Below are 57,671 nucleotides of genomic sequence, written 5' to 3'. Positions count from 1 at the left end.
GGGAGCCCGCGCTGCTGCTCGCCGACGAGCCCACCGGCGCGCTGGACTCGGCGTCCGGGGACGGGGTGATGGCGCTGCTGCGCGAGCTGCACGCCGCCGGCACCACCGTCGTGATCATCACGCACGACCGGGAGATCGCGGACGGGCTGCCGCGCCGCGTCCGGATGCGCGACGGCCGCGTCGTCGCCGACTCCGCCCTCGCCGACTCCGCGCTCGCCGAGGCCGCCCTGCCCGAGGCGGCGCGGTGACGGCCGCCGGGACGCTGCGGCCCGCGCGGCTGTGGCCGGGCGACGTGGTCAAGGTCGGCGCGGTGGGGCTGCGGACGCGTCCGATGCGGGCGTTCCTGTCCGCGCTCGGCATCGCGATCGGGATCGCCGCGATGGTCGCCGTCGTCGGCGTGTCCTCCTCGTCCCGCGCGGAACTGGACCGGGCCCTCGCCGCGCTCGGCACCAACCTGCTGACGGTGTCGCCGGGCAGCACGCTCACCGGGGAGAAGGCGCAGCTGCCGCTGGAGTCGGAGCGGATGGTGGCCCGCATCGCCCCGGTCCGGGACGTGTCGGCGATCGGGCTGCTGGACGAGGCGAAGGTCTACCGGTCCGGCAAGGTGCCCGCGACCGAGACCAACGGGATCGCGACGTACGCGGCCCGGACCGGCCTGCGCGCCGCGACGGGCGCGGAGCTGAGCCGCGGCGTGTGGCTGAGCACCGCGACCGGCGAGTTCCCCGCGGTGGTGCTCGGCGCGAAGGCGGCCGAGCGGCTCGGCATCGGGCACGCGTCCCCGGACGTGCAGGTGCTCGTCGGCGGCCACCGGTTCACCGTGATCGGGATCCTGGCGCCGGTGGCGCTGGCCCCCGAGCTGGACACCGCGGCGCTGGTCGGCTGGCCCGCCGCGCGGAGCGTGCTCGGCTTCGACGGGCATCCGACGACGATCTACACCCGGTCGGCGGACGCGCGCGTCGAGGACGTCCGGGACGTGCTCGGCCCGACCGCGAACCCGGCGGCGCCGAACGAGGTGGAGGTGTCGCGGCCGTCGGACGCGCTCGCGGCGCGGCAGGCGGCGGGCGAGGCGTTCACCGGGCTGCTGCTCGGCCTCGGCGCGGTCGCGCTGCTCGTCGGCGGCGTCGGGGTCGCCAACACCATGGTGATCTCGGTGCTGGAGCGCCGCGCGGAGATCGGGCTGCGCCGCTCCCTCGGCGCGACCCGCGGCCAGATCCGCACCCAGTTCCTCGCCGAGTCGCTGCTGCTGTCGGCGCTCGGCGGGGTCGGCGGCGCGCTGATCGGGTCGCTGGTGACCGCCGGCTACGCCCTCTACCAGGGGTGGCCGGTGGTGATCCCCGCCTGGGCGGTGCTCGGCGGCGTCGCGGCGACGCTGGTCATCGGCGCGGCGGCGGGGCTGTACCCGGCGGTCCGGGCGTCCCGGCTCAGCCCGACCGAGGCGCTCGCCGCCACCTGAGCCCGCGCCCGCCGCCCACCCGAGCGGGCGGGGGCGGGCATGGACGGAGCGGGACGGGTGAGATCTCCGGTATGGGTAACGCGGAGACCGAGCCCGTCACGCTCGTGGTCACCTGGGACGTCAGGCCCGGCCGGGAGCGCGACTTCGAGGAATGGGCGGAGGGCCTCCACCGGGTCGCCTCCGGGCATCCGGGCCACCGGGGCGCCACCTGGCTGCGCGCCGAGGGGGCGCGGCACCGGTACTACACGGTCGTGAACTTCGCCGACCAGGACTCGCTCGACCGGTGGCTGCGGTCGCCGGAGCGGGCCGACTGGATCGACCGGGTCCGCGGCATCGCCGACGAGCACCATCTGGACACCACCGGGCTGGAGACGTGGTTCAGCCTGCCCGGGGAGTCGGTGCCGGCGCCGTCCAAGGCGAAGATGATCGTCGTGACGTTCTGCGCGGTGTATCCGCTCAGCCTGCTGCTGAACGCGTTCGCCACCCCGCTGACGAAGTCGTGGCCGGTGCCGGTGCAGGCGCTGACGTTCCCGGTGATCGTGATCCCGCTGCTCACCGTGGTGATCATGCCCGCGCTCAGCCGGCTGCTGCGGCGCTGGCTGTACCCGGCCGGGCGGATCCACCGCCCCGCCCGGCCGGGCCGCTGACCGGGCGGGCGGGGCGCGATCGGGCAGGGCGCGATCAGGCGGGGCGCGATAGGCGCGGGGCCGCGATCAGGAGAGCAGGTCGCGCAGCTCCTGGACGGCCTCGCGCAGCCGGTCCGCGAACGCGTACATGGCGTCCGCGACGGGCTGCGGCGTGCTCAGGTACAGGTTGAAGCGGTCCGGCAGCAGGACGTAGGCGACGCCGATGCACTGCTCGCTGGTCGACCCGAACCCGAAGTACCGGATGTTGACCGACGGCGCGGAGCTGGTGGAGAGGTAGTCGTCCCGCATCTTGATCCAGCCCGGCGTGTCGAACAGCGGGAGCGGCCCGGTGACGCCGAGTTCGGCGCCGCGCCGCTTGGCGATCAGCTGCAGCTCCCACAGGTGCTGCTCGGGCGCCTGCCCGGCCTGGCACTCCTTCGCGCGGCGCACGTGCGCCTCGGCGGCGGCGCGGAACGCGTTCCGGCGCGCCTCCCGGTCGGCCGCGGGGTCGTCCATGGCCGCGACGAAGCGCAGCACCTCGGGGGTGACGACCCGCATCGCCTCGGTGCGGCCGTGCCGGTACTGGCGGGTCGCGATCGACTCGTAGGTGGTGCCGGTGAGGCCCTTCGCGCGCCGGTGGGCGAGCTGGTAGGCCAGCTGGACGAACGCGTCCGGCGACGTCTTCAGCCGTTTGGCCTCGGCGGAGCCGAAGTCGTCGAACGAGACGGCGGTCGTGGCGGTCGCGGCGGCGTAGCCGGCGAAGGAGGCCGCCGCCTCCTCGATGTCGCGCCGCAGGTCCTCGTCCAGCGCGAACCGGATCGGCTCGATCGCGGGCAGGCCCTGCGCGGCGGCGCCCGACCGCCGGGACAGCTCCGCGGGCGGCGCGCCGAGCAGCTCGTCCACGAAGCTGAGGACCGTGGTGCCGTCCAGCCCGCAGTGCTCGACGTTGATGCCCGCGGTGCCGTCGCCGAACACGACGAACGACACCGCCTTGTCGAACCAGCGGTTGCCGCTGTCACCGTGGAGCAGGTGGTCGCAGGCGTCGAGGGTGTTCGCGGGGGCGAAGTCCTCCAGGCAGACGCAGAACAGCGCCGTCTCGACCTCGTCCAGGGCCTTGTCGTTGCCGAGCGCCAGCAGCGCGTCGCGGCTCGCCGCCCACTCGGCGCGGGCCTTGGTGGTGAGGTGCCCGGCGGACGGCTCCTCCGCCGCCTCCGCCTTCAGGATCGTGCCGAGCCCGGCCCGCAGCTCGTCGAGGGTGTGCGGGCGGCCGTCCGGGCCGAGGACGTCCATCCGGAACATGGTGCCGCGGAAGAACACCACGATGTGGCGGGCGTCGGACGGCCCCGGCCACGCGTCGGTGTAGGGCGCGCGGACGGTGTCCTGCTCGGCGCCGGGGATGCGGGTCGTGGAGAACAGGAACCGGTTCTGCACCATCGACAGCGGGCGGCCGCGCTGCACGACCGGCGGGATGCGCTCGGCGTCCAGCCGCAGCTTGTAGTCGAGCGCCCCGGCGATCAGCCCGGCCGCGCGGTCGGCCTGCCCCTCCGGCGACTCCTTGAACAGGAAGAAGAAGTTGGCGTTCAGCGCGATCCGGTCGCGGCGGCCGAGGTAGCGGTACGGCCAGAACGTGTCGAGCCAGCTGTGCACCCCCTCGGCGGCGTCGTAGCGCTCGAGCGCGGCGTGCAGCGTCCGGCCGGGGCCGCCGGGCCGGACGAACGCGGCCAGCGCCGACTCCGTCCGGGCCCGCTCGTCCTCGGTCAGCAGCGGCCCGCACCACTCCATGAACCGCTCGCAGGTCGCGTCGAGCGTGGGCAGCGGCACGCGCGGCAGCCCCGCCTCGTTGCCGAAGGTGCGGGACGAGAGTTCTTCGCTGGCGTTCACTTCGTTCCTCTGCTGTGTGTACCGGAGTTGCCGTGTGTACCGGAGTGGCCGTGTGTACCGGAGTTGCCGTGTTTACCGGAGCCGCGGCCCGATGCCTCAGCCGCGCGGCTTGGAGATGTAGAGCTGCGCGTAGAACCAGCCGTCGGTCTCCAGCCCGCCCGGGTCGACGCCGACCTCGGCGAGCCGCTCCAGGACGGACGCCTGCTCCTCGCGCGTCGCGAACCGCCGCTGCCGGAACAGGCCGTCGCGCCGGACGGTCTCGTACCCGGCGGCGGCGAGGGTGTCGGCGATCGGGTCGAACGGGAACATGCGCAGGACGAAATGCGCCATCCACGGCAGCCGCCCGCCGGCGCGCTCCCCGGCGGCGGCGACGATCCGCGCGATGGTGCGCTCGGTGACGTAGCCGAGGCAGCCGGTGGAGATGACCAGGTCGGCCGCCGCGAGCCGGGCCCGCTGCTCGCCGGTCGGCTCGCCGTCCTCCAGGTCGGCGTGGACGGCGCCGTCCAGGAAGCCGGCGTCCAGCGCGTAGCCGAGGGCGCCGTCGGAGGCGTCGAGACCGAGGAACCGGACGCGTTTCGGTGGTGCACCGGAATCGACCAGCTCCCGGTCGCGGGCCAGCAGCGCGGCGCGCGTCCACCGGTGGGCGTCGCGGCCGCTATAGCGATCGTACAGCTCGGCCATGGTCGCGCCGTGTTTCACCAGGGCCGCGTTGATTCCGTAGGAGCAGCCGATGTCCAGGACGGTCGGGACCGGAACGCCGCGCGCCTCCCGGTATTCGGCGATGAGCCGCTCGAAATGCGGTTTGGCCAGTTCCGGGATGTTGTAGTCGAGATCGCGGAGCGTGCTGAAATAGGCGCGGGGATCGGGCCGCGTGTAGATGTGGTCGAGCGAGATCTTGCCGGTCGTGTCGACGCGCAACGGCGGGCCTCCTAGTCGAGCAGCTGGTCCACCCGGACGGCGCGCCCCTCCGCCGCCAGGTGCTCGGGCAGGACGCGGCCGAAGAGCTGCCTCGTGCGCGCGACGCTGCCGATGACCCCCGGGCGCTCGCTGTAGGCGAAGATCGCCGTGTGCCGCGCCGTGTCCCCCCGGACCGTGCTCACCCGGTGCAGCGAGTACCGGCCCTTGAACAGCTGCAGGTCGCCGGGGCGCAGCGCCAGCCGGCGGACCAGGCGGTCGCCGCGGCCGGTCAGCACGTCCCGGACGTCGGCGAAGTTCTCCCGCTCCGCCGTCCGGATGTTCGGGCAGTACTCGAAGACGCCCCCGTCCTCGGGTTCCTGCGTGAGCAGGCTGACGGTGAACTCGTTGGTGTCGAAGTGCCAGGGGTGCTCCATCCCGGGGCCGACCACGTTGAGGACCAGCCCGGACAGCGGGTCGGCCAGCTCGTGCACCCGCGGCAGCCCGAAGCAGCTCGCCACGAACCGCTGGAACAGCCCGTTCGTGTAGAACCGGTGGATGAGCGCGTCCGCCGGGACGCGGTCGCGCGCGACGAACGCGTTGCCCCGCTCGACGGTGATGCGGCCCGGATGATCGTCCGGCAAAGGGGCGCCGATGTCGATGTTGTAGGCGTTCACCGTTTCGACGTCATAATGCGCGGACGGCGCGATCTTCGCGCATTCCGTGCGCAGTGCCTCCCGCAATGCGGGGCGAATGAAGTCGGGCAGCACGCAGCACCCGCTTTTCGCCAGTTCGGCGCGGGTGCGGGAAACGGCGGCGGCCCAGCCGGCGCCGTCCGGCTCGGCCAGCGGATAGCGTTCCGTGTCGGCCACCTGTGCGAGAGACTCCGCCGCGCCCATGACGTTCCTTCCGCGTCGCCGAACCCATGACGGGTTTTAGCACAGTCCTTCCGGGAATTCATGGCCCGCCTTTCCGGGCCCGTTTGTCAGAAATCGATAAGCCCGGCCCGTGACCTGTGCCTTCGAACGTTCCGGCGCGCGCGCCGCCGCGGCGGCGGGTGTGTCCCATCTCACCCGCCGTGCACGCCGGCGCCTCGCGGCGGGTAGGACCGGGGCACGGGGGAGTGACAGGGGGCGGTCGTGCAGACCTTTCTGCCGTACGCGGACTTCGCCGCCACGGCCCGGGTGCTGGACCGGCGGCGGCTCGGCAAGCAGCGCGTCGAGACGATCCAGGTGCTGCGCGCGCTCACGGTGCCCGGCTACGGCTGGCGGCACCACCCGGCCGCGCTGATGTGGACGGGCTACGAGGAGGCGCTCGTCCGGTACGGCCTGGAGATGTGCGCCCGGTGGTGCGACCTCGGCCACGCCGACACCTGCGCCGCGACGCTGGCGGCCGACCTCGCCGGCGCGCGGGGCGTGCGGGAGCCGCGCGCCCAGCGGCGGCTCGCCGCCGCGGGGGAGCTGCCGCCCTGGCTGGGCGACCCCGCGTTCCATCTGAGCCACCGCTCGGCGCTCGTCCGCAAGGACCCCGCCTTCTACGGGCCGGCGTTCCCCGGGGTGCCGGACGACCTGCCCTACGTCTGGCCCGCCTCGGACCGGCGCCCCGGCGGGGAGGGCTCTCATGGTGCGGCCGAGGGCGGGTAGGTACCCCGGAACCGCACGGACGAGGGGGCCCCGGAGGACGGTGAGCCGATGCTGAGGGAGCTGGTGGCGGAGAGCCACCTGATGTCCATGGAGCAGCTGCCAGGCGCGGCCGCCCGGCACGCTGCCGGCGTGGGCCTGCACGACGTGCTGATCTATGTCTCCGACCTCCAGCAGAACGTCCTGCGGCTGCTGACAGGCAAGGGCCCGGACGCCGGCCGCGACCCCGGCGACGAGATCCCGGAACTGAAGATCGCGGGCACCGTCGCGGGCCGGGCGTTCCAGACCATGGCGCCGGTGGTCGGGCAGACCTTCGGCGACGGGACCTGCCAGTACTGGCTGCCGGTCCTCGACGGCTCCGAGCGCCTCGGGGTGGTCCGGACCACCATCCGCCGGGACGATCCGCAGGCCCGCGACGACGCCGAGTACCTCGCCGGGATGGTCGCGCTGATCATCGTCAGCAAGGGCCCCTACAGCGACTCGTTCTCCCGGCTGGTGCGCACGCGCCCGATGACGGTGTCGGCGGAGATGCAGTGGCGGCTGCTGCCGCCGCTGACGTTCGCCAACGACCAGGTGGTGATCAGCGCGGCGCTGGAGCCCGCCTACAACCTCGGCGGCGACACCTTCGACTACGCGCTGGCGGGCGAGACCGTGCACTTCGGGGTCTTCGACGCCATGGGGCACGACACCACGGCCGGGCTGACGTCCAGCCTCGCCGTCGCCGCGTTCCGCAAGCACCGGCTCCAGGGCGCCGACCTCATCGGGGTCGGGCGGGGGATCGAGGAGGTGCTGGCCGAGCAGGACAGCAGCGGACGCTTCGTGACCGCCGTGCTGGCTGAGCTCGACCTGCGGTCCGGCGTGTTCTCCTGGGCGTCCTACGGCCATCCTCCGCCGGTCATCATCCGCAAGGGGCGCTGGGTGACCTCGCTCGAATGCCGCCCCGGCACGCCGCTCGGCACCGGCCTCGGCGTCGAGCCCGCGCGGTGCTCCGAGCAGCTCGAACCGGGCGACCGCATCCTGCTCTACACCGACGGCATCGTGGAGGCCCGCGACCCGGGCAAGCGGGAGTTCGGGCTGGTCCGCTTCGTCGACTTCGTGATCAAGCGGGAGGCCGACGGGCTGGCGGCGCCCGAGACGCTGCGGCGCCTGATCCACAGCATCCTGACGCACCACGCGGGACGGCTGGACGACGACGCCACCGTCCTGCTCCTCGAATGGTACGGCTGGGGCGGCCGGCAGGACGCGCTGGAGGCGATCCGGCAGACCTGAGCTAGCCGGACCCGAGGGCGGCCATCAGCATCGGGTACGCCTCGTGCAGGTCGCGCTGCCAGTAGGGCCAGTCGTGCTGCCCGTCGAAGAACCGGGCGGTCACCGGGACGCCGAGTTCGCGCAGCCGGGCCGTGAACGCCCGCGCGTTGCCGTAGGCGGCGGCCTCCACCGGATCGGTGAACGGCAGCCCGCCGAGCGACCCGGCCCTGCCGTTGCCGCTCGCCACCCACAGCCGGACGCCGCGCAGCCGCCCGGCGATGTCCGTCGGGTTGTGCGCGCGCCAGATCGCGGCCTGGTCGTCCGGGTCGCCCCAGACGCGCCGCCAGTCGGTGCCGGGGCAGGCGAACGACGGCCCCCAGCCGGTCGAGTCGTCGCCCGGCTCGTGGCCGTGGAGGGTGTCCACGTACCCGCTGAAGGACGCGGCGGCCCGGAACATGCCGGGGTGGCGGGCCGCGTACAGCATGGCGCCGAGGCCGCCCATGGAATTGCCCGCGACCACGCGGCCGGTCCCGGCGCGGTAATCGCGTTCGAGGACGCGCCGGAGTTCGGTCAGGTGGAACGTCTCCCAGCGCGGGGACCCGCCGCGCCCGTAATTCCACCAGTCGGAGTAATTCCCGCAGCGGCCGCCGTTCGGCATGACGACGATGACGCCGCTCCCGGCGGTGAGCCGGGCGACGTCGGTGTCGCGCGTCCAGGCGGTGTAGTCGTCGACGCCGCCGTGCAGCAGCCACAGCGTGGGCCAGGTGCGGTGCGCGTCCCGCGACCAGCCGCGGGGGAGCAGGAGGCGGACCTGCTGCCGGCCGTCCATGGCCGGAGAGTCGATGGTCAGGTCCACGGTGCGGGACGCGACGGGCCGCTCGGCGACGACCCGCGCGCCGCTGGGGGCGGTGCCCGCGGGCGCGGTGGAGGCGAGTGCGGTGGAGGCGAGCGCGGTGGAACGATCCAGGAAAAGTGCGGGGAGGAGCAGCGCGAAGGCCGCCGGCCATGCGGCGGGGGTGATGCGGCGGAGCAATGGGGGCCTTCCGGAAACACCGGCGGGATGGGCCGGCCTTGACGGGAAAGGGGAGCGCCGTGGTGCGGTCTTTTCTCTCCCTGTGCGTGGTAGGTTCCCGTGCGCCGCCATTGTGAAGCGCCAACCAAATAACTGTATAAAATGCATTTTCCGGGCCCGGATACGCGCGATCCCGCCGTGCCGGGGCGCCCGTGATCCGCCCCCGAACGCACGAACGCCGGACGCCCGCGGCGGGCGTCCGGCGCTCGTCCGGGCGTGGCTCAGGCGTCCGGCATCGGCTGGGGCGGGGGCCCCTGGATGTAGCGGACGGCCCACCGCACCAGCCGGCGGCCCACCCCGTACAGGATCAGCGCGACGCCGGCCAGCGGCAGGATCAGCAGGATGATCTGCAGCCCGGAGGTGATCAGCTGGAGCACCCCGGCCCCGTTCGCCGCCTCGGCGGCGAGCCGCCGCATCATCATCCAGTCCTTGCCGATCAGCGCCGGGACCTGGCTGATGATGAGGCCGATCTGGAACACCAGCACCGGTATGACGATCAGCACCCAGCACGTGACGAAGACCTGCGGCCAGCGCTTGAGCTCGTTCAGCCGGGCGTCGGGGCGGCGCAGCAGCGTCCGGCGCAGGATCGGCCCGATGTACTTGAACAGGTCGGGGATGCCGACCAGGTCGGACATGATGTAGTACCCGTCGAACCGGAGCGTCGGCAGGAGCTGCTGCATCATCTCCAAGTTGACGTACAGCACGGCGACGAGCAGCGGCTCGAACCCCGTCTGCAGGTACGCCAGCGTCAACCCCACCACGAAGATGGCGTTGAAGTACACCCCGGCGAGGTCGGCGCGCAGCCGCCCAGCCCGCCCGAGCCGGTACGACTCGGTGATGTCGGTGTAGAACGCGGGCCACACCAGGTAGATCCCGCAGCCCATCACGCCCGGCCGGACGCCCCCGTACCGGCAGGCGGTGGCGTGCCCGACCTCGTGGAACGCGCAGGACGCGATGCCGAGGCCGAGGATCAGCAGGATGCTCACCGGGTTCATGATCGCCGTGGTGATGGCGCCGGCCACCGAGTGGCTGGTGAGCAGCCAGCCCTCGCTGACCACGAACGCGGTGAGCATGACGGCGATCGCGACGGGCCGGAACAGCCAGCCGAACAGCCCGCCGACGAACCACGTGAACGACTCGGGCATGACCGCGACCCGCCACCGCAGCGCGAGCCACGGGTCGGCCTTGACGGGCGCGGGCGCCGTGCCGTCGCTGTAGGTGGTGACGCCGAGCGGCGCGAGCTTGCGGTCGGCCAGGTAGACGACCTGCTCGCCGGTGAGCTGGGCGCCGGCCTCCTCGGTGACGGCCGCGGCGACCCGGTCGAGCGCCTGCGCGGCGTCCGTGCCGGCGAGGTCGCGGTGGTCGTGCAGCGCCTTGGCGACGAGGAACAGCAGCGGCGGCAACCGGACGAGCTGGCCGTCCGGCAGGCGGACGAGCTGCGGCGGCTCCCGGTAGCCGGAGTTCTTGAACTCGCCGACCAGCTCGGCGCCGTCGACGAGGGCGGGCAGGGTGAGGGCGGCGGGGGGCCCGCCGCCCGCCACGTCCGGGGTCGCGGGAGAGCCCATCAGTGGTGCTCGACCACGGTGGCCGGAACGCAGGTCATCGTGGAGTAGGCCGGCTGGGCGAGCAGCCCGCTGCCGAGCAGCCCGGTGGTGCCCGACGAGTACGTCGCCTGGCAGGCGTACATGACGACCGTGTCGCCACCGGAGGACAGCGCGAGCCGGGGCGGCAGGACCTCGCCGGAGAGCTGGTCCAGGTCGGTGTACGAGATTTTCCGAGGGTTCATGGCTCCCTTTCGGGATCAGTCCGCTGTCAGCGTTGCGTAGCAGGGAAAAGGGGGAAGGGCTGGCGCGCGAACGCCAGCCCTTCCGGTGCGGGCCGAAACCCGCGGTGTCAGACCTGAGCTCAGCCGTTGAGCGCGGTGTTGGCCGGGGTGCAGATCTGCGAGTTGGCGGCCGGCGCCGTCTGCCACAGGGTGAGGAGGCCCATCTGCGGCTGGTTGGAGTTGGCGGAGCAGGCGCTGGTGGTCACCGTGTGCCCGTCGCCGCCGTCGTGGCCGCCGTGGTTGGCGTTGAGGTTGAAGTTGTGGTTGTCGTCGTCGCCGCCACCGACGAGAAGGGTGGACAGCACGGCCCGCTCGGGCAGAACCTCGCCGGCCAGCTTGTCCAGCTCGGTGTAGCTGAAGGACTTCATGTGGTTCCTTTTCTTCCTTGTCACGCCCGGATCTCAAGGTGGATACCGGATGTCCCTTCCTCGCCACAGGTCGCAGCGAGGTAGCTCTACGTATAGCACGTGTGACGGTCCGTGGCCAACCATGCCGTGTCCAGCGGCTTCCGCGCGTCGTTTCGCGTGGCGGCGCATGAGGCCGCCCCGCTGGGTAGGACGGGCTACGCCCGCATGTGATCAGGAGGAGGACGGGGAATGGCCGACAGCAGCTTCAGCATCGACGTCGCGGCGATCCGGGACCGCGCCCGGCAGAAGATGGCGGACGGGCCGGTGACGGCCGGCTACGGAAGGAGCCCGGAGGAGGTCATCGGGGTCCTCAACGACGTCCTCGCCACCGAGATCGTGTGCTGGATGCGCTACGCGCAGCACGCGATCAGCGCGACCGGGATCGACCGGGCGCAGGTCGCCGCGGAGTTCCAGGAGCACGCCGAGGAGGAGCGCGACCACGCGATGCGCGCCGCGGAGCGCATCAGCCAGCTCGGCGGCGACCCCGACTTCGACCCGGAGACCCTCGCCCGGCGCTCCCACACCACTTACACGACCTTCAACGACGGCGACCTGCGCGGCATGCTGCAGGAGAACCTCGTCGCCGAGCGGATCGTCATCGAGTCCTACCAGGAGATCATCCGCTGGCTCGGGGACGGCGACGTCACGACGCGGCGCATCATGGAGCACATCCTCGCCGAGGAGGAGGAGCACGCCGACGACCTGATGGACCTGCTGGGCAACTGAGGGTTCACCCGGTGCACGCGGGTATGCGAGCCGCATGGACTTCGGATACTCGCTGCTCTGCGAGCAGACACCGCCCAAGCAGCTCATCAGCGACGGCGTGGAGGCCGAGGAGGCCGGCTTCGACTACGTCACCATCTCCGATCACTACTTCCCGTGGCTGGAGGACCAGGGGCACTCGGCCTACGCGTGGTCGGTGCTCGGCGCGCTGGCCCACGCCACCCACCGGGTGCCGCTGATCACGCTGGTGACGTGCCCGACGATGCGCTACCACCCCGCCGTGGTGGCGCAGAAGGCCGCGACGATGGGCGTGCTGTCGGACGGCCGGTTCATCCTCGGCCTCGGCGCGGGGGAGAACCTGAACGAGCACGTCGTCGGGCGGGACTGGCCGCCGGCGGACGTCCGGCACGCCATGTTCGGCGAGGCCGTCGACATCATCCGGCGGCTGTTCGGCGGCGGCTACGTCAACTACCGGGGCGAGCACTACCGGGTGGACTCGGCGAAGCTCTACGACCTGCCGGACCGGCCCGTCCCGATCGGGATGGCGGCGTTCGGCCCGCAGGCCGGGCGGCTCGCCGCCGAGCACGCGGACATCCTGATGTCCGACCAGCCCGTCGGCGACGTCGTCCGGCTCTTCGGCGAGCAGGGCGGCGCCGGCAAGCCCGTCTACGGCATGATCCCGGTCGCGTTCGGCGAGGACCGCGACGAGTGCGAGCGGCGCGCCCACCGGATCTGGCGCTTCTCGGCGCCGGCCTGGAAGGTGATGTCGGAGCTGCCCGGCCCGGTGAACTTCGAGGCGGCGACGAAGACGGTCCGGCCGGAGGACGTCGTGGCGTCGGTCCCGTGCGGTGACGACGTCGGCGACTACGTCCAGGCCGTCCAGCAGTGGGCCGACGCGGGCTTCACCCACATCTCGTTCTGCCAGTCCGGCGCGGACCGCCAGAAGGACTTCCGCACGTGGGCGGAGGCGGACCTGCTGCCCGTCCTCCGCGAGCGCTTCGGCTGACGCGCGGCGGCCGATCGCGCGTTTCCGCGGAGCCGGGTCGGGGGCGCTAACGGACGTTCATTACGCCGAGTTGCGGACGCCCTAAGAAAGAGGAGCAGAAGATCTCCGTCCGATCATTGACCGGCCGGGGAATTTTACTTATCTTCTGCATAGAACGCGTTCTACTTGGAGCCGCCGGTGCCCGCGCGAGGAAGCGCGACGGCGCCCGGCTCCCGGCCCCCGGTTCGGCGCCGCCACGCCCCTTGGCCAGGGCGGGGCGGACGCGCGAGGCGGCGGGCCTCCCACCCCGTATCTCCGGGTGCAGGCGCGACGCCCACCGTTCGAAATGAGGACTCCCTTGTCCCGCATCACGAAGCCGGCCGCGATCGCCTCGATCACGGCCGCGGCCGCCGTCGCCGTCGCCATGACCGCCACCCCCGCGCTGGCCTGGACGGCCGGCGACTTCACGGCCACCCTCAACGGGAACATGACCATCAACGCAGGGGTCTCCGCCACCTGCACCAGCTCGACCCTGTCCGGCACGATCGCCTCCGACGGCACGCTGTCGATCACCTCGGCCTCCGTGGGCGGCTGCGGCGTCACGGTCACGCCGCAGAACCTGCCCTGGAGCGGCAAGCTCGACGGCGGCGTCGCGACCATCAACGGGTTCGCGATGAGCGCCATCGGCTGCACCTACGGCGGCAACCTGTCCGGCACCTTCACCGGCTCCGACCTGCCGGTGACCGCCACGTTCGCGAACCAGACCGTCCGCAAGACCAGCGGCTGGCTCTGCCCCGACCCCGCGACCGTGTCGGCCAAGTACGACTTCGCCGCCTCCTGACCCGGTGGTGCGCGGCCGGCCCGACGTCACCGGCCGCGCACCTCACCGCACCGCACCGCCCCGCACTGCGGCCCCGGCGCCTCGCCGGGGCCGCAGTGCGGGGACGCGTCCGCCGTCAGTGCAGCTCGTAGGCGCGGATGACCTCCTGGGTCACCGCGCTTCCCCGCGCGTCCTCGGCGGTGACCCGGAGGGAGACCGCTCCCTTGCCGCGCAGCCGCGCGGAACCGTCCCGCACCGGGACGTCCGTCCACGTCGCACCGTCGTCGAAGGACGCCCGCAGTGACAGGCGCTTGAGGCGCGCGGTGGAGCCGTCCTGGTGGCGGACGGCCAGCCGCAGCGTTCTAGAACGTGTTCTGTTACGGACATCAAGAGAGGCGTCGTAGTCCACCTGGAGAAGCGGAAGGACGGTGACGTCCGAGGTGCGCGCGGAACGGAACGTCCAGGACGTCGCGGTACGCGTGGACAGCGCGGCCCATGGGGCGTTGTTGGCGAAGTCGTATTCCACGCGGTATTCGGCGTCGTCCGGCGTCGTCGTCAGCGTGCCGTTCGCGCGGTACGCAGTCTGGGCGACGAGTTCGCCGTTCCGGTATACGCGGAAATCGGTGGTGAACCCATTCGCGAATGAACTGGAATAGGCGTCGGAGAAGTTGCGCGCGGCGTCCACCATCCCCACGTGCAGGCCGATCTGGTCGCCGGCGCGGACGATCGGGTCCAGCGCGTTGACCCCGCCGGTGAGCGGGGCCCTGCCCCAGGAGTGCGCGTCGCGGTCGCGCGGCTCGTACGACGACCACTTCGTCTCGCCGAGCACGAGGTGCGGCGTTTCCGGGCCGGGGAAGGCGTTGTTGTACGGCTGCTCCGGTGTGATCGCCATCGCCGACCACTGGGTCTGCGGGTCGGCCGAGACGTACTCCGTGCGCGTCCTGGGCGTGCCCGTTACCGGGTTGCTGTAGGCGATCGCGAACTCTTCCCAGGGGCGCTTGCCGTAGCGCGCGAAGGTCATGGAGCCGCCGCCGTGGTAGGCGCCGTCGACGCGCGCGAGGTCCCGCGTGCGGACGACATGGCCGAGGTCCCGGGGAATCTGCCCGGTCTCCGGGAGAACCAGGTCGTACTGGTACGGGCTGTTCGCGACGCCCTTGGCTGTCACAGTGGCGTGCTTCTGGCGCAGCAGGGCCAGCCCCTCTTCTCGGGACAGCCGAACGGTCGGGACCCGCAACTGGACCCCGTAGCCGCCGGGGTCGTCGTTCACCCCGGGCACGTCGTTGTAGACGGCGACCATCCTGGCACCCGCCTTGGCGGCCCTGTTGGCCTGCTCGGCGACGGGCACGCCGTCCTTGCGCTCGACGAGGGCGAGGGCGCCGCGCAGACCGGCGCCGGAGGCGTCCCCGTCCGCGATCCGCATGCTGACCGTGCCGTCCAGGCGGGGGAACTGGTCGGAGGTGTCGCTGAAGTAGCCCGCGGGGTAGTACGAGGGGTGCAGGGAGCGGCCCCGCGCCCGCATGGTGACGTCCGGCGCCTCCAGCCGCCACCGCGTGTAGACCTCGAACGTGCCGGTGCGGACCTTCCGGGTCGGCTGCAGGAACACCCGCTGCTCCAGCGTCGCGCCGGCGTTCATGTAGACGCCCTCGTCCACCGCCGAGCCGTTCGCGGGGCCGCGGGTCCACATCAGGTGGCTGATCGCTCCGAGGTTCGGGGCGGTCGCGTGGTCGGGCGTCCGGACCGTCACCTCCTCGGCCTTGCGCGCGTCGAGGACGATCTCGGTGTCCCCGGTGATCTCGATCTCCGGGTCCCCGACGAGGCTGTAGTTGAGCGGCTTCCCGGTGCCGGTGGCGGGCGCCCACGACGGCATCGTCTTGACGACGCCCATCACGGAGTACGTCCCCGGCCGCAGCCGTATGCAGCTCGAGTCGTTCCAGCGCTCGTCGGTGCACGGGGCGTCGGCGGAACCGGGCAGCGGCCGGTGCGCGTTGCCGAGCGCCGCGTCCTTGACGTTCACGAAGCCGACGGTGCCGGGCCCCGGCCGCCCGTCCCGCGCGATGCTCCGCACCCGCACGGTGACCAGGTCCTCCGCCGGCGCCGCCGACGCCGCGGGGGCGGAGGCGCGGCGCTCGTGCAGCGCCGTCACGTTGTACCGCTCCGGATCGTCGGTGAGCCGGTCGTCCGGGACGACGTACAGGTCCCCGCCGCTGTGCCGGACCGAGAACGCGGGGGCGCGTCCCGGTGCGGGCGCCACCATCGCGGCGCCGCCCGCGACGCGCACCGCGTCGCCGGTGGGCAGCGTGACGTCATAGGCACCGGCGTCGGCGCGCAGCGCGGCCGGCGGCCCGGTCTCCGCCGCCGCGGGCGCCGCGAGCCCGAGGGCGCCGAGCGCCAGGGCCGCCGCGGTCTTCAGCCACATGGCCATCCCTCCCCAAGAAGTGGATCTTGATTGTCGGGCCGCCGCCCGGCGGCGATCCAGGGACGGCCGTGGCGGCTTCCGCCATGGCGGGAACCCGCCAAACGGCCAGGGAACCCCTACATTTAGGACGTGTCCGATTCGCCGCTGCTGGAGGGGCTCGGCGTGGCCGCCGCCGAGGAGTCGGCCTACCGCGCCCTGCTGCGGGAGGGACCGTCCACCCTCGCCGACGTCGCCGCGCGGCACGGCACGTCGGTCGCCGCCCTGCGCCGCCTCCTGCCCCGCCTGGAGGAGCTCGGCCTCGTGACCCGGCTCGCCGGACGCCCGCTGCGCCTGCTCGCCACCCCGCCGCACGTCGCGGTCGAGGCCCTCGTCGCGAGCCGCCAGGAGGAGATCGCGCGCAGCCGCGCCGCGATCGGCCCGCTGCTGGCCGAGGCCGCCCCGCACCCCGAGGAGCTCGTCGAGGTCGTCAGCGGGCGCACCGCCGTGGCGCGCCGCTACCTGCAGCTCCTGCGCGGCGCCCGGGAGGAGCTGCGCGTCCTCGTCCAGCCGCCGTTCGCCACGGATGCCGCGCTCTCCGGCGCCGAGCAGGAGCGCACGATGCGCCGCGGCATCCGGGTGCGCGGCATCTACGGCGCCGAGGCGCTCGACCAGCCGCACGCCCTGGAGGAGATCCGCCGCGCCGCCGCGTCCGGCGAGGAGGCCCGGCTCGGCGCCGTCCCCATCAAGCTCGCCATCGCCGACGGCCGCACCGCGATGCTCCCGCTGACCTCCGAGCACGCGAGCAGCGTCGACAGCTCCCTCGTCGTCCACCCCTCGGCCCTGCTGGACGCGCTCGTCTCCCTCTTCGAGGCCCTGTGGCGCACCGCCCTCCCGCTGCCCGGCGGCGACGCCCCGGACGACGCCGTCCTCACCCTCCTCGCCGCGGGCCTCACCGACGAGGCCATCGCGCGCCGCCTGTCCATCAGCACCCGCACCGTCCAGCGCCGCGTCCGCGAACTCTGCGACCGCCTCGGCGCCCGCACCCGCTTCCAGGCCGGCGCCCTCTCCACCCGCCACCTGGACGCCCACCCAGGCGCCGGCGATCCGTGAAAGTCACCGCTTGTGGCACAGCTCCCGACGCGCACCACCTGCGAAAGTGCATTACATGTTGAAACGGCAGGGTTCGCTCAACACGATCTCGGCCCCCGGGAGATCGGCCAACCTTGCCGAGAGAGTGGCTTCAGCGAGTCGTCGGGGGAGTGCCTCGTTGAATTTGAGGCCGTGTAGGGCCCTGGCGTCCGGTGACGGGAGGCACAGATGCGCACGCCCTTCACTGCATGCCTCCTTCCACCTGGCGGTGGTGACATCGGTGCGCAGCCTGATGTAGAAATCCTCGACACGCTGCTCCGGGTCGGTGACCTCGCTCAGCGTCGTTTTCAATGTCGCGTTCGTCCGGTGGCCCGCCCAGGTCCACCAGCGCACATCCTCTCCCGACCGTGTGATGACCGTCCCTCCGGGATGGACGGTCTCGATCGCCGAATCCCGGATCGCGGCGAGCAGATGCTCCGCGCGCCGCGTGAGGCGGACCGGTGGGGTGCTGTGGAGGAGCACGGCTCGGATGGCACGCGACAAGGCGTATGAGGCGCCATCCATGGCGGGAGCCATCCACCGTGCCTTGCCACCCGCGTCGGCGGGTTCGACGAAGCAGCGGCGGCGCCGCCAGTCGATCCAGGTGACGCGCCAGCTCCGTCCGGCCAGCAGGAGGAGGCGGGGCCCGTCGACGCGCTCGGTGAGCAGCGCGGGATCCGTGCGGCCGATCTCGTCGCGGCCGGCGAACACCGTGAACTCCGGCATTGCGGTGAACGCGCTGGTCAGTTCCATGAAGTGGCGGTGGCCGAACGTCTTTTCCGCTTCGGGGCCGATGAACAGCATGCCGCCGTCGGATTCGAGGAAGCCCTGCTCGGCCAGGTGCCGCACGATCGGGCTCACACCCTCACCCATCGGACCGAGCCAGTCACCCCACATCTGCGAGCCGACCTGGTGCTCCTGAAGGCAGAGGGCGAGTACTTGCTGAGCAAGGATGTGCCGTGGCTCCGGCGGGGGAACGACAGGCTCCACCCAACCGTGGCTCCACAGGAGGAGCACACCGGCTGCCTGCAGGAATCCAGGTTCGTTGAGGGCAAGGAAAAGGCAGTTGCGCACCGTACCCGCGCGCCGCCCGGCTCTGCCGTACCGCTGGAGGAATGAGGCGACCGAGCGAGGCGCGTTGATCTGTATGACTCGGTCGAGGTCGCCGACGTCTATGCCCAGTTCCAGGGTGCTCGTCGACACGATCACGCAGTCGCGGGACTCGGCGAATGCGTGTTCGGCGCGCCGCCGCTCGTCCCTGGAGAGGGACGCGTGCGAGAGGAAGGTGGTGACACCGCGAGCGCGAAGCTCGGCGCCGAGCTCCTCGACCAGCCGTTTGGAATCGCAGAAGACAAGGCGTTTCTCACCGGGATGCAGGGCGGCGATGACCTTGGCGGCGTTGGAGACGGAACCGACGTGGTCGAGTTGGACGTCGCCGGGAGGTGCGGCCGGTGGTGGGGTCGTCAGAACGGGGTACGCCGTGGACACGCCCGGGATGTCGACTCCCGGGGCGATGACCCGGCCGGAGGCCGCGGAGGAGCCTTGGAACCAGCGCAGCAGGGCTTCGGGGTTGCCCACCGTGGCCGAGAGCCCGACGCGCTGGAACGGACGTTCGGTGAGGCGTCCCAGCCGCTCCAGGATGGCCAGCAGGTGCCAGCCGCGGTCGTCGCCGGCGAACGCATGCACCTCGTCCACCACGACGGCCCGCAACCCCGAAAACCACCGGCGGTGATCGACCTTCGCGCTCACCAGCATCGATTCGAGCGACTCCGGAGTGGTGAGCAGCAGTTCGGGCGGTTCGCGCAGCAGGCGGGCCCGTGCTCCGCTCGTGACGTCGCCGTGCCATACGGCGGCTCGCATCCCGAGCCAGCCCGTGTAGGTCTCCAACCGCGGCCGGAGATTGTTGAGGAGGGCTTTGAGGGGCGCCAGATACAGCAGCGACGGCGCGCCCCAGGACTCAGCGGCCATGCGGGTGAGCAGCGGGAAAAGGGACGCCTCCGTCTTGCCGCCTGCGGTCGGGGCGAGAAGGAGTGCGTCCTCACCGGCAAGGAGCGGCCCGACCGCCTCACGCTGAAGCGGGCGTAGTGTCGCCCACCCGAGGCTGTTGGCGATGTGGTGCGCGAGCGAGGGGTGAAGGGCACCGAGGCTCATGGCAGGTCGAGTTCGACTTCGTCGGCGTCCGCGGCGCGTTGTCGCCATGCGTTGCGTTCCACATCCGACAGCTCCGCGGAGGACAGCGTGAGCGAGTAGTGGCTGCGGGGGTCGAAATCTTCGAACTGATCCACCCGGTCGAGGACCTGCTCGACGAGCTTCCGCAGGAAGATACGTGGCGCGATGCCGGCCTGCCCGCCCAGCTCCCCCGTCACGGCCTTCGCCAGATCGCCGATGTAGGCGTCGTCGGCCACCGACGCGACGCGCGGGCTCGCGTCCATCGCGTAAAGATCACGGATGCGCGTGCCGAGCAGGACGAGCTTGTCCAGGTCGAATCCCGCGAGCCGGATCTGCACCGCACGCGGATTGTCGAAGCGCGGGTCTCCGAAGTCGGTGGCGAGCCGCTGGGCGAGGGGCGGGAGCCGCTGGACGCCCTGATGGCCGTCGTAGAACGCCGGAGTGCCGGTGATCATGAGGTAGAGCCCGGGGAAGCGGCCGCCGTCCATCTCGTCGAGCAGCTGCCGGAGCGCGTTGAGGCCCTTCTCGCGGACGTCGCTGCGTACCCGCTGTAGCGTCTCGATCTCGTCGAGCACGAGGAGAAGTCCGGGATGACCGGAGTCGCGCAGGACGGTCAGCAGCCCTTGCAGGAACCCGAGTGCGCCGAAATGATCGAGATCGCCCTTGACGCCGGCGGCCCGTTTGGCCGCGGCGGCGACGTTGGGCTGTCCGCCGATCCAAGCGATCAGCCCTTCGGCGGTACCGGTATCTCCTGCGAGCGTGGCCCTCCGGTAGGCGCGCAGTGCCGCCGCGAAGGCAGGTGTAGTGCGGGCAACGGACGCGAGCCGCCGTTCGAGGAGTTCGTCCACGCCTTTCTGGAGTTCGACGGCCTCAGGCATCCCGTCCGGGTCGGAGGCCACAGCGCCCCCTGCGAGGACGTCCTCCTCAAGTGCGTAGAACCAGCCGTCGATGACGTCGCGCAGGGCACTGGGGCGGTGTGAGGACGTGGCGAGCCGTTCCACCAGCCGCCGGTACACGGTCTCCAGTCGGTGCAGGGGCGTCTCGGTCTCCGACACCTGGATCTCGGCGACGGCGAACCCGCGCCGTTTGGCGCGTTCGGCGAGCCACCGGGCGAAGAACGTCTTCCCGGACCCGTACTCGCCGCGTACCGCCTTGAAGACCGACCCTGTAGCGGCGACGGAGGCGAGTTCCTCGTCGAGCGCGTTCTCGAACCGCTCCAGCCCGACGGCGAACAGGTCCAGCCCCGAGTGCGGGACCGTACCGCGCCGCAAGGCGGCGATCACCTCACGGCGCCGCGCCGTGCTCACCCCGGCGACGGCCATCAATCCTCCAGGAACTGCAGGGACAGCAGCCGGACGTCCAGTTCCACCATGCGTCCCCCGTCGGTCTCGCCGATCACCGGGTAGCCGTCGACGTTGAGGAGGCGCCCGACCGCGGACAGGTAGCCGGCCATCCGGAACGCCGGTTGCCCGACGAGCGCGGCGGCCGCACCCGTCGGCAGCTTGCCGCCGGCCTCGGCGAGCCCGTCGATGAGGGCGGCGACCTCCTCGTCCGGCGGTGCCTTCCGGACGAACTGGCGCTGCGCGGCGAACAGCGCGGAAGCGACGACCTGTGCACCGAGACCGGCCGCGGCCGCGGCAGCCTCTGTGACGCTGAACAACGCGCCCTCGTCCTGGTCGGGCCTCCTGCTCGCGCGAGCCGTGGCCGCGGGCGGAGGCGCGGGTGCGGGCAGGGGGTTCCACCAGGCCGGCTCGTGCAGCGAAGCCGTCTCGTACTCGAACCAGCCCTTCGGGGCGGACACGCCCGAGGGGACGAACACCAGCACCGGGATCACCATCTCGGCCGGGGACGCGCCGCCATGGTAACCGGCGCGCCGGGCGAGATAGCGGATCCGCTCGTCCCACGGCACGGTCACCTCGCCCCCGGTCGTGAGCACCCTCCGCCCGCGGATCGCGATCTCGCCGTCTCCCGGCGGGCCGGTGCGGTGACGAGCGGACTCGGCGGTCACGGGTCGGACACCGTCACCGTGCTCCAGCACGTGGCCGTGGTCGGAGATGAGCACGATCGGCCGCCGCGCCGCCGCGGCCTCCGCGAGCAACTGGGGAAGGTAGTCGATCTGGTCAACGCGCCAGGCCCCCGCGTTCACCCGGAAATTGTCGGAAAGGGCCTCGTCGATGCTGTTCAGGACGACTCCGACGACGGTTCCGCTCCGTCCGATGGCTGCTCGTACGTCGTCCGACAACTGGGCGCCCGGCCCGGTGCCCAGACCGGCCTTGTGGAACAGTTCGGCGCCCCTGCCGCGCCACAGCGCTGTGAAGCCGCGCCGCTCCCGGGACTGCCCGCCGGACGTGAGGTCGCCGCACAGCAGGCTGGCTCGCGAGAACACGGTCGTGGACGGGATGGCGGCCAGGGCCCCTTCGCGGCCATCGGGTTCCCGCCCGACCTCGCGCCATGTGCGGGTCGCGTTGATCTCCTCGGCGAGTGCGGACGCGTTCGCGGCGCTCATGCCGTCGATCACGATGATCAGAGGCGCGGCACGGTCGGCGACCGGACGCGCGATCTCGCTCAGGAGGGTTTCGGCGAGCAGGAGGCGATCGGGGTCGGCGGACGCGGCGCTCCAGGCGGCCAGCCGTTCCGCGAAGGCCCGGTCCAGTTCCGCCCTGCGGTGCCGGACCGCGCGGAACACCTCGGCATAGGCGGCCTCGGCTCGCGGGACACGTGCGGTGCCGGCGTTGAACAGCACCGCCGCGGCCCGGTCCACCCATCCCCACGAGCGGACCTGCCGGGCGACCCCCTCGGCGACCGTGGTCGGCGGGACCTCGGGGCTCGCGAGCCAGCGGACGAGCCGGACGGCGCAGTGGGCCGCCTCCACCTCCGCGGCCCGGCCGCCGGGCCGGCGGTGCTCGCTCAGCACCTCCAGGGCGGACTCGACCTCGGCGAGGTCGGTGTGGCGCGGTGCCGGAAGGACGGACGCGATCGTGTCGGCGAGCGTGAGGAGCCGCGCGTCCAGGCCCGCGTCCAGGACCTTGCTCGTGCCGGCCAGGTCACCCGCGCGCAACTCGGCGAGGATCTGCTCGGCGCGCGAGCACGCCAGGCCGGCCTCGGTGGCGTGGCCGGTGTCGTTCCACCGCAGCACGAGCGATTCGGCGGCCTCGGCGAATGCCCGCAAGGAGGATTCGTCCGGTGCCGTCCCCCCGAAGAAGCGCTCCTCGGCCCGGATGCGCGCCTCCTCGACGCTCTTCCCGCGCCGTGCCGCGTACAGCTCCGACGCCGCGATGCCGAAGGGGACGGAGTCCCGTACCTGGCCGCCCGACAGGAGCCGGAACACCACCCGGGCGACCGGACCGATCGACGTTTCGAGCCAGCTCGCCAGCCCGCCGCGCTCCTCGGCGGTCAGCTCCGCGAACCTGCCGACCCGGAGATCGTCGCGACTCCACTCCAGCAGCGCCGACGCGTCGAGCCGCTCGTCCTCGCCCTTGCCGAAGCGGGCCGCGGCCAGCCGCCGCAGGACCGTTTCCAGTTGGAGGACCGGCGTGTTGACATGCTTCCATCCGGATCCCGGCTGCGCGTCGATCAGCGCTTCGGCGACCCAGCGATAGCCCTGGGAGCTGAGCCGCGGGTCGAGACGCCGCGCGCCGAACGCCTCGGCCACCAGGTCCCATCGGTTGATCGTGCGGACTTCGTTGCCGAGCGCCTGCGCCAGCACGGAGTCGCCGAGTTCCTCCTCCGTCCACGGAGTGAGGACGACCAGGTACGCGTCCTCGTCCCGAGGTTCTTCCAGCGCCTCAAGGACGGACAGGACGGTCGGGCAGACCCGGACGATCGCCGTGACCCTCGTGTCACCGTCGATCGCCACGGTCAAGGTCCGGGACGGGTGCCGCCATTCGGGTGCGGCACGCAGCAGCAGCACGCGCTCAAGCCCGGTGGACGGCCCGAACTTGTCACGGTGCGCGGCGGCTTTGCGAAGCGCGTGCCGGAACGCGCCCTCTACGACGTTCGGGTTCGCCTCGGGCACGGTGCCGCGCACGACGGTCTGCTCGGTCATGCGTCCACGATCCGCCACGTGATCTCGTAGATGGCGCCGGGGTTCGCGGCGGCGTCCACGCACATCTCCTCGGCGACGTGCGCGACCTTGCTCGCGGGCACGCGCATGGTCTTCGCCCCGGCCGGTGGAGGTGGTGGAGGCGGAGGCGGAGGCGGACCCGGGTCAGGGTCGTCGACGATGAGGTCGACGGCGAGGCTCTCGATCTCGCGGAGCCGGTCCTTGAGGGGGACGGTGTACTCGTCGTGCCGGGCCGCGTTCCGGAGGCGCTCCAGCAGCGCGGCCGCGCGCTCCTGCTTCGGCCCGGTTCTCGCCGCCAGGGCGGGGAGCTGGTCGAGGATGCGCCACTGGAGCCCGGGAAGTGTGCCGACGAGGTCTCGCGCGCTCGTCAGGACGGCGCGGTAGACCTCGCCATCCGCGCTGAGGTCGGCCGCGGCGAGCTTCTTGAGCAGCTTCGTCGGATCGGACTCCGCCGCGAGCTGGTCGAGCAGCCGGGTGGTCGCCTTCGTCGTCGCGAATCGGGGTGAGTCGTCGTCCAGCCCGAGCGTGTCACGATGGCCGGTGACGATCGTGACGAGGGTCTCACAGTCGTTCAGCAGGTCGCCGGCCTGCCTGCGAACGGCCTGCGCGATGGACTGGACCGCCCGCGCCGTGTTCACCGGCTGCCGCGCCACATTGAAGATCGCGTCGGCCCGTTCCCCGGCCCGCCGGAACTCCTCCTCGCTCGGCAGTTCCTGGCGCCGCAGCACCATGTCGGACTGGATCTCGCCGGGTTCCTGCGGGGGGATCTGCTGGTCGCCCCGGAACCAGGAGCGATTGTCCTGGAGCGCGTAGCAGGCGATGATCAGGTCGACGATGAGCGGCGGAAGGCCGGGTTGCTCGTCCAGGATCCAGCCGCGCACGTCCCGGACCCGGACCTCGTGCACGGGACGGCCGCTCTGCGCGGCCTTCCGCCCCAGCAGCATCTTCCAGTCGTCGCGCAGGACGAAGACCTCGCTGACCGTGGCGATCTGCGCCGGGTGGGCGATGCGCTTGAGCACGGGCACGTCGGTCCGCGGGACCTCCAGCCGCCCGACGCGGTTCTGCACCGCCTCCTCCACGGTCCGCAGCACGGTCGTGATCTCGCTTCGGCGGATCACCTGCCGACGTCCGGTGGGGTCGAAGTCGGGGTGCTTCGGGTAGGCGTGGTCGAGAAGCTGGCCGCAGATGCGCTGGAGGGCGTCCCCGAAGGCGACGCCGGCCGGGGTCCGCAGCTCGAGGCGGGAGTCGAGGGCGATGACGGGGTCTTCGGAGCGGGCGCCGAGGTCGGCCTCTTCAGGGCTGGCGAGGCCGTAGGCGCGCCTGAGCGCGGCCAGGAGCTTGTCGCGCAGAGCGGCCTGCCGGTTCCGCAACTGGGTCCGGGCGTGTTCGCGGTCGTTCGCGGTGAGCGTGGCGGTCAGCTCGTCCAGCCGGTCGGTGCGTTCCAGCAGGTAGTTGATGCGAATCAGGTCGCCCAGTTCCATCAGCCGCGCACGCGAGAGGAAGGACGGCACCCACGCCAGCGTCAGCGGCGGATCGGGCTTCTCCTGGAGCTCCCGCAGGCGCCGCCGGTCCTCGGCGGGCCCCTTGTCGCCCTCGTCGAACGGGTAGTCGACGATGACGCGCAGTGCGTCGGGCATCTCCGGCTCGAACTGTGGGTCGGGAAGGCGTTCGCGGTCCCGGACGTTGCCGAAGACCAGTTCGACGATCCGTTCCGTGCCCTTCCAGATGATCGGCCGGGTGGTGACGAACTCGCCCTTGTCCTGCGCCTCGAACTCCTTCCAGAGCATCGCCTTGACGAGCCGCCGCTTCGCCGCGTCGTCGTCGACGTTGGCGACCTGCCGCAGGATGCCCGCCGTGTCCACCCGGATCAGCGAAACCTCGACCATCGGGTCGTCGCCGCCCGAGACCTGGAATTCGCCGAACTCCCCGGCCAGGTCCCGCAGCGTCTTCGCGACCATGACCCGGTCCTGGCCGGGGAGCATCGTCACGATCGAGCCGTGGTTGAGCGCGGCGAGCCGTCCCGCCGTGAGGGCGCGCAGCGCGGGCACGTTCGGCACCAGCGCGGCGAGGAGCAGCGTCTTGACCACCAGGTCGTCCGCCCGGAACGCGTGCCGGGACGGCAGCTTCGCGACCTGTTCCGGAGTCAGGCCGTGCTTGTCGAGCAAGTAGGGGAGCAGGCGGCCGGTGTAGAAGTTCTTGGCCTGCTCGAACTCGCCGCGCAGCTTGTCGGTGAAGGGCCGGTCGGCGCCGCGCGCGAGGACGTCGTAGATGGCGCCCATCGGCATGAGCTGGCCGACGGGGAGGACGTCCCGGTAGTCGACGAGAAGCTGCTGCATCAGCTTCAACGCGGTGCGCTGTCGCTGTAGTGCCGACGAGATGTCGACCATCGCGTGCAGGAACGCCGGGCTGAACGGGTAGGTGGCGCGGAACGCCTCCGCGTCGGAGGCGCCGCCCTGGGCGTCCAGCAGCGCGTCCCATACGTCCGACCGGGCGTTGGTGACCCGCTCGAAGGCCGTGTCGAGGGTCTTCTCGGCCTCGACGCTCTTCGGCCGGAGCAGCCGCGCCTTCACCACGGCGGGCAGGTTCCGGTCCTCCAGCTTGATCGTGTCGAACCGGCCGTCCCAGTACTTGAGCGTGTCGAACAGGCTGGCGGTGGTGGCGCCGGCGACGTCCCTGCCGACCAGGTCCCGCAGGTCCCGCTGCCGTGGGACGAAACTGACGATCGGCGCGGGTCGGTCATGTTCGGCCGACTCCACCAGCTTGGAAACCTTCTGCGCCTCGGTCTGCACGCGGCTGATGTCGCCGATGTAACCGGACAGCCACAGCACCAGCTCGTCCAGCAGCAGGACGATGGCGTCGTAGCCGAGGACGTTCTTGGCATGCCGACTGATCTCGGAGAGACCGCGGTCGAGTTCGATGAAGGAGTCGGTTCCGCTGACCGCCTGCGCGTATCGCTTGAAGTGCGTGCGGAGGAGGTCGCCGACGAGGCGCCTGCGCTCGGGGTCACCGGGTGGCGCGGCGAGGGCGGAGTCGAGCGTGGCGCTCGTCCAGCCGACCGCGTCCCACTCCTGTTCCTCTTCGGTACCGGCGGACATCCCGGCGATGAACGCGTCGTCGCCGAGGGTCTGCCGCAGTTCCCGGGCGTCGGCGAGGATGCCTTCGTCCCGGTAGACGGCGGGCAGCGGCGCGTCGGGACGCGCTTCCTGCACGTGCCGGACATATCCGCCGAGAACCGCAGACTCCAGCGATACGGCCTCGATCATGTGGAAGGGGACAAGGAGGAACTTGCGTCCCTTCAGCCAGTCGCGGTGCTCACTGACGACGTCCTTGAGCCCCTTTTTCTGGAGCGCCTCGGACTCACCGCGCAGGATGGCGTGAAGCACCGCCATGAAGTGGCTCTTACCGGAGCCGAACGATCCGTCCAGGTACACGGCCCTGGACTGCCGTCCCTCCACCGTCGACTGGATGATCCCGAGTGCCTCGTCGAAGCACCCCTTCAGCTGGTCGGTGACCACATAGTCCCGGACGGTCGAGTCGGCCTCGACGCCCTTGGACAGCATCAGGACGAAGTCCCCTGCGAGGACCCGCTCGGGAATGTCGATCAGGTCACGTAGCAGCTGAACCGCCATCGCCCTCCACCACGCTCCGTTCCACGATGCTCTGGGTGCGCACCACCCGTTGTAGCAGTGGCTAAGGGTATAAGAGCCCGGAAGGCCCTGGTGCTGGTGCGATGCGGAGGCTCTCAACCAAACCGTGAGGTTGACTTCACCTCCTTCTCGCTTGCCATGTCACCACGTAGAGTTAACATGCGACTGTGCGGGTTTTCCGCACACATCGGGCTGTAACCCGATGAAAGTGGAGGGATGGTGACCGATGCTGCTGAGTTTCCGCGCGGCGAACCATCGATCGCTCCGAGACGAGCAGCAGTTGCTGCTCACCCCCGTCTACTCGGCCGATCATTCCGAGGACGAGCCCTGGGCGGCCCTGCCGGTGGCGGGGATCTTCGGCGCGAACGCGTCCGGCAAGTCCAACGTGCTCGACGCGCTGCAGTACATGGCCTACCTGGTGCGCTGGTCGTTCAGGGAGCATGAGCCGGGCGCCGGCATCAAGCGCCATCCGTTCGCACTGGACGAAGCGATGCTGTCCGAGCCGTCCAGCTTCGCCGTTGATGTTCAGATTGATGGAGTACGTCACACCTACGGTTTCTCCCTGGATGATGAACGCATCGTCGAAGAGTGGATGTACAGCTATCCACGGAAGAAGCCGCGGACCATATTCCATCGGCGAGGCGAAGATTTCTCATACGGTGAGCATTCGGCAAAGGGGCTGCGCCAGGCCGCGGAGTTGACGGAACCCAACGTGCTTTTTCTTTCACTGGCGGCACGCTCCAAACAGGAAGACGTGCAGCGGGTATACGCCTGGTTCCAACGCATCGCATGGCGAACTAACAGTAGAGAATTCGGTTTTGCGTCGATGACGTCACCCGCTGGTGACGTCGAGCGCCTTACTGATCTGCTGCGTGCGGCGGACACGGGCATCGTCGGCGCTGCGATGGTCGCTGAAAGCGATGCCGAGTATGAGGCGCGGGTAAAGAGAGTATGGCGAGGTGAGGGTGATCCTCCGGCCCGCAGGAAACGTCCCCACTTTCAGCATCGGGGGATGGACGGGAAGGCCACCTTTGCGCTGTCGGAGCAGTCGACCGGTACACAGTTCCTGTTCCGGCTGGGGCGCGCCGCGTTCAGGGCCCTTGATCTCGGGTCCCCGTTCGTGGTGGATGAATTGGACTCCAGCCTGCACCCCTTCCTGGCCGCGCAGGTCATCAAGCTCTTCCGGGATCCGCAAATCAACACGCGCGGAGCGCAATTGATCTTCACCAGTCATGATGTATCGCTTCTGGGCAGGATACAGGGTGAGGAGGTTCTTCTCCGTGATCATATCTGGTTCACAGAGAAGGACGAATGCGGAGCCACGGAGCTCTTCCCCATCTCGGATTTCAAGCCTCGGAGCGAAGAGAACCGTGAACGTCGCTATCTCGCGGGCCGTTACGGAGCCGTGCCTCTGATCGATGACGAGTTGTTCGCTGCGGCGCTGGCCGCTCGAGAGGACATCGGCGATGGCTCAGCAGAGTCGTAAGCGTGCCGGGCGTCCGCCGCGAGCGTTCAGTACGCAGACCGACCTGCGCCGCCGTGCGGGAGGATCGCGGCGCGAGCGCCGTAGCCTCCTGATCCTGTGCGAGGGTAAGACTGAGAAGCATTACTTCACGGGCATGCGTACCCGCACAGGTCCGCAACTGGATGTTGATGCGCCGGATTGCGACCATGTGGCGATAGTTCGGGAGGCGAAACGACGCCGCGCGGATGATTATGACGAGATATGGTGCGTGCTCGACACGGAGCTGGATGACCGCCTTGTCGGCGACATACTCGACGAGGCTCGGGGGACGGACGTGAGGATCGCGCCCTCGTCCCCGTCGTTCGAGCTCTGGCTCATCCTGCACCTGAAGGACCACAGAGGGCCGTTCCAGTTCGCGCGGGAGGCAGAGCGGACACTCAAGGAACTTCGGCCGGGCTGGTCGAAATCCGCCACCCGGTTCGAGGACTTCAAGGAGGGTCTCGAACCTGCCTGCGCACGGGCGCGGAAGCTGCATGAAGGCGACGGCCCGCCGCCCAATCCATCGAGCGCCGTCTGGCGTCTCGTCAAGGCGATTCGCGGTGACGCCGACCGATAGCGGTCACGGGGGTAGCAGATAAACGAGGCGCTCGACCTCGCGGTGGATTCCCGCGCTGCCTGACTCCCCACCTTTCGGGGCCGAGGACGAGGCGAAGCCTTCGGCCGGCAGGCGGCCGAAGGCTCCCGGGCCGAACGGGGGATGTCAGGCCAGATCGTGCTCGCTGTCCTTGACCGACCGAGCGAAGGCGGACCACGCGGCAACGCTGAAGGTCAGCTTCGGCCCATCCGGATCCTTGGAGTCACGGACGCTGATCACGGGGGCGAGGCACGCGACCTCTATGCAGTTTCCCCCCTGGTGGTCGCTGTAGCTGCTCTTACGCCACCGGACGGTCTGCCAGTTGTTCATAGTCTCTCCATCGCTGCCTTTACCGCGGCTCGCGACTCTGGGATAGAGAGCGCGTAGCCTCTGAGTGAGTCCCAGCGTACGACGAAGTCTGCAACTTGGTCAGGTTTCTGGATCAATGTTCCAACCCCAGCAGACTCGGTGTAAGCCGCGCTGCTCCCGTCAGGGAACCCCAAGATCGTGAATTCGCCGCCGAGTCCCGCGTGGTAACCGCAGTGGAACGGCATGACTTCTAGCACCGTTCCCGGTCGCTCTGACGTCGCGAGGAGCGCTTCGAGTTGCCCGCGCATGATCTCTGGGGACCCAATCACGCGGTGCAAGATCGCTTCATCGATCGTGAGCCATACCAGCGGAGGGTTGTCCCGCGTCAGGATTGTCTGGCGAGCCATTCGCTTTGCGACCAGTTCTGTTACTCGGTCGCCCATCATCCGGCCCATGACGGCACGCGCGTACTCTTCGGTCTGGAAGAGGCCGTTGATGAGCGACCCGGAAAAGGCGCGAAGGGAGCTCGCATTCATCTCCTGCTCGGCGTACTCGTTGAATCCAGGAGGCAGGGTGGTCTTGAGTTCAACGTCGTTGACAAGCTTCCACAAGCGGTGGAAGTGGCCGCCCGTCTTGAAGTACGTGTCGAGATCGAGGGCACTCTGCTCGGATACCTTGCGCCCGCTCTCCATGGTGCTGATCCATTGCGGAGTGCAGCCGAGTGCGTCAGCGAGCTGTTTGCCTGTCAGGCCAGCATCCTCGCGCTTACGGCGAAGTTCGCTGCCGAAAAAGGTGCGAGCTTGATTCTCACTCATTGGGGCCTCCGGGGGAGTACACCAGGGGGAGTGGTGTAGGTGATCTTGGCTCGGCTTGACTGCCAGTGTGGAACGGTCACTAGCTCTCTTTTACTCGGACTGTGAGGCTGGTCGCAAGCTTTTCGCCGCAACCAGAGACAACGAGGTCCCCTACATGGCAAAGAGGCTGGTATTGAGTAATCCCATGACCTTGCGGCAAATGCCGTCTATGTCCGATTGGCAATGTGAGCGGTTGGACAGCGACAGGTTCATCGCGCGCCGCCTCGCCAAGCTGACCGACTACCAGCTCCTTAACGGGTGTCTGGACGAGGTACAGGCGGTCAACTCGGACGAACTGTGGTTGCTCTGCGACGCCCAGACACGACTGTCCGAGCGGATCGCACTCGCCGAGTCCTTGAGGAGGTGCGGTGAACGTTCCTGAGCACGAGTCCCCGGCCGTCGAGTCGTACGTGCGGCTCAAGGCATTGGGTATGCACCTGATGGCGCACAGCTTCACAGTTCAGTACGTGGCCGGCGGGCTGGTCGTCCGCAACCTGACCTCGACTGCGCGGAGCGTCTGCGGAGCGAGGGGAGTCTCAGGCGACACGATTACATGTCGACCACACGAAAGGGACGAGGGGCGCTACTGGTTCTTCACGTCCTGGCAGCAGCCCATCGCCGAGAGCGAGCGCATCACCGACGCCCTAGTCATGATCAAGAGCTACTTGGGCGCCCCAGGATGAAGGCCGCAAGCAACGGAGCATGGCAGCTTGACCCGGCCGCCTACCTTGCCGAACTGAGACGAGAGTTTCCTACGTTCGGCATCATCGCCGACCCTGCTCGTCCCCTATGGATGGCGGTCAAAGGCGACGACATGTTCATCTGGGCCACTGACGGCTTCGTCCTCCGCCAGAGGCTTCTTGAGGTAGCGGACCGATGAGCCCGGTCGATCGCCTACTCGTCCGCCTTCTTCTTGCGAGTGCCCCGCCCTCGGGTCTTCTTCGGAGGCCGCCACTTGGCCAACTCCTCCCGAGACAACCCGGGATACTTCTCCACCTGCTCCTGAAGGTAGCCCTCGTAGGCGACGGCCGGGCTCAATCCGGTCTCCGGATCCACCTCGCTGTGCCACTGCTTAACCCAGGGCAGGACTTCGTCCAGCCCAGCAAGCAAGGGCATGAGCCGCTCAAGCTCCCATCCGTCCCGCGTCGTCCGCTCCTCAATGAGCGTCACGAGCGCATGGGCCTGCTGAGCGTGATCCCAACCAGCCCACCCGAGCAACAGCGTGTCGTCCCCGTCCGGGCTCGCACCGGGATAGGAGATGAACCGCTCCTTGGGCACATCCAACTTCCCGCGATTTCGCCAGTACGAGTGTTTGATGAAGTCGGCACCCGTGTACTTCGGCGGCACCTTAATATCGAGCCGCTCCCCGGTTTCATCCTCCAGCCGCTGCAACCGCCAGGTCTCTTCCCACTGTGCGCGCTTGCGCAGCCCAGAGTCCTTGTAGCGGTATGCCGGGATGAACGGCACATGCTCAGCGTCCAGGATGTCCTTGAGCACGTCGATCAGCTCGACATCCTCACCCGCGTACAGCCGAGCCACTGACACGAAGTCGGCATCATCCTGGAGTAGGTCGGCCAGCCGACCGACCGTCATCATCCTGGGCCGCGCTTGGCCGATTTCATCGGCCGAGAACCACAACTCGCGCGTCTCGCACCGATCCAGCAACCAGTTCCGAAGAGCGTCCTTCTCCATTTTCTCCCAAGGCTCGGACACCCAACGCCGCTTGTACTCCGGCCGCTCGATCAGCCCGATGGTCTGAGGCCGCTTCTCGATGACCTCGATTCGCTTCTCGACCACCCGCCTATAATCCTCTGGCCAGTGCTGAGGAACTTCCGTGACTGGCGTAGACCCATGTCGCTCAAACCACTGTGTGTCGACTTCACCGGCCGCCATCCTTCGCGCCAGCACGATCTCGAATGCCCGTTCGCCAAGATCGATCTCGTACGGAAGATGCGGTGCCGAAACCAGCTTCGACGCCTCTTTCTGGTCCAACAACCCGTAGAGCTGGTACACCTCCCAGTCCAATTCCTCTTGAAGTGCTAGCATGCGGCCGCGATCGCGAGTCCATTGCTTGTAGGCCCTCTCGAGAGCTGCCCCAGTTGGCTTTTCTCGTGCGCACAAGGCCGAAGGTGTCGACCTTGCCAAGCTTTGTGCTAGGTGGTCTAGTCGTTTGCCGAGGTCCAAGGGAAGCTCATGGGGAAGTGGGAGGTTTTGGAGCTTTGTGCCGGTGAACTCGTAACGGTCTATCCACGCTTCCGGCGTCCATCGATTTCCGCCACCGCTTGAATTGTCTGTGCCGCCTTTTGCCTGGCTGACCATTTTGAGCCAGAAGCAAGCGGTTGAGCTGTTCAATAGGCCTAGTAGTTCGAGATGACCTTCCTCGGTGGCTCCCTCGGCAAGAGTAACTACTGGCGCAGACCTATTGAAGACATTTCCTCCTCGGTCTAGCGCGAAATGATTGTGAGTGGCAACGAAAGCGAAGGTGATAGACATTGGTATTTGATAGCGCTCCGGGATCCACCTGTACCAAGTCCACCAATCCTCACCAGCTTGGAATCTTGTTACTCCGCCGAAGCCAATAGTAGCCCCAAGAGTAGTTCGCACCGTCCATAGATGTCTGCCCCATGAGCTCTGCATATCAAGGGTAATGGCACGGTGTTCTGTGTCATACGGGGTAAGTGCGCGTGCGTCGCAGTGTTCGTTCCAATCACGAACAACTTCACCGATTACGAGTGGGCGCTCTAGATGGGATGGGAGTGAGTGGCGAGCAAACCAGGAGGAAGAAAGAATGAACGCTTCGTCCTGGCCTGGGAAGCTGGCGGGTCCGATAGCGCGCGCGAGTTTGCTTTCGAGTTTATCTGTGGATTGTTCGAGTTTTTGGATTAGTTCTGCTGCCCCGCCGCCGCTCATGCTCCACGGGTGTTGTCTGAGAGCTTCTGGAGAGAGGTCGACGGCGCTCACCCAATCGCTACTTGTGTTTGGCTCATTAATCTGCTTGACGATGGCTTGCCATACACGTCCGTCAGCCGGATTGTTGGGCTGTGTCGACTCGCCGCGAATCCCGAGGACAGCTCGGATTGATTCGTTGCGCGGAAAGGTGCGACGTCCGACAAGGATGATTGTTGGAGTGCCGTGTCCCGGAATGTAGGCGCCCGACGTGTCGATGACATGGGTGAGTCTAATGGTTGGGAAAAATTCCTCGATAAGCTTCTTGCCAAATTCTCGCTTCATAAATGAATTGGCGGTAATCTGTCCAATGTGTCCTGCGCCTCGATGGTCTCGGCTGGCTCGGATGGCTAGCTGGAAAAAGCGTTCTGCAAATGGAACGGAGAGTGCATATTTTCCTGAGCAGCTCTTGTAGACGCGGTAATTCTCATTCTCTGTCTTGTCCTTGACGGTGATGTAGGGCGGGTTGCCGACAACAACGTGGTAGCTGCCGACGCCCAGCAGGTCGACCGTCTTGGCGTAGTCGCCGATGTCCTCCGTCGCGTACGTGAAGACGGGCTCAGGCTCGGCAAGCTCGCCGTTCTCGTCGAACTCCCAGCGGCCCTGGTCCAACTCCGGTCCGCCTCGGCCGTGGATGAGGGAGTCTCCTACGGCGATGTTGAGTGCGAAGTCCGGAGCGTCCTTCAACCGCTTGACCTCGCCGGCCTGCATGGCGGCGATGAGCATGCGGAAGCGTGCGATGGCGACCGCGAACGGGTTCTTGTCGACGCCGTGCACCGAGTACAGGGCGCGCTGGACGATGTCCCACTTGTCGTCGTAGGGGCGGGCGGCCTGGAGCTTCTCCACGAGGTGCTCGAACGCGCCGAGGAGGAAGTGACCGGAACCGCATGTCGGGTCGATGACCCGCAGCCCGCGCGGCAGGTTCAGCTCCTCCGGGCAGGCTTCGGGCGGCTCGGGGTCGAGGCCGAACTCGTTGATGGCCTCGTCCAGCGTCAGGCTGAGGATGAACTCCTCCACGAACTCGGGGGTCTGGAGGAGCGCGTACTTCTTCTTCGCGTGCTCGGAGAGGTCCTGGTACAGGTTGCCGAGGAAGCGGGTGTTCCACTTCGGGTCGGTGAAGTCGTGAACGGGAACGGTCGCGACCTCCAACCCTTCTTCGGGCAGGGCGGGACGGCTCCGGCGCCAGAAGTCGATGAGGGCCTTCGCCCCCTCCAGGGACGGCGTGATCCGCCACATGGGGTTGTGGTTGCGGTCGAACAGCCCGGCGGCGACGGGCGACGCCTTGGACATGGCGTCGAGCCCCTCGACGATCCACTCCCGGTCGGTCTCGCTGGCGTGCTCCGGCTGCTCGAAGAAGTGCTGCTGCCTCTCCTTCGCCAGGTCGAGGCGCTCGCCCCGGCCGGAGAGGAAGACGTCGTCGATGAGCCGGTTGTCCTCGCAGAAGCGCAGGAAGACCGTGCTCAGCACCCAGGCGACGGCGGACTGGGTGACCTGGTCCTCCAGCCACGTCTCGTACGTCGCGGCCGTGCGGTTGCGGCGGACGGCCTTGTCCCACTCCGCGCGCAGCGGCACGTCGAACCGCTCCTCGCCGGCGCGGTCGCGTAGATCGTTCTCCAGCGCCCTGACCTGCGGCTTCAAGTCGTTGAGCAGGGCGTCCGGGTCGATCATGAAGCACTCCTCGTGTCTTGCAGCGCGAACCCGCCGGGGACGGCGAGCTGCTCGTTCTCACCCATGGCGCGGACGACCGTGTGGTCGAGCGCGGCCTCGGTGTTGGGGTCGTTCATCGGGCAGAACAGCCACAGCCCGTGCGGCCCCTCGTCGGGGGCCTGCGCGCCGAGCTTGAGGCGGGTCAGCAACTCCATACCACCCTTGTACCGGGCGAGGGGGGTCGCGTCGTGCAGCAGCACCGTGCCGGGTGCGGCGCGCACCTCCGCCTCGAACCGTTCCCAGACTTCGGCGACGAGTTTTTCGAAGCCGACGCGGGCGGTGGGGGAGGCGTCGGGGGAGTCCGCAGCGAGCACCGTCTCCCAGCGAGGCTTGCCGCGTTCGTCGACGATGGCGCGGAGCGTGGTCAGGAACGTCCGGGCGACATTGACCGAGGTGACCTCGGCCATGGTGGTCAGCACGCCGAGCACTGACGTGGCCTCGTCCATCCACGCCTTCACGGCGAGGAAGCCGCCCTGCTCGGCGGCGCCTTCGAGGCGGTCCCACGTCTCCGCGCTCGGTGACGCGGTGCCGAGCCTGGTCGTCCGGCCCGGCTTGCCGCGTCCGCTCAGCGGGGTGAGCAGGGACCTGCTCGGCAGGACGTAGCGGTTGTCGCCGTCCGGCCCGCGCGTGACATGGACGGTGATGCCGAGTTCGCGTTTCAGGACGCCGCGCAGCTCGTCCGGCTCCGGCAGCGACGCCAGCTCCGGGAACCGCGCGAGAACGCGCTCGCGCAGCTCCCGGGGGCGCAGGCCGGGCGGCCCGAGGTAGCTCGCGGCCTGCGCGAGCTGGAGCGCCTTGCGGGGCGCGAGATCGCGCGGATACAGCTCCAGCCGCGCCGTCATCGCGGCGTTGCGGGACGCGTCCGCGGCCAGCGACACCAGATCCAGATCCGACAGCGGCGGCATGCCGTCCGGGCGCGGGACGCCGTTCAGCGCCTCCAGGACCGCCTTCGTCCCCGGCAGCGGCGCCGCGTCGGGCAGGTCCACCACCTTGTCGGCGCGGTGTCCGAGCTCGACGGCGTAGTCGAGCAGCTCCTCCTCCGTCGGCGCTGACGGGTCGTCTTCGGCCACCGCGGCGATGACGACCCGGTCGCCGGCGCGGCGGCGGGCCAGCCGGGGGTTCTCCAGATGCTCCTCGGCCTCCATGGCGGCACGCAGGCACGCCCCGGCGAGCGCGCGGCGGGCCGCGGGCTCGTCCAGTTCCGAACCCCGGTCGGCGAGCAGCGCGGCGGCCAGCCTGTCGGCCTCCATCACCCTGCCGTGCGCCTGGAGCAGCTCCAGCACCGTGGCGCGCAGCGCGGTGACGGCGGGGACGCTCTTGATCCACCGGTTGCGGGCCGCGCCGAGGAGCCGCGCGACATGCGGCTGGCTGAGGTCGACCTCCTTCGCCACCGCCGCCTGCGACGACCACTGGGGGAGGGGCGCGGGCTCCCCGTCGTCCGGCAGGCCGAGCACCACCCGGATCACCCGGATCTCGGTGGTGTTGCGTCCGTTGACCTTGGGGACGAGCTGCTCGGCCACCTCGTCGAGGTTCAGCGCGCGGGGGTCCGTCGCGGCGGTGGCGGCGCGTCCGGACTCCCCGGTCCGCTCGGCGATCGCGAGCTGCCGCCGCCACTCCCGCGCCCGCTTCACCAGCTCGTTGCGCGGGCCCAGGCCCACGCCGCGGAGCCGCTGGATCCGCATGGACGGGACCTTGCTCAGCTCCCCGACCGTCGTCACCTCAAGCTGCTGAAGCGCGGTCGACAGCGCCCGTTTCGTGAGCCCGGCGACCGTGAGGAGCGTGTCGGCCCGCACGGTGGGCACCGCCGCCTCCTGCTCCGGGGCGGCCGGGGGGTGGACGGTGTGCGGGGCCGTCTCGTCCAAGCCCTGGAACACGCCCTGCCACGCGAACTCCATCTCCGCCAGCGACGCGTGCCGCTGCGCGGCGTCGCGGTGCAGCGCCTTGCGGAAGAACGCGACGAGGCGCTCGCGCAGCAGCGGATCGAAACTGTCCTCGGCCAGCTGCGGCACCTCCTCGCTCGCGTCGAGCAGATTCGGCGCGGCGACGCCGTCCCCCCACGACGGAAGCTCGGTGCTGGACATCTCGTGCAGCGTCACCGCCATCGCGTACCGCTCGGCCGCGTCGTCGTACTCGGGGCGGCGGTCGGTGCCGAGGAACGGGTCCAGGTACGGCGGTGTGCCCACCCCGGTGTCGCGGGCCGCGGCTCCAGCGAGGGAGAAGTCAAACAGGACCAGCCGGCGGCCCTTCTTCGGCAGCTCCTTGATCGCCAGGTTGTCCGGCTTGATGTCGCGGTGCCAGACGCCCTCCTCCGCCAGGTATCCGACAGCGCGGAACAGGTGGCCGCCGAGGCTCTGCAGGTCGTCGACCGTCAGCCGGCCCTGGCTGCGGAGGAACTGCGACAGCGTCTGCTGCCCGGCCTGCTCCAGCACCAGGACATGCCGCGGCCCGACCTCCATCGGGCCGCTGATCCACCGGACGATGTTCGGCCCGCTCCGCTCCAGCCGCCGGAGTTGCGCGGCCTCGTGCTCCAGCCGCTCCCGGCTCGACTCGTTCAGCGCGACCTTGAAGACCTGCTCGTGGCCGTCCTTCTCCACCAGCAGCGCCTTCGCCGTCGACCCCTTCCCGAGGAGCCGCACGACCCGCCAGCCCTGCACCATCGAGCCCTTCACGGCATCGAGCAGGTCGGGGACGTCCGACTCGTCGGGCGCGGTGATCTCCTCCTCGACCTCCTCCAGGTCGTCGAGGAAGTCGCGGACGGTCTCGTGCCGGTCCACCGGCATCACGGCGGTCGCTCTGCGGACCAGCTCGTCCATCGTCGGGGTGACGTCGTCCGACACGGCGGACGGCACGAGCGCCTGGCGGCTCGTCAGGTGCGCGGCGAGGGCCGCCCGGTCACGCGCCGGCGGACGCGCCGTCAGGATGAGGTACGTGAGCGCACCCAGCCCGAACACGTCGAGCGGTGTGCCCTGCGCGTCGGCGTTGCCGAACTCCGGGGCGAGATAGGGGCCCGACGACTTCTCCAAGTGCGCGGCCAGCGAGGCGCCGCCTGCGGACCCCGCGAGGGTCGTGCCGCCGGCGAGCGCGGCGGGGCGTCCCGACGAGCCCGAGTCCGGCCGCGCCGACACCTGCCAGTCGCAGATCCGCAGCCGCGGATAGTTCCCGTCCATCTCCACGTACACGCTGCGGGCCGCGAGGGCCCGGTGGAACAGGTGGCGGCGGTGCGCGTGGTCGAGGGCCTCGGCGAGCTGCCGCACCATCTCCACCCGAGTCTCGATCGGGATGTCGGGCCCGCGCTCGGCGACGAAGTGGTCCAGCCGCGTCCAGCCCGCGCCGTGCCGGAAGATGACCGCCGGGCCGGCCTCGTGCTCGTCGCTGAACTGCTCTGCCTGGACGATGCCCTCGTGTTGGATGCCTTGCAACGCCATGTACTCGCGGCGGGCGGCCCGGCGCGTCGATTCGCGCATCTCCCTGTCGGCGCTCAGCTCCGAGAGGTAGACGCGGATGCGGCGCGGCTGGTCGCCCGGCAGCGCGGTGTTCTCGGCGAGGAAGTCCTCCCAGGTGGGGCCCGCGTCGAACGACTGCGGCGCCAGCTCGAACGGCCCCACCTTCCGGTGCTTGCGCAGCCCCGAGATGCCGATCTTGGTGAGGAGCTTGTGCAGCTGCCGTGAGAACGCCGGGTCCACCACGTCGCGGGGACTGCGGGCGGCACCGCCGAGCAGGCCGGTCCAGATGCCGGGCAGACCGGTCTGGTCCTCCAGACCGTCCCGGCCGTAGACGTTCACCTTCTGCGGTTCGTCGAACATGCAGCGCAGGTCGGGCGCCGACAGGAACACCGCCGGCCGGACGAACGGGATGCGCAGGTTCCGCATGCCGGGGAACTGGTCGCGGGCCCACTTCAGTTGCTCGACGAGCTGCTTGCACTTCAGGTCGGTGGCGAACAGCGGATTCTCGAACGACCGCGTCCGGTCATCACCGTGGATGATCCAGGTGCTCCCACTGTTGACGGCCCGCCCCGGATGGCTCTTGATCTCCACCAGGAACAGTCCGGCGCGCGTCGCGATCAGCAGGTCGACCTGGGGAACGTGGCCGGAACGAGCCGTGAACTGGAACGTCTGCCACGCCCGGAACGGCTCCGTCTCCGGCATCCGCTCGCGGATGTGCCGGAGCGCGTCCTCCTCCCACGTGAAGTCGGACCGCGGCCCCCACCACCGGTTGGACAACCCGCGCCACCCTCTTCGCCCTGCGAACCCCGTCACCGCACTGACCCGTGCGGGCAAGCATACGACCGCGGCCACCATGCACGCCTACCGGAAAAAGCTCCCGTTCTCCGGTGCTGACTAGGTATGTTCGGGCTGCGCCCCCCGCCTCGTCAATCCTCTGGAGGACAACCGTGGCACTGGACAGCCCTCAGCTGGATACCCTTCTTGACCAAGTTGCTGTGGGTCGTATCCAGTTGCCCGATTTCCAGCGTGAATGGAAATGGGACGACGAGCGGGTCGTGTCCATCCTGGCGACCGTCACGATGGGCTACCCGATGGGTGTCATCATGACGCTGGAGACCGGTCCGGACGGAGCTGGCTTCAAGGCCCGGCCTCTCGCCGGAGCGGCGGACGCCGATGGTGCGCGTGATGAGGAGCTGCTCCTTGACGGGCAGCAGCGAATCACGTCCCTGTTCCAGGCGCTGCGCTCCGGTCGCCCTGTGGAAACCCGCGATCTTCGCGGCAAGGATCTGCGCCGCTGGTACTACATCGACATCGAGGCGGCCGTCGACGAAAGCGGCGACCGGGAGAAGGCCATCGTCTCGGTGCCGGAAGGAAAGATCATCCGCTCCCAGTTCGGCCGCCGCGTGGACTTGGACCTGAGCACGCGGGAGCTGGAGTGTGAACAGGGCTACTTTCCGCTGGCCCTCGTCTTCGACAACTCGGCGATGCTCAACTGGATGTTCCGGTACGTGGGAAGCGACGCCTCGAGAGAGGCGACCTGGACCAAGTTCCAGGAAGCGGTGGTGAACAACGTCCTCAAGTACCAGGTGCCGACCATCCGCCTCGGCAAGAACACCGCGAAGGAGGCGGTGTGCACGGTCTTCGAGAAGGTCAATACCGGGGGAGTGCCGCTCAACGTCTTCGAGCTGCTCACCGCCACCTTCGCCGGCAACCGCTCATTCTCCGAGCAGGAGGGCTACGACTTCCGGCTGCCCGAGCACTGGGACACCACGCGGACGGAACTGGTCACCGCGCACCCCGTCCTCGGTGAACTGGAGAGCACCGACTTTCTGCAGGCCGTCTGCCTCTCTTCCACTTACCACCGCGAGGGCGTTCCGGTCGGCTGCAAGCGCCGGAACATGCTGGAACTGGAACTCGACGAGTACCTCAAGTGGGCCCCCCTCGTCGCGGACGCACTGCACTGGGCCGGGAGGTTCCTCGCGGAGCAGTGCGTCTTCCGAGCCGAGGACCTGCCGTACCGGACGCAGTTGCCTCCGCTGGCGGCCATCCGCACCGTCCTCGGCACCGAGACCGATACCGAGGACGCCCGCGCCAAGCTCGCCCGCTGGTACTGGTGCGGCGTCTTCGGCGAGCAGTACGGCGGCACCGCCGACAGCCGCTTCCCGCGCGACCTGGAACAGGTCGTCGGCTGGATCAGGGGTGAGCGGGGCGTACCGGAATCCGTGCAGGACGCGCGCTTCGCGGAGACCCGCCTGCTCTCCATGCAGACGCGCAACAGTGCCGCCTACAAGGGCGTCTTCGCGCTGCTCCTCCAACAGGGCTGCACCGACTGGTTCCACCTCGACAAGCCGCTCGACGGGAACCTGCTGGAGGATTACAAGGCGGAGATCTACCGGATCTTCCCCGCGCGCTGGTGCGAGAAGAACGGCATCGAGGCGCAGCGGCAGAACAGTGTCGTGAACAAGACGCTCCTCTCACACCGGACAGGACGCATCGTCGGGAACCGCGCGCCCGCCGCATACCTGCAGATGCTCGAACGCGAATCCGGCATCCAGCCGAACTGGCTCGACGACGCGCTCATCACTCACCTGATCGAGCCCGCCCCGCTGCGCGGCGGAGAGTTCGACGCCTTCTTCGAGCGCCGCATGGCGGAGATCATCAAACTGATCGAGCAGGTGATGGGGCAGCGGGCCGTGCGAACGGAGGAGGAGGCGTGACCCCCGCGGAGTTTCTCGCCGAGGCCGCGGCGCGCAAGAGCGACGACCCGGTGGCGATCAGCGTCCGCGATCTGCTGGCGCTATGGGGCCACGTCTCTCGCGGGCCGGCCGCGGTCGCTGAGATCACCAAGGCGCTGGCCGGGGCCGGCCTGGCAACGGAGCCCGACTTTCGCTTCGTCCGTGACATGAGGGACACCGTCCGCGTCGTCGGCGCCGAGGAGGACGAACCGCCGGCGGCGGGGGACACCGGAGAGGACGAGGTACCCGCGGACGGTGAACCCGAGGAGAGGTTCCCGCCGGTGTCGCTTTGCGTGGGTGAGCTGCCCAGCGCCCGCCGAGGCGTCCTAGCCGTCGACATCAACGACCCGCTCCGCCGCGCCCAGACGCTCATGATGCGGCACGGATATTCACAGCTGGCGGTTCTCGACGGCGCGGACCTGCGCGGGGCCGTCACATGGGAGTCCATCTCGGACGCACGGATCTCCGGCCTGGGCGGAGAGCTGCGCCACCACCTGATGGGAGTCTCGCCCGAGGTCCTGCATCCGGAGGACAAGCTGCTCGACCGGATCCCCGAGATCAGCCGCCACGGATTCGCGTTCGTCGCCGAGGCGGGTAAGCTCTCGGGGATCATCACGACGGCCGACCTGTCGGAGCGGTTCGCGATGCTGGCGGGGCCGTTCCTACTGATCAGCGAGATAGAGCGCCGTATCCGTCGGCACATCGACAAGGTGTGCACGCTGGAGGACATCCGGGCCGCGGCCTCGCAGAACAAGGTCGAATCCGTGCACGGCCTGACGTTCGGCGGCTGTCGGCACGTACTCATGAAAGCCGACATCTGGAGCCGGCTCGGTTGGGACGTCGACCATGGCCTCTTCCTGGAAGACCTTAAAGAGGTCAATGGCATCCGCAACGAGGTCATGCACTTCCGGCCCGAACCTCTGACTCCGGCCCGCATGCAGACGCTGGAGAACTTCGCCAAGTGGTTGCGTAGGCTCGACCCATTGCCGTGAGGAAACGAGGGGGCGAGCGGAAATGGCGTTGCCGCGGGTCCCGGACGGGATGTTCGCGTTCACCGTCACCGAGCGCGCCGACCTGCACACCGCGGTCATGTACGCGTTCGGGGAGGCGAACGAGCGGCTGGAGACGTCGCTGGCGTTCGACGAGGTGAAGGAGCGGCTGCGGGACGCGGGGTTCTACGCGCCCGTGGACGACGCGTCGCTGACCCGCGCGCTGGAGCAGCTCGTCAAATGGCAGTTGCTCGACGTCGTGCAGAACCATGCGGGCAGCTACGCCACGGCCGAGGAGTACGAGCGCAAGAACCTCCAGTACTCGCTGACGCAGCGGGGTGAGGCCGCGTTCGCCGGAGTACAGCACGCGCTGGCCGTGCTCAGCTCGTCGGGCGCGTTGCAGACGGCCGTGCTGGACGCGATCGCCGACCGGCTCGGGGAGTTGGGCGAGCTGCTCAAGGACGACGACCCGGCCCTCAACCGGCGCATCTTCACCACGCTCCAGGAGTTGGAGGGCCATCTCGACGCGCTACGGAACAACACCAAGTCGTTCAATGGCGAATTGCAGCGGCTGATGCGGGCGGAAGGCGCCGATCTTGCGACGTTCAATGACGTCAAGAGTGCGACGGTCGCCTATCTCCAGGAGTTCGTCACCAATCTGGACATGCGCGCCGACGCGATACAGGCCACTCTCGGTGAAGTCGAGGAGCGGGGTGTCAGTGTCCTGCACAGCCGGGCGCTGGACGGGGCGGAACTGCCCCCGGTCCAGGGCGCCGACCCCGCGATCGCCTGGCTTGCCGCGCGGCAGGCGAAATGGGAAGGGCTGCGTCTGTGGTTCCGGCCCGCGGAGGGGACGCCGCGCGTCCGGCAGCTGCACGACGTGGCGCGCAGGGCGATCGTGTCCCTGCTGCAGGTGCTCGACCGGATCATCGAGTCGCGGCGCCGCTCGTCCAGCGCGGCGGCCGACTTCCGGACGCTCGCGCGCTGGTTCGCCAGCGCGCCGAGCGAGGACGACGCCCACCGGCTGTGGGGGACGGCGTTCGGGCTGGCGTCCGCACGGCACGCGCACTTGGCCCACGTGGACGCCGAACCCATCCCCACGGCGGCGAGCTGGGCCGAGACCCCGCCGGTGGAGGTGTCCGCGCTGCTGCGCACGAGCGGCCGCACGGAACGCGTGGGACGGACGGCCAAGGTGCGCGACGTCCGCGCCCTGCGCGCGGAGCGGCGCGAACGCGCGAGGCGCGAGCGGGCGGAGCTGGAGGCGGCCTGGCAATGGCTCGCCACCGACGGCCCGGTACGGCTCTCGTCGTTCCGGCGCGTCGAGCACGACACGCTGCGGCGGCTGCTGGACCTGATCGGCCGGGCGCTCGCCGCGCGGCCCGGCGGCGACGGGATGCGGCGTGCCGGCACGTCCGACGGCCGGATCGAGGTCCGGCTCTGGCCGCCGGCGGACGGCCGCGCCGCCGAGCTGCGCACGCCGCGCGGTGTGTTCCGCGGTCCCGACTACCTGGTCGACATCCGCTTCACGGCCGCGGGCTCGGCGCGGAAGGCGTCCGGCGCGTGAGCACTCTGGCCAACCAGCTCGCCCGGGAGGAGAAGGAGGAGCTGGCGCGTGCGATCCGGCTCCTGCTGGGCCGACCACTGGTCTCGCTGCACACCGACCCGGAGGGGTTCGACCTGGTCCGGCGGCGCCATGCCGCCCTCACCCGGTGGTTCGACTACTACTGCGGCTGGCGGCTGTTCATCGAGCCACGGCTCGGTTACGCGCGGCTGGTCAAGGTGCGGGGGGCCGCCGACCCGTCGCGTCCGGCCAGACGCCGGCGGTCGACGCGGGCGCCGTTCGACCGGCGCAGGTACACGCTGCTGTGCCTGGTCGCGGCTGAGGCGCTCGCCGCGCCGGTGACGACGATCGGAATGCTCGCGCAGCGGGTCGTGCAGGCGGCGGGCGCCGACGAGCAGATCCCGTCCTTCGACCCGGTGCGCGGCGAGGAGCGGGCCGCGTTCGTCGACGCGCTGAAGCTGCTGGAGCACTACGGCGCGGTCACGGCCGTCGACGGGGCGACGGACGCCTTCCTCGACAACGCCGAGGCCAAGGTGCTGTACCGGGTGGACACGACCCGCACGATGCGGCTCCTGTCCGCTCCGGTCGCTCCTTCGCGGCTCACCGGCACTGGCTGGCCCGACCTGGACGAACTGGCCGTCGAGCGCCGGTACGGGTCGGACGAGCCCACGGAGACGCAGAAGAACCTGTGGGCGAGGCACTCCCTGCTGCGCAGGCTCCTGGATGACCCGGTCGTTTACCGGACGGACCTGTCCCCGGCCGAGATCGCCTACGCGGGCTCCCTGACCGGGCGGCAGATCCTCCGCCGCGCGGCGGAGGAGGCCGGGCTGGAGTTCGAAGAGCGCGCCGAAGGCTACCTTCTGGTCGACACCGACGCCCTCGCCACCGACTCCAAGTTCCCCGATGACGGGAGCCACGCGAAGGTGGCGGCGCTGTTGCTGCTCGACCGCCTGGTAAGGGACGGGGAGTCGTCCCGCGCGGTGCTCACGGGGGAGGTCGCGCGGCTCCTGGAGCGGCGTCCGCGCTGGGCGATGGCCTACCAGTCCGAAGGGGGCGCGGCGCGGCTGGTCGACGACGCGCTGTCCGTCCTGTACGGGTTCGGCCTCGCCAGGCCGAAGGGCGGCCTCGTGCGGGCGCTGCCCGCGGCTCACCGTTACAGCGTCACCCGAGAGGAGCCTTCGTGACCGTCACCGAACTCGTTCCGGCGGAGAAGGAGGAGGCGGCGACGCGGTGGCGGCCCACCAGGGCGGGCATCCTCAACATCTGGCGCTACTACGACGAGGTCCTCGAATTCCATAAGGGACGGCTGCTGCTGCGCGGCCCTAACGGCAGCGGGAAGAGCAAGGCCCTGGAACTGCTCCTGCCCTACCTACTGGACGCCAGCCTCAAGCCGAGCCGTCTGTCGACATTCGGCGGCAGCGAACGGACCATGCACTGGAACCTGATGGGTGATGGCCACAGCGGCAAGACCCGCGTCGGCTATGTGTGGCTCGAATTCGCGCATGGGCCGCGCTGGTTCACGTGCGGGGCGCGCCTCCAGGCCACCGCCAACACCAAGAACGTCACGGTCGCCTACTTCAGCACCGCGCAGCGCGTCGGCGTCCCCGGCGGGCTCAGTCTCACCGGTGACGGCGGCCAGCCCCTCACTCGCGCGCATCTCGCCGAAGCCATCGGGACGCACGGCCAAGTGCACGAGTCGGCGGAGGCGTACCGCACAGCCGTCCGGCGGACGCTCTACGGCGGGCTGACCGAGCAGCGCTACGACTCGCTGCTCACCGCGCTGCGGCAGCTCCGCACCCCGAAGTTGTCGGAACGGCTCGACCCAGGGCTGCTCTCCGACCTGCTGTCCAGCGCGCTCCCGCCGCTCGGCGAGGGCGAGATCCACGAGATCGCGGAAGGCTTCGAGCGGCTGGACCGGCAGCGCGAGGAACTGCGGCGGCTGGACCAGCACGTCCAGGAGGCCGGCCGCCTCGCCGCCCGGCAGCGCACCTACGCCCAGCGCGTCCTGCGCGCGGCCGCGGCCCGGCTCATCTCGGCCACCAGCACCATGGACGGCCTCACCGGCAAGGCCCGCACCGGTCGGGAGGAGCACGAGAAGGCGTCGCGGGAACGCGACGAGACCGCCCGGCGGCTGGCGGAGTACGAGGCGCGGGGACGTGCGCTCGCCGCCCGCATCGACGGCCTCAAGGAGAGCGACGCCTACCGCGCGGGGCACGAGCTGGCCAACCTCCAGGAACGGGTGCGCTCCGCCACCAGGGCGGCGGCGCAGGCGCGGCGCACCGCGGACAAGCACGCGGCGGACGCCCTGCGGCGTGGAGAAGAGGCCGAGCACGCGCGTGCGGAGGCGGCGACGCAGCGCTCCCTCACGGGCCGGGCCGAGGACGACACACGAAGGGCGGCCGACCGCGCCGGCCTCGCCGCCGTCCACGATGAGGCCGCTCCGGCGGCCGCCGAGGCCACGGCGGACGGCGTCCAGCGCGCACGCGGCCTGTTTCGCGCGGCCGTGCGGAGCCGCGAGGAGCAGATCGGCGCGCTGCGCACGGCGATCCAGCAGCATCGCATGGCCGTGGAACGCCGAGATGACGCGCTGTCCGAGCGCGACGGGAGCCGAGAGCGACTGGACGAGGCCGCCGTGCACCGCGATGAGGCCCGCAACCGGTACGAGCATGAACGCGACCGGTTGGCGGAGGCGCTCGACGGCTGGGTGCGTGGCTGCGTCCAACTCGCGACGCTCGACGCCGAGGCGCTGGTACGGGCGGTGGAGGACGAGCGCGAATGCGACGAGCTGGTGTTCGCCGCGCGCGCGGATGCCGTCGAACGGTGTGCCGCCGAGGAGGCCGGGTGGCACTCCCGTCGCGACGTGGTGCGGGAGAAGCTGGCAGCCAAGAGGAGGCGGCGCGGGGACCTTGCCGCTCGGCCGGCTGTCGAGCCGGACGCTCCGGAGACGCGCCCCGCCGACCGGTCGGCACGGCCGGGTGGTCCGCTTTGGCGCCTGGTCGCCTTCGCCCCGTCGGTCACGCCCGAGGCGCAGGCCGGCATCGAGGCCGCGCTCCAGGCCGCCGGGCTCCTGGACGCCTGGGTACTGCCCGACGGCGCCCTCCTCCAGGATGAGCACGACGCCTTTGCCACGGCGCTGCTCGCTCGCCCCGCCCCCGAAACCAGCCTCGCCTCCGTCCTGGTCGCCGAGCCCGACAGTCAGGTGTCCGCCGAGGTGCTGCATGCCGTCCTGTCGGGCATCGCCTGCGCACCGAACGCCCTAGCGACCGACCATCCCGCCGTGGCGGGGACGGACGGGTCCTGGCGGCTGGGCACTCTCACCGGCCGCTGGACCAAACCTGAGCCCGCCTTCATCGGCGCCACCGCCCGGGAACGCGAACGGCGCCGCCGCATCGCCGAACTCGACGCGGAGATCGGTGTCCTGGAGGCGGAGGAGGCGGCTTGCGAGGAGAGTCTCGGGAGGGTCGGCGCCGCCCGTGCCGCCCTCGAGACCGAGTTGGGCGACCGCCCTCCGCATCGGCCGCTCAGCGCCGCGTCCAGTGCCCTGGACGCCGCAGAGCGCTCGCTGGCGCAGCGCGGTGACGAGCTGGAGCGCGCCGAGAAACGGCTGCGCGGACGCGAGTCGGAGGCATCCGCCGCGCTGCGCGCGCTGACCATACTCGGCGCCGAGAACGGCCTGCCGGTCGGCGAGTCCGCACTGGACGCTCTGGCCGTGGCGGTCCGCGACTTCCGGGACAACGGGCACGTGTGGCTCCAGCACTGCGAGGCGCTCCAAACCGCCGAAGCCCGCGCCGCCGAAGCGGCGCGGACGGCGGGCGACTACGCGGCGACCGCTGCCGAGTCCGCGGACCGCGCCCGGGACGCCATAGAGGAGGCCGCCGAGGTAAGCGAAAAGCTCGCGGCCATCGACGCCTCGATCGGCGTCGAGCACCGGCAGGTGCTGGAGAACCTGCGGGAGGCCAGGACCGAACTCGGCGAATGCGAAACCCGGTGCGGGACGCTCCGCCGCGCCCTGCTGGAACTGGAAAAGCGTCTCGGCCGCTTGGAGGAGGCCGTCGGCGTCGCGGAGAGGGCACGGGACGACGCGGTCGCCGCCCGGGACCAGGCCGCGGCACGGTTCCGGCATCTGGTCACCGGCCACCTGGCCGACGACGCCGCGCTCGCCGTGCGGCTCGACCCGGACGGGGGCGTGAAGGCCACCCTGGAAGGCGCACGCTCGGTCGCCGCCTCACTCCCGGCCCGGACGCCGTACGAGCCTAAGAACGTCAGGGATGCCGAGCACCTCTTGTCCGAGGCGATGCACCACGCGCGTGACGTCCTCGCCGACCAGGCGGATCTGGAACTCACCCCGGACGAGGACGTCCAAGTGCTCACCGCGACCATGAACGGAGTGCGCGTCGGCGCGGCGGAGTTGAGCACCGCACTGCGCGCGGAACGCGACCGGCGGCGCGAAGACATCACCGACAGGGAACGCGACCTGTTCGACCGGACGCTCGCCGGCGACACGCGCAGGCACCTCGCCGACCGGATCCGGCAGGCGACCGAACTCGTGGACGGCATGAACCGCCGCCTGGAGCGGGTGCGGACGGCCTCGCGGGTCGCGGTGCGGCTGGTCTGGCAGGTCGATCCGCAGCAGAGCGCCGGGATTCGCGCGGCGCGTGACCTGCTGCTCCGCGACCCTGCGCGGCTGAGCGGCGCCGACCGGGAGGCGCTCTACCGGTTCTTCCGCGACCGCGTGGAGGAGGCACGGGCCGCGAACACCGCGGCGAGCTGGGAGGAGCAACTCATGGAGGTCCTGGATTACACCACCTGGCACCGCTTCACCGTCCGGCTCGAACGCGGAGACGGCAAGGGCTGGCAGGATCTCACTCGCAAGTTGCACGGTGCGCTGTCGGGCGGGGAAAAGGCGATTGCGCTGCACCTGCCCCTGTTCGCCGCCGTCGCCGCGCACTACCAGACCGACCCCGACTGCCCGCGCTTCATCCTCCTGGACGAGGTGTTCGTCGGCGTCGACGCCGCCAACCGAGGCCAGGTCTTCGACCTCCTGGTGGACCTGGAGCTCGACATGGTGCTCACCTCGGACCACGAGTGGTGCGACTACCAGGAGCTGGACGGTATCGCCATCCACCAGCTCATCACCGGCGCGGACGGTGACGGCGACAACGCCGTCACGACCGCGCGGTTCATCTGGGACGGCCATCGCACCGAGGCCGTCGAGGAGGGCATCGCGGAATGACCGCCCCTGACCGGCCCGGCATGCCCGACCGGCTCCACATCCCCGACCGGCTGCGCGCCGCTGACCTCCGGCCGTTCTGGACGGAGCTGCACCGGCGGTTCTCCACGGGGGCGGCGGTCACCCGCGTCACGGTCAAGAACCTGGACGAGGGGCAGCGCGCGGCCCTGGCGGACCTGCTGGGCATGGACCGCTATCCCGGCTCCACGGTCACCGTCCCCGTCGGGCGCCTGGACGAGATCTTCATCGAGCTCACCGGTTCGGACACCAGGGCGATCACCGAGTCCCTCCTCGGGCCGATCGGTGACCAGGCGCGCGAGCGGAGAGAGCGGCAACGCGAGAGAAGCGCCCTCTGGGAGTGGTTGGCGGACCATCCCGTGGTCCGCGGAGAACCCGAGCTGGCCCAGTGGGTCGACGACGTCCGCCGGCAAGGGCTCGTCATGGGGTCCGTGCCGACCACACGCAGCCTCCTGGAGCGGGCATTGAAGGTGCTCGCCGCATTGCCGTCGGACGGCAGGCCGTTGCAAGCCTTCGCTACCGACCTATTCGGTGACTCGCACGCGCTGGACGACGGCGGGCGCCTGCCCGGGCTCGTCCTGCGCGCTCAGGCGATTCGGTACGGGATCGAGCCGCCTGCGGATGCGTCCGAGCGCAGGGGCTTGTGGGAGCGTTCCGGAGTGGCGTGCGACACGTTGTCCACCACCGTCCTCGTCACAGGACTGAGGCCGACCGGGGACGACGTCCTCGCGCGGACGCTCCGGATGTGGTCGGAGGCGGGCCAGGCCACCGTGGTGACCCTGGAGCAGCTACGCGGATCGCCCGCTCTGCGCCTTCCCTCGCCAGATGTATGGGTGACCGAGAACCCGACCATTCTCGCGCTGGCCGTTGGGCGGTTCGGCGCCGGTTGCCCGCCGCTGGTGTGCTCGTCGGGCTGGCCGAACAGCGCCGTCATCCGGCTGCTGCGAGCGCTCGGCGAGTCCGGCGCGGTCCTGAGGTACCACGGCGACTTCGACGGTGAGGGCTTGCGGATCGCGGCGCACGTGATGGCGAAGACCGGGGCAGTGCCCTGGCGCATGTCGTCGGGCGACTACCTCGCCGCTGTGGACGGGGTCGGGGACGGCGATCTTCCCGATCCCGGCCGAGTCGGCGGGAGCCCGTGGGACCCGGCGCTGGCGCGCGCCATCGCGGAACGTCGCGTGGCGGTCCTGGAGGAAAAACTCGCCGAGGTGTTGCTGGGGGACATTTCTAGGGCGATAACTACATGTATCTGCCCGACTACATAGCGGGGTGGTTGGGAAAGGGGCGAGCATGAGTGAGTTGTCAACGCTGCCCACCACGGTCGTGCGGGCCGGTGACAAGAGGTATCCCGCGCTGTGTCGAGGGTTCAACCAGCGGTGGATCGCGGCGCCCGAGTACGTGCGGCTGGTGCGGACGCCGGAGGAGGCGCGGGCGGCGCTCGCCGAGGCGGTGCGGGAGGAGCCGGGCGACCCGGGGCGGGCGCGGATCGCGGTGCGCAGCGGCGGGCACTGCTACGAGGACTTCGTGTGCGGCTCGGACGTGCGGGCCATCCTGGACGTGAGCCCGATGTGCGGGGTGTCCTACGACGAGGCCATGAAGGCGTACTGCGTCGAGGCCGGGGCGACGAACGGGCACGTCTACGGACGGCTGTATCCCGTCACCGGGAAGGTGCTGCCGGGCGGGTCGTGCTTCTCCGTGGGGCTGGGCGGCCACATACCGGCGGGCGGGTTCGGGCTGCTGTCGCGCCAGCACGGGCTCACCGTCGACTACCTCTACGCGGTGGAGGCGGCGGTGGTGGACGCGGAGAAGAACGTCAAGCTGGTGGTGGCGCGGCGCGACGATCCGGACCCCCGGCTGCGCCAGTTGTGGTGGGCGCACACCGGAGGCGGCGGCGGGAACTTCGGCGTGGCCACCCGGTTCTGGTTCCGGGGGCTGCCGCAGCCGCCCGAGCAGGTGCTGCTGACCGCCCTGGCCTGGGACTGGGCGGACCTCGGCGAGGACGACTTCGGCGCGCTGGTCACGGCGTTCGGGGAGTACTTCCGCGACCACCAGGACCCGTCGGCGGCGACCGGGAAGCTGTTCGCGATGCTCAAGCTCAACCATGCGGGCCACGGGCAGATCGGGCTGGTCGCCCAGGTGGACGCCGACGACCCCGACGGGCCGCCGGCGATGGCCGACTTCGTCGCGGCCCTCGACGGGTGGGTCCGGCCGTCCGCGACGAGGATGCGGTCGGTGATGGGCGAGCACTTCGCCGCCCTGGACACGCCGCGGACGATGCCCTGGCTGACCGCCGCGCGGGCGCTGGACTCCAGCGGCGGCAATCGGTGCGGGAAACACAAGTCCGCCTATCTGCGGAAGCCTTTCAGCGACCGGCAGATCGCCGCGATGTGGGCGCATCTCGGCAACGGGAAGTACCCCGGTCATCGCGACGGGCGGGCGCTGATCCAGGTCGACTCGTACGGCGGCGCCGTCAACAGGCCGCTGCACGGCACCGCGGTGCGGCAGCGCGACTCGATTCTGAAACTGCAATTCCAGGTCTACTGGGCGGAGCAGGACTCCCGCGGGGACGCCCACATCGGCTGGATACGCGACGCGTACAGGGCGACGTTCGAGGAGACCGGCGGCGTGCCCGTCGCCGACGGCGAGTACACCGACGGCTGTTACATCGGGTATCCGGACGCCGATCTCGATGATCATCGCTGGAACCGGTCGGGGCAGTCCTGGGAGACGCTCTACTACAAGGACGCCTATCCCGAACTCCAGGATGCCAAGCGGTTCTGGGACCCGTGCGAGGTGTTCCGGCACGCACAGTCGATCCGCCCCGGAACGGGGGAGTGACCGGGGTCACGTCACGGAAAGCGAGGGCCGGCCGCGCGTTACCGTCTCGCCTTTATTGCATTTACTGCCAATACTTGCGGCTGTGACTCCGGGGACAGTAGTTTCTTCGGACGAGCAGGGCGTCGGGCCCGGGGGGCCTGAGCGGCTGGGGAGTCCATGAAGAAGCGTACCGACCGGAAGATCGCCATCGCGGGCACCGCGGCCGCCGCCGTGCTGCTGCCCACCGTCATGGTCGGCCTCGCGCAGGCCGGCATCGGCGTGCCGACGGGCAGGTCGGAGGCGTCGGGCGACTCCCAGCCGATCCCCTCGTTCGGGCCCCCGACGCAGCAGGCGCCGCCCGCGTCGGCGTCGCCGAGCACGTCGCCGAAGCCGGCGAAGCTGCCGAGCGTGCCGCTGAACAGCAACCCGTTCAAGACGGGCGGCGGCAAGCCCTCCGTCAGCGACCCCGACACCGACCGCCGCAGCCACGGCAAGAAGCCGCACATGCCGGCCGGGTCCGCGGCCAGCAAGTACGCCAAGGCCCCCGACGGCGCCGCCATCACCGAGGTGCGGAAGGTCAGGACGCGGCAGTACGACGTCACGATCGCCTCGCCGGCGCTCGGCGCGGCCGTGAAGACCCGGGTGATGGTCCCGAAGGGCTGGACGTCCAAGTCCACCCGCAAGTGGCCGACCGTGTACGCCTACCACGGCGGCAACAACACCTACCTGTCCTGGACCAGGGACTCCAACATCGCGGAGGTCGTCGGCCCGTACGACGCGATGGTCGTGATGCCCGACGGCGGCTGGAACGGCTCGTACACCAACTGGTGGAACGGCGGCAAGGGCGGCATCCCCGAATGGGAGACCTTCCACATCGCCGAGGTCATCCCGCTGATGGAGCGCAACTTCGGCGCCGGGCAGGTGCGCGCGGCGATCGGCCTGTCGTCCGGCGGGCAGGGCGCCATCACCTACGCCGAGCGGCACCCCGGCATGTTCAAGTACGCCGCGTCCTACAGCGGCGCCCTCAACATCACCGCGCCGGGCATGCCGGCCATCCTCACGTCGATGAACCGGCAGGCGGGCACCGCCATCTGGGGCGACCCGATCATCGCGCGGGCGAACTGGCGGGCGCACGACGCGACCGTCAACGTGGCCAAGTTGAAGGGCATCGGCGTCTACGTCTCCTGCGGCGACGGCCGGCCCGGCCCCTTCGACAACCCGAACACCCCGCCGCTCGACGGCGGCCGGGTCGGCGAGCAGCTCGCCGGGACGATGAACCAGAACTTCGTCGCCGCGGCGAAGCGCGAGGGCGTCCCGATCACCGCGAACCTCTACGGGCCCGGCATGCACAACTGGAAGTACTGGAAGCGCGAGCTGGTCAGGAGCTGGCCCGGCATCGCCGCCGCCATCGGCGCCCGCAAGTCCTGAGCGGCGGCCCCGAGTCCGAGCGGCGGCCGGGCCTGGCGCCCGACCGTAATTACTGACCGACCGGAATCACCGAAACACGAGCGGTGAGCGTCCCTCCCCTGTGACCATGGGGGCATGAGGGGCAGTGATGGAGCGGCCCTCGCCGGCGGGCTCCCGCTCTCGCCGCCGGCGAGCGGAGCGGCGCGGCTCGGCGAGGTGCGCGCCCGGCTGGCGTATCCCGCGGTGCGCTGGTGCGGCGCCACGTACGGCGTGATGGAGCGGGTGCCCGCCGGCTGGATGATGTCCGGGATGGAGCGGGCGACCCCGCAGGACGCCCGCGACTCGCTCGGCTGGTGGCTGCGCCGGCTGGCCGGCGACCCCGGCCTGCCCGCGGCGGTCCGCGCGGCGTACCGGCGCGGCGCGGACCGGCTCGACCGCGACCGGCCGGACGAGCTGACCGTCGCCGGGCGGCTGTTCCGGGTGGTGCGCGCCGACCGGTTCTGCCGGTGCGGCGCGGACGGTCCGGAACCGCCCCGGCCCGGCGATCCCGACGCGCTCCCCGAGCCGCGCACCCGCCGCGACGCCGGCCGGTTCGACCACGGCCTGCTCCCGGACGCGCCCGCGCCGGGGCCCGCGGCGCCGCCCGGGGACGCGTGGCTCCCCGCGGGGCCGGCGGTCCCGCCCGAGCTGGCCGGGGACGCCCGCCGCGCGCTCGCCACCCACCCCCGGGCCGTCCGGCTGCCGACCCGTTTCACCGTCGCCGAACTCGGCGCCGACGGCCCGGCCCCGCACGGTCCGTTCCCGCACGGTCTGTCCCTGCATGGCCCGTTCCTGCATGGCCCGTTCCTGCACGGTCCGTTCCTGCATGGCCCGTTCCTGCACAGCCCGGCCGCCGTGCGCGAGCACCTCGCCGCGTACTTCGACCTCGTCGTGCCGCTGCTGGACGGGCCGTCCCCCGGCGACGTCGCCGCCTACCGGGCGGCGGCGCGGCTGCTGCGCGACGGCACGCGGCGCGCCGAGGTCGGCGTCCGCGGCCGCCGCTTCCGGGTGGTCCGCGTCGAGTACGTCGTGCGCCGCGGCCCGGACGGCCCCGAGCCGCCCCGGCCGTCCGAGCGCGACCTGGAGGAACCGGTCACCGGCCGTCTCCCTCGCTGACCGGGAGGCCGCGCTGACCCGGCCCCGCGCTGAACCGGAGGCCGCGCTGAACCGGAGGCCGCGCGGGGCCGGGGGAGGAGGGGTAGCGTGGCGGGCGATGAAGGGATTCGCGCGGCGGGAGTTCCAGCTCGTCCTGCTCCGCCGCATGGCCGACTACCAGCCCGGCATGGTCGAGGACGCGGTGCGCGCGCTCGGTGCGTCCCGCACCGAGATGCGGGAGGCCAACGCACGCTGGCAGCGCATCCTGCGGTCCCGGACGTTTCCGCGCGGCATGCGCCGCTACGAGGCCGTCCTCGGCCCGCCCGCCGGCACGGCGGAGCGGCGCGTCGGCGACGTCGCCTGCGCGACCGCGTGGTGGCCGCCGCTGCCGCTGTGGCCGGGGCTCCGCTTCGAGATCATGATGGCGCCGGACGGCTCGGTCGTGCAGGAGTGGCTCGTCCGGGACGACGCCGCCCCCGTGCCGCGGCTCGCGGGCGTCGACGACCTCGTCCCCTGGTCGTGCGTGGTGGGGGACGTCGACGCGCGGCTCGGCGCGGTGGCCCACCAGGACGGCGACGCGCCGAGCCGCTGGCACGCCACCATCACGCTGCCGGACGGTGACCGGTATGTCGCCCATTTCGTGTGGGGTCTCCTCCAGACGGTGGTGAGCGTCTGAGACCGCTTTGAGCGATCTTGGCGATTCCGGACAGCGCAGATTGCGCGCCCCTCCCTACGGTGGGGGCATGCGACCTGTCAGAGGCCGGCGATGCCCGAGGTGACCTCCTACGCCCCGGGCTTCCCGACCTGGGCGGAGCTGGCCAGCCCCGACCCGGAGACCTCGAAGCGGTTCTACTGCGACCTGTTCGGGTGGCACTCCTACACGCTGACCGTCGACATCGGCGACTACGAGATCTTCACCCTCGGCGGTGTCCAGGGGCCGGAGGTCGGCGGGATGCAGGCCCTCGCCGACGACACCCTGCCCTCGTCCTGGACGTGCTACTTCCGCAGCGACGACGTCGAGGCGTCGGTGGAGGCCGTGCAGTCGGCGGGCGGCCTGGTCCTGGTGGAGCCGACCGACATCGCCAACCTCGGGCGGATGGCGCTGTGCTCGGACCCGGAGGGCGCCGACTTCGCCTTCTGGTACCCGTACCACCTGCAGGGCGCCGGGGTGCAGGACGAGCCGTCCGCGATGTGCTGGGTGGAGCTGGCGTCCCGCGACGTCGAGCAGGCGCGCCGCTTCTACGGCGAGGTCTTCGGCTGGCGGCCCGTGGACCGCGACTACTACACCGCCGGCTACACCGACTGGAAGATCGGCGACTGGTCCGTCGCGGGCATGGTGCCGATGGGCCAGCACTGGCCGTCCGACTACCCGCCCCACTGGATCCCCTACTACTGGGTGGCCGACTGCGACGAGGCCGCGACCAAGGCCGTCGAGCTGGGCGGCCGGGTGCGGGTGCCGCCGAGCGACATCGAGCTGGGCCGCTTCGCCATCATCACCGACCCGACCGGCGCCCGGCTGGCCTTCATCGCCCCGACCATCCGCGACGTCACCGAGACGCGGACGCGGCCCTGACGCCCCGGCTCCTCAGCCCGCCCCGGCGCCTCAGCCCGCGTCGGGGGCGTGCAGCCGGCCGAGCAGCATCAGCACCAGCTCGTCGATGACCTCGTCGAGGGTGGCGTCGACCCAGCCGGCGCTCCAGTCGTGCAGGAGCCCGTTGATGCTGCCGATGAAGGCGGTCGCGGCGATCCGGTAGTCGCGGTCCGGGATCTCGCCGCGCGCGGCGGCGGCCGCCGCCTCCGCGCAGATGAAGTCGACCCAGCCGGCGCGGCGGGTGAGGCGCTGCCGGTCCAGCCGGGGGCTGACCCCGACGATCTCGACGAAGGCGATCCGGATGCGGGCCCGGTCGGCGGTGACGGCGGCGGCGTAGGCGCGGAAGAGCCGGGCCGTGCGCGCGGCGAGGCCGAGGCCCTCGACGGACGGCAGCGCCTCGACGACCGCGCGCTCGGCGGCGTCGTTGACCTCCAGGTGCAGTTCGGCGAGCAGGTCCTCCAGGGTGCGGAACTCCTCGTAGAACTGGCGGGTGGACAGCCCGGCGGCCTCGCTCAGCGCGGCGACGGTGGTGCCGCGGTAGCCGGGGCCGCGGCCGAACATCTCCAGCCCGGCGTCCAGGAACCGGCGGCGCCGCTCGGCGCGCCGCTCGGCCGCGGACCGGCCGCCGTACCGGCCGGTCGGACTCGCGCGCCTGCCCGCCACGTCGCTCCTCCCCGCCCCTCGGATCGCATTTTCCCCCATCTTGGGTCTTGTGTCGCACATCACCCTGCATTACTGTCCAGTAACCAAGTCGGAACACGGTCGTTTTCAGACCGAGGCACACCCCCGCAGGAGGACGCGATGCCTTCCCGACGTCTCCGCCGACGCACCGCGCTGCTCGGCTGCGCCGTGCTGGCGGCGACCGCGATGACCGGCGCGCCGCCCGCGCAGGCCCGGCCGGCCGGGGCGCCGGCGCTGCGCGACGTGATGGCCGTCGGCAACGGCCAGGGCGGCACCGTCAGCTTCATCGACACCGCCACCTACCGGAACCTCGGCTCCATCAACGTCGTCCCGGACCTGCAAGAGCGCCTCGACTCGATGAACATCGTCGAGCGGATCGGCTACGAGGCCGTCAACGCCGCGCAGGGCTACCGCAAGCTCGTCGACGACATGGCCGTCTCCCCGGACGGCACGACCCTCTACATCTCGCGCGGCGTGCTGTCGGACGCCGCCGCGTTCGACATCGCCACCAAGAAGATGCTGTGGCGGCACAAGACCGAGGGCTTCAAGGCCGACCACGCGGCGCTGTCGGCGGACGGGAGGCAGTTCGTCGTCTCGGCCACCACCGCGAGCAAGGCCGAGGTCATCGACACCGCCACCGGGAAGCTCCTGACGAGCTTCGCCACCGGCACCTACCCGCACGCGAACGACTACTCGCCCGACGGGACGGTCCTCTACAACTCCAGCATCGGCGTCACCTCGCTGCCGAAGCTGCTGAACGGGCTCAAGGGGTCGAGGTCCGTGACGGCGGTCGACGCGAAGACGTTCAAGCCGCTGCGCACCTACACCTTCGAGTACGGGATCCGCCCGGCGGTGTTCACCCGAGACAACAGGACGATGTACGCGCAGCTGTCCTACCTCAACGGGTTCATCGAGTACGACCTGGCGGCCGGTAAGACCACCCGGACGGTGAACATGCCGTTCAGCGACAAGGCCGCCAAGATGAAGCCGGACGACTACCCGCAGAACTCCGCGCACCACGGCATGGCGATGAACGCCGACGAGTCCAAGCTGTGCGTGGCCGGGACGATCGACGACTACGTCTCCATCGTCTCCCGGCCCGGCCTGACCACGGACGGGACCGTCCACTACGCCACCGACGCGCTGCCGTACTGGACGCAGACCAGCCCCAACG

At 70.5% G+C, this 57,671-nt stretch carries 42 protein-coding genes (1 of these 42 running past the window's edge); 25 read left to right on the top strand and 17 right to left on the bottom strand.

From position 1 onward, the window contains the following. From ETD96_RS02205 to ETD96_RS02195, 3 genes are all read left to right on the top strand, one after another. Nucleotides 1–248: the 3' portion of an ABC transporter ATP-binding protein gene (locus ETD96_RS02205; protein ID WP_138633164.1), read on the top strand. 463 nt of this gene lie to the left of the window's left edge; only the last 248 of its 711 coding nucleotides appear in the window; the start codon falls outside the window, past its left edge; its stop codon occupies nucleotides 246–248. Then, entirely contained in the window at nucleotides 245–1,453 is a 1,209-nt protein-coding gene (locus ETD96_RS02200; RefSeq protein WP_138633161.1) for an ABC transporter permease, read from the top strand. Before ETD96_RS02205 ends, ETD96_RS02200 begins: the two co-directional genes overlap by 4 nt. 71 nt (nucleotides 1,454–1,524) lie before the next feature. Continuing rightward, nucleotides 1,525–2,100, top strand: a complete 576-nt coding sequence (locus tag ETD96_RS02195) for an antibiotic biosynthesis monooxygenase (protein ID WP_138633158.1) — start codon at nucleotides 1,525–1,527, stop codon at nucleotides 2,098–2,100. A gap of 66 nt (nucleotides 2,101–2,166) precedes the next feature. Here ETD96_RS02195 and ETD96_RS02190 read toward each other — a convergent pair whose 3' ends face one another. From ETD96_RS02190 to ETD96_RS02180, 3 genes are all read right to left on the bottom strand, one after another. Then, on the bottom strand, nucleotides 2,167–3,960 hold the full coding sequence (locus ETD96_RS02190; RefSeq protein WP_138633155.1) for a choline/carnitine O-acyltransferase: 1,794 nt from the start codon (nucleotides 3,958–3,960) through the stop codon (nucleotides 2,167–2,169). A gap of 96 nt (nucleotides 3,961–4,056) precedes the next feature. Then, nucleotides 4,057–4,878: a class I SAM-dependent methyltransferase gene (locus tag ETD96_RS02185; RefSeq protein WP_205719063.1), complete on the bottom strand. Its 822-nt coding sequence runs from the start codon at nucleotides 4,876–4,878 to the stop codon at nucleotides 4,057–4,059. An 11-nt stretch (nucleotides 4,879–4,889) separates the two neighbouring features. Further along, nucleotides 4,890–5,726, bottom strand: a complete 837-nt coding sequence (locus tag ETD96_RS02180) for a HalD/BesD family halogenase (RefSeq protein ID WP_240807122.1) — start codon at nucleotides 5,724–5,726, stop codon at nucleotides 4,890–4,892. Between the two features lie 267 nt (nucleotides 5,727–5,993). Between ETD96_RS02180 and ETD96_RS02175 the strand changes: the two genes are divergently transcribed. Together ETD96_RS02175 and ETD96_RS02170 are read left to right on the top strand one after the other, a co-directional pair. Further along, on the top strand, nucleotides 5,994–6,497 hold the full coding sequence (locus tag ETD96_RS02175) for an MSMEG_6728 family protein (RefSeq protein WP_138633149.1): 504 nt from the start codon (nucleotides 5,994–5,996) through the stop codon (nucleotides 6,495–6,497). Nucleotides 6,498–6,545: 48 nt separating this feature from the next. Continuing rightward, nucleotides 6,546–7,763, top strand: a complete 1,218-nt coding sequence (locus tag ETD96_RS02170; protein WP_138633146.1) for a PP2C family protein-serine/threonine phosphatase — start codon at nucleotides 6,546–6,548, stop codon at nucleotides 7,761–7,763. 1 nt (nucleotide 7,764) lies between these two features. On the opposite strand, the gene ETD96_RS02165 is transcribed toward ETD96_RS02170, so the two are convergent. The 4 genes from ETD96_RS02165 to ETD96_RS02150 all read right to left on the bottom strand — a co-directional run bounded on the left by ETD96_RS02165 (nucleotide 7,765) and on the right by ETD96_RS02150 (nucleotide 11,007). Beyond that, the gene (locus ETD96_RS02165) at nucleotides 7,765–8,775 is read right to left on the bottom strand and encodes an alpha/beta hydrolase (RefSeq protein WP_240807120.1); all 1,011 of its coding nucleotides are present in this window, start codon (nucleotides 8,773–8,775) and stop codon (nucleotides 7,765–7,767) included. A 260-nt stretch (nucleotides 8,776–9,035) separates the two neighbouring features. Further along, nucleotides 9,036–10,379, bottom strand: a complete 1,344-nt coding sequence (locus ETD96_RS02160; RefSeq protein WP_138633143.1) for a hypothetical protein — start codon at nucleotides 10,377–10,379, stop codon at nucleotides 9,036–9,038. Beyond that, complete coding sequence (locus ETD96_RS02155) at nucleotides 10,379–10,600, bottom strand: hypothetical protein (protein ID WP_138633140.1); 222 nt, start codon at nucleotides 10,598–10,600, stop codon at nucleotides 10,379–10,381. The genes ETD96_RS02160 and ETD96_RS02155 overlap by 1 nt, the downstream gene beginning before the upstream one ends. Nucleotides 10,601–10,719: 119 nt before the next feature. Then, nucleotides 10,720–11,007, bottom strand: a complete 288-nt coding sequence (locus ETD96_RS02150; protein ID WP_138633137.1) for a hypothetical protein — start codon at nucleotides 11,005–11,007, stop codon at nucleotides 10,720–10,722. A 228-nt stretch (nucleotides 11,008–11,235) separates the two neighbouring features. On the opposite strand from ETD96_RS02150, the gene ETD96_RS02145 reads away from it, so the two are divergent. The 3 genes from ETD96_RS02145 (at nucleotide 11,236) to ETD96_RS02135 (ending at nucleotide 13,595) form a co-directional block, all read left to right on the top strand. Continuing rightward, nucleotides 11,236–11,772, top strand: a complete 537-nt coding sequence (locus tag ETD96_RS02145; protein WP_138633134.1) for a ferritin-like domain-containing protein — start codon at nucleotides 11,236–11,238, stop codon at nucleotides 11,770–11,772. Nucleotides 11,773–11,806: 34 nt separating this feature from the next. After that, nucleotides 11,807–12,775, top strand: a complete 969-nt coding sequence (locus ETD96_RS02140; RefSeq protein ID WP_138633131.1) for a TIGR03557 family F420-dependent LLM class oxidoreductase — start codon at nucleotides 11,807–11,809, stop codon at nucleotides 12,773–12,775. A gap of 337 nt (nucleotides 12,776–13,112) precedes the next feature. Further along, nucleotides 13,113–13,595, top strand: a complete 483-nt coding sequence (locus tag ETD96_RS02135) for a hypothetical protein (protein ID WP_138633128.1) — start codon at nucleotides 13,113–13,115, stop codon at nucleotides 13,593–13,595. Between the two features lie 115 nt (nucleotides 13,596–13,710). On the opposite strand, the gene ETD96_RS02130 is transcribed toward ETD96_RS02135, so the two are convergent. Further along, nucleotides 13,711–15,990, bottom strand: coding sequence for a PA domain-containing protein (locus ETD96_RS02130; RefSeq protein WP_171068813.1), 2,280 nt, complete (start codon nucleotides 15,988–15,990; stop codon nucleotides 13,711–13,713). 129 nt (nucleotides 15,991–16,119) lie between these two features. Between ETD96_RS02130 and ETD96_RS02125 the strand changes: the two genes are divergently transcribed. Further along, entirely contained in the window at nucleotides 16,120–17,079 is a 960-nt protein-coding gene (locus ETD96_RS02125; RefSeq protein ID WP_171068812.1) for a helix-turn-helix transcriptional regulator, read from the top strand. Between the two features lie 51 nt (nucleotides 17,080–17,130). Here ETD96_RS02125 and ETD96_RS02120 read toward each other — a convergent pair whose 3' ends face one another. Genes ETD96_RS02120 through ETD96_RS02105 form a run of 4 tightly spaced genes read right to left on the bottom strand, consistent with a single transcriptional unit; the run spans nucleotide 17,131 to nucleotide 26,958 of the window. Beyond that, nucleotides 17,131–19,248 carry a DEAD/DEAH box helicase gene (locus tag ETD96_RS02120; RefSeq protein WP_205719061.1) on the bottom strand — a complete coding sequence of 706 codons (2,118 nt, stop codon included), beginning with the start codon at nucleotides 19,246–19,248 and terminating at the stop codon, nucleotides 17,131–17,133. Beyond that, entirely contained in the window at nucleotides 19,245–20,588 is a 1,344-nt protein-coding gene (gene brxD / locus ETD96_RS02115; RefSeq protein WP_138633120.1) for a BREX system ATP-binding protein BrxD, read from the bottom strand. The genes ETD96_RS02120 and brxD overlap by 4 nt, the downstream gene beginning before the upstream one ends. After that, complete coding sequence (pglZ, locus tag ETD96_RS02110) at nucleotides 20,588–23,311, bottom strand: BREX-2 system phosphatase PglZ (RefSeq protein ID WP_138633117.1); 2,724 nt, start codon at nucleotides 23,309–23,311, stop codon at nucleotides 20,588–20,590. The genes brxD and pglZ overlap by 1 nt, the downstream gene beginning before the upstream one ends. Then, nucleotides 23,308–26,958 (bottom strand): BREX-2 system ATPase PglY family protein, encoded by a 3,651-nt coding sequence (locus ETD96_RS02105; protein WP_138633114.1) that lies wholly within the window; start codon nucleotides 26,956–26,958, stop codon nucleotides 23,308–23,310. Before ETD96_RS02105 ends, pglZ begins: the two co-directional genes overlap by 4 nt. 244 nt (nucleotides 26,959–27,202) lie before the next feature. On the opposite strand from ETD96_RS02105, the gene ETD96_RS02100 reads away from it, so the two are divergent. Both ETD96_RS02100 and ETD96_RS02095 read left to right on the top strand, forming a co-directional pair. After that, nucleotides 27,203–28,462 carry an AAA family ATPase gene (locus ETD96_RS02100; RefSeq protein WP_138633111.1) on the top strand — a complete coding sequence of 420 codons (1,260 nt, stop codon included), beginning with the start codon at nucleotides 27,203–27,205 and terminating at the stop codon, nucleotides 28,460–28,462. Beyond that, nucleotides 28,443–29,057: an RloB family protein gene (locus ETD96_RS02095; protein ID WP_171068811.1), complete on the top strand. Its 615-nt coding sequence runs from the start codon at nucleotides 28,443–28,445 to the stop codon at nucleotides 29,055–29,057. The genes ETD96_RS02100 and ETD96_RS02095 overlap by 20 nt, the downstream gene beginning before the upstream one ends. 144 nt (nucleotides 29,058–29,201) lie before the next feature. Here ETD96_RS02095 and ETD96_RS02090 read toward each other — a convergent pair whose 3' ends face one another. Beyond that, nucleotides 29,202–29,405 (bottom strand): DUF397 domain-containing protein, encoded by a 204-nt coding sequence (locus tag ETD96_RS02090; RefSeq protein WP_138633105.1) that lies wholly within the window; start codon nucleotides 29,403–29,405, stop codon nucleotides 29,202–29,204. After that, nucleotides 29,402–30,199, bottom strand: coding sequence for a helix-turn-helix domain-containing protein (locus tag ETD96_RS02085; protein ID WP_138633102.1), 798 nt, complete (start codon nucleotides 30,197–30,199; stop codon nucleotides 29,402–29,404). The genes ETD96_RS02090 and ETD96_RS02085 overlap by 4 nt, the downstream gene beginning before the upstream one ends. A gap of 154 nt (nucleotides 30,200–30,353) precedes the next feature. On the opposite strand from ETD96_RS02085, the gene ETD96_RS02080 reads away from it, so the two are divergent. Then, nucleotides 30,354–30,620: a hypothetical protein gene (locus ETD96_RS02080; RefSeq protein ID WP_138633099.1), complete on the top strand. Its 267-nt coding sequence runs from the start codon at nucleotides 30,354–30,356 to the stop codon at nucleotides 30,618–30,620. Then, a complete protein-coding gene (locus ETD96_RS02075) occupies nucleotides 30,607–30,921 on the top strand; it encodes a hypothetical protein (RefSeq protein WP_138633096.1) in 315 nt (104 codons plus the stop codon). The genes ETD96_RS02080 and ETD96_RS02075 overlap by 14 nt, the downstream gene beginning before the upstream one ends. Before the next feature lie 211 nt (nucleotides 30,922–31,132). Here the strand turns inward: ETD96_RS02075 and pglX are convergent, their stop codons facing one another. Together pglX and pglW are read right to left on the bottom strand one after the other, a co-directional pair. Further along, entirely contained in the window at nucleotides 31,133–34,852 is a 3,720-nt protein-coding gene (gene pglX / locus ETD96_RS02070) for a BREX-2 system adenine-specific DNA-methyltransferase PglX (RefSeq protein WP_138633093.1), read from the bottom strand. After that, a complete protein-coding gene (gene pglW / locus ETD96_RS02065; RefSeq protein WP_171068810.1) occupies nucleotides 34,849–39,111 on the bottom strand; it encodes a BREX system serine/threonine kinase PglW in 4,263 nt (1,420 codons plus the stop codon). The genes pglX and pglW overlap by 4 nt, the downstream gene beginning before the upstream one ends. A gap of 110 nt (nucleotides 39,112–39,221) precedes the next feature. On the opposite strand from pglW, the gene ETD96_RS02060 reads away from it, so the two are divergent. From ETD96_RS02060 to ETD96_RS02010, 11 genes are all read left to right on the top strand, one after another. Beyond that, nucleotides 39,222–41,051 (top strand): GmrSD restriction endonuclease domain-containing protein, encoded by a 1,830-nt coding sequence (locus ETD96_RS02060; protein ID WP_205719060.1) that lies wholly within the window; start codon nucleotides 39,222–39,224, stop codon nucleotides 41,049–41,051. Then, complete coding sequence (locus ETD96_RS02055; RefSeq protein WP_138633087.1) at nucleotides 41,048–42,061, top strand: CBS domain-containing protein; 1,014 nt, start codon at nucleotides 41,048–41,050, stop codon at nucleotides 42,059–42,061. The genes ETD96_RS02060 and ETD96_RS02055 overlap by 4 nt, the downstream gene beginning before the upstream one ends. 22 nt (nucleotides 42,062–42,083) lie before the next feature. Beyond that, nucleotides 42,084–43,622 carry a TIGR02677 family protein gene (locus ETD96_RS02050; RefSeq protein WP_171068809.1) on the top strand — a complete coding sequence of 513 codons (1,539 nt, stop codon included), beginning with the start codon at nucleotides 42,084–42,086 and terminating at the stop codon, nucleotides 43,620–43,622. Further along, nucleotides 43,619–44,803, top strand: a complete 1,185-nt coding sequence (locus ETD96_RS02045) for a TIGR02678 family protein (protein ID WP_138633085.1) — start codon at nucleotides 43,619–43,621, stop codon at nucleotides 44,801–44,803. Before ETD96_RS02050 ends, ETD96_RS02045 begins: the two co-directional genes overlap by 4 nt. Beyond that, the gene (locus ETD96_RS02040; RefSeq protein WP_138633082.1) at nucleotides 44,800–48,852 is read left to right on the top strand and encodes a TIGR02680 family protein; all 4,053 of its coding nucleotides are present in this window, start codon (nucleotides 44,800–44,802) and stop codon (nucleotides 48,850–48,852) included. The genes ETD96_RS02045 and ETD96_RS02040 overlap by 4 nt, the downstream gene beginning before the upstream one ends. Then, complete coding sequence (locus ETD96_RS02035) at nucleotides 48,849–50,132, top strand: TIGR02679 family protein (RefSeq protein ID WP_240807118.1); 1,284 nt, start codon at nucleotides 48,849–48,851, stop codon at nucleotides 50,130–50,132. The genes ETD96_RS02040 and ETD96_RS02035 overlap by 4 nt, the downstream gene beginning before the upstream one ends. A 25-nt stretch (nucleotides 50,133–50,157) precedes the next feature. Further along, entirely contained in the window at nucleotides 50,158–51,705 is a 1,548-nt protein-coding gene (locus tag ETD96_RS02030; RefSeq protein ID WP_138633079.1) for an FAD-binding oxidoreductase, read from the top strand. 156 nt (nucleotides 51,706–51,861) lie between these two features. Continuing rightward, on the top strand, nucleotides 51,862–53,112 hold the full coding sequence (locus ETD96_RS02025) for an alpha/beta hydrolase (RefSeq protein ID WP_138633077.1): 1,251 nt from the start codon (nucleotides 51,862–51,864) through the stop codon (nucleotides 53,110–53,112). Nucleotides 53,113–53,226: 114 nt separating this feature from the next. Next, the gene (locus ETD96_RS02020; RefSeq protein WP_138633074.1) at nucleotides 53,227–54,246 is read left to right on the top strand and encodes a DUF5954 family protein; all 1,020 of its coding nucleotides are present in this window, start codon (nucleotides 53,227–53,229) and stop codon (nucleotides 54,244–54,246) included. A 97-nt stretch (nucleotides 54,247–54,343) separates the two neighbouring features. Then, on the top strand, nucleotides 54,344–54,901 hold the full coding sequence (locus tag ETD96_RS02015; RefSeq protein ID WP_138633071.1) for a hypothetical protein: 558 nt from the start codon (nucleotides 54,344–54,346) through the stop codon (nucleotides 54,899–54,901). A gap of 90 nt (nucleotides 54,902–54,991) precedes the next feature. Then, a complete protein-coding gene (locus tag ETD96_RS02010) occupies nucleotides 54,992–55,798 on the top strand; it encodes a VOC family protein (protein WP_138633068.1) in 807 nt (268 codons plus the stop codon). A 30-nt stretch (nucleotides 55,799–55,828) separates the two neighbouring features. Here ETD96_RS02010 and ETD96_RS02005 read toward each other — a convergent pair whose 3' ends face one another. Then, nucleotides 55,829–56,479: a TetR/AcrR family transcriptional regulator gene (locus ETD96_RS02005; protein WP_138633065.1), complete on the bottom strand. Its 651-nt coding sequence runs from the start codon at nucleotides 56,477–56,479 to the stop codon at nucleotides 55,829–55,831. Between the two features lie 138 nt (nucleotides 56,480–56,617). Here ETD96_RS02005 and ETD96_RS02000 point away from each other — a divergent pair. After that, nucleotides 56,618–57,671, top strand: a 1,054-nt coding sequence (locus tag ETD96_RS02000) for a YncE family protein (RefSeq protein WP_205719058.1), incomplete at its 3' end; no start/stop codon positions are given.

Source organism: Actinomadura geliboluensis (genome assembly GCF_005889745.1).
Lineage (GTDB): Bacteria > Actinomycetota > Actinomycetes > Streptosporangiales > Streptosporangiaceae > Spirillospora > Spirillospora geliboluensis.
This window is presented reverse-complemented; position numbering and strand designations above follow the sequence as displayed.

What these genes read in the sequence shown, in the direction of transcription:
- ETD96_RS02195 (WP_138633158.1), top strand. Translation starts at nt 1,525, where the DNA reads ATGGGTAACGCGGAGACCGAGCCCGTCACGCTCGTGGTCACCTGGGAC.
- ETD96_RS02170 (WP_138633146.1), top strand. Translation starts at nt 6,546, where the DNA reads ATGCTGAGGGAGCTGGTGGCGGAGAGCCACCTGATGTCCATGGAGCAG.
- ETD96_RS02160 (WP_138633143.1), bottom strand. Translation starts at nt 10,379, where the DNA reads ATGGGCTCTCCCGCGACCCCGGACGTGGCGGGCGGCGGGCCCCCCGCC.
- ETD96_RS02155 (WP_138633140.1), bottom strand. Translation starts at nt 10,600, where the DNA reads ATGAACCCTCGGAAAATCTCGTACACCGACCTGGACCAGCTCTCCGGC.
- ETD96_RS02150 (WP_138633137.1), bottom strand. Translation starts at nt 11,007, where the DNA reads ATGAAGTCCTTCAGCTACACCGAGCTGGACAAGCTGGCCGGCGAGGTT.
- ETD96_RS02145 (WP_138633134.1), top strand. Translation starts at nt 11,236, where the DNA reads ATGGCCGACAGCAGCTTCAGCATCGACGTCGCGGCGATCCGGGACCGC.
- ETD96_RS02140 (WP_138633131.1), top strand. Translation starts at nt 11,807, where the DNA reads ATGGACTTCGGATACTCGCTGCTCTGCGAGCAGACACCGCCCAAGCAG.
- ETD96_RS02130 (WP_171068813.1), bottom strand. Translation starts at nt 15,990, where the DNA reads ATGTGGCTGAAGACCGCGGCGGCCCTGGCGCTCGGCGCCCTCGGGCTC.
- ETD96_RS02120 (WP_205719061.1), bottom strand. Translation starts at nt 19,248, where the DNA reads ATGAGCCTCGGTGCCCTTCACCCCTCGCTCGCGCACCACATCGCCAAC.
- brxD (WP_138633120.1), bottom strand. Translation starts at nt 20,588, where the DNA reads ATGGCCGTCGCCGGGGTGAGCACGGCGCGGCGCCGTGAGGTGATCGCC.
- pglZ (WP_138633117.1), bottom strand. Translation starts at nt 23,311, where the DNA reads ATGACCGAGCAGACCGTCGTGCGCGGCACCGTGCCCGAGGCGAACCCG.
- ETD96_RS02105 (WP_138633114.1), bottom strand. Translation starts at nt 26,958, where the DNA reads ATGGCGGTTCAGCTGCTACGTGACCTGATCGACATTCCCGAGCGGGTC.
- ETD96_RS02100 (WP_138633111.1), top strand. Translation starts at nt 27,203, where the DNA reads ATGCTGCTGAGTTTCCGCGCGGCGAACCATCGATCGCTCCGAGACGAG.
- ETD96_RS02095 (WP_171068811.1), top strand. Translation starts at nt 28,443, where the DNA reads ATGGCTCAGCAGAGTCGTAAGCGTGCCGGGCGTCCGCCGCGAGCGTTC.
- ETD96_RS02090 (WP_138633105.1), bottom strand. Translation starts at nt 29,405, where the DNA reads ATGAACAACTGGCAGACCGTCCGGTGGCGTAAGAGCAGCTACAGCGAC.
- ETD96_RS02085 (WP_138633102.1), bottom strand. Translation starts at nt 30,199, where the DNA reads ATGAGTGAGAATCAAGCTCGCACCTTTTTCGGCAGCGAACTTCGCCGT.
- ETD96_RS02080 (WP_138633099.1), top strand. Translation starts at nt 30,354, where the DNA reads ATGGCAAAGAGGCTGGTATTGAGTAATCCCATGACCTTGCGGCAAATG.
- pglX (WP_138633093.1), bottom strand. Translation starts at nt 34,852, where the DNA reads ATGATCGACCCGGACGCCCTGCTCAACGACTTGAAGCCGCAGGTCAGG.
- ETD96_RS02050 (WP_171068809.1), top strand. Translation starts at nt 42,084, where the DNA reads ATGGCGTTGCCGCGGGTCCCGGACGGGATGTTCGCGTTCACCGTCACC.
- ETD96_RS02035 (WP_240807118.1), top strand. Translation starts at nt 48,849, where the DNA reads ATGACCGCCCCTGACCGGCCCGGCATGCCCGACCGGCTCCACATCCCC.
- ETD96_RS02030 (WP_138633079.1), top strand. Translation starts at nt 50,158, where the DNA reads ATGAGTGAGTTGTCAACGCTGCCCACCACGGTCGTGCGGGCCGGTGAC.
- ETD96_RS02025 (WP_138633077.1), top strand. Translation starts at nt 51,862, where the DNA reads ATGAAGAAGCGTACCGACCGGAAGATCGCCATCGCGGGCACCGCGGCC.
- ETD96_RS02020 (WP_138633074.1), top strand. Translation starts at nt 53,227, where the DNA reads ATGAGGGGCAGTGATGGAGCGGCCCTCGCCGGCGGGCTCCCGCTCTCG.
- ETD96_RS02015 (WP_138633071.1), top strand. Translation starts at nt 54,344, where the DNA reads ATGAAGGGATTCGCGCGGCGGGAGTTCCAGCTCGTCCTGCTCCGCCGC.
- ETD96_RS02010 (WP_138633068.1), top strand. Translation starts at nt 54,992, where the DNA reads ATGCCCGAGGTGACCTCCTACGCCCCGGGCTTCCCGACCTGGGCGGAG.